The 41,326-nt window shown below is 74.0% G+C and carries 39 protein-coding genes and 3 pseudogenes; 23 read left to right on the top strand and 19 right to left on the bottom strand.

Features of this window, described 5'->3' with window-relative positions; translation table 11 throughout:
- The first annotated feature begins 200 nt into the window (after nucleotides 1-200).
- On the top strand, nucleotides 201-1,823 hold the full coding sequence (locus tag ACFV8H_RS33065) for a protein kinase (protein ID WP_380407317.1): 1,623 nt from the start codon (nucleotides 201-203) through the stop codon (nucleotides 1,821-1,823).
- A gap of 15 nt (nucleotides 1,824-1,838) precedes the next feature.
- Here ACFV8H_RS33065 and ACFV8H_RS33060 read toward each other — a convergent pair whose 3' ends face one another.
- The gene (locus ACFV8H_RS33060; protein ID WP_380407315.1) at nucleotides 1,839-2,582 is read right to left on the bottom strand and encodes an MBL fold metallo-hydrolase; all 744 of its coding nucleotides are present in this window, start codon (nucleotides 2,580-2,582) and stop codon (nucleotides 1,839-1,841) included.
- 80 nt (nucleotides 2,583-2,662) lie between these two features.
- Here ACFV8H_RS33060 and ACFV8H_RS33055 point away from each other — a divergent pair, with 80 nt between their 5' ends.
- Both ACFV8H_RS33055 and ACFV8H_RS33050 read left to right on the top strand, forming a co-directional pair.
- Nucleotides 2,663-3,265: an ABATE domain-containing protein gene (locus ACFV8H_RS33055; protein WP_380407313.1), complete on the top strand. Its 603-nt coding sequence runs from the start codon at nucleotides 2,663-2,665 to the stop codon at nucleotides 3,263-3,265.
- A 7-nt stretch (nucleotides 3,266-3,272) separates the two neighbouring features.
- Complete coding sequence (locus ACFV8H_RS33050) at nucleotides 3,273-3,647, top strand: VOC family protein (protein ID WP_380407311.1); 375 nt, start codon at nucleotides 3,273-3,275, stop codon at nucleotides 3,645-3,647.
- A gap of 87 nt (nucleotides 3,648-3,734) precedes the next feature.
- On the opposite strand, the pseudogene ACFV8H_RS33045 reads toward ACFV8H_RS33050, so the two are convergent.
- A pseudogene (locus ACFV8H_RS33045) lies at nucleotides 3,735-3,833 on the bottom strand (GntR family transcriptional regulator); the annotation flags it as partial.
- A 358-nt stretch (nucleotides 3,834-4,191) separates the two neighbouring features.
- Nucleotides 4,192-5,037 carry an SDR family oxidoreductase gene (locus ACFV8H_RS33040; RefSeq protein ID WP_380407309.1) on the bottom strand — a complete coding sequence of 282 codons (846 nt, stop codon included), beginning with the start codon at nucleotides 5,035-5,037 and terminating at the stop codon, nucleotides 4,192-4,194.
- An 81-nt stretch (nucleotides 5,038-5,118) separates the two neighbouring features.
- Here ACFV8H_RS33040 and ACFV8H_RS33035 point away from each other — a divergent pair, with 81 nt between their 5' ends.
- Complete coding sequence (locus ACFV8H_RS33035; RefSeq protein ID WP_380407307.1) at nucleotides 5,119-5,706, top strand: TetR/AcrR family transcriptional regulator; 588 nt, start codon at nucleotides 5,119-5,121, stop codon at nucleotides 5,704-5,706.
- A gap of 52 nt (nucleotides 5,707-5,758) precedes the next feature.
- On the opposite strand, the gene ACFV8H_RS33030 is transcribed toward ACFV8H_RS33035, so the two are convergent.
- A complete protein-coding gene (locus ACFV8H_RS33030; RefSeq protein ID WP_380407305.1) occupies nucleotides 5,759-5,950 on the bottom strand; it encodes a DUF397 domain-containing protein in 192 nt (63 codons plus the stop codon).
- Between the two features lies 1 nt (nucleotide 5,951).
- Nucleotides 5,952-6,809, bottom strand: a complete 858-nt coding sequence (locus ACFV8H_RS33025) for a helix-turn-helix domain-containing protein (RefSeq protein WP_380407303.1) — start codon at nucleotides 6,807-6,809, stop codon at nucleotides 5,952-5,954.
- A 260-nt stretch (nucleotides 6,810-7,069) separates the two neighbouring features.
- Between ACFV8H_RS33025 and ACFV8H_RS33020 the strand changes: the two genes are divergently transcribed.
- Complete coding sequence (locus tag ACFV8H_RS33020) at nucleotides 7,070-7,435, top strand: ATP-binding protein (RefSeq protein WP_380407301.1); 366 nt, start codon at nucleotides 7,070-7,072, stop codon at nucleotides 7,433-7,435.
- Nucleotides 7,435-7,695, top strand: a complete 261-nt coding sequence (locus tag ACFV8H_RS33015) for a hypothetical protein (RefSeq protein WP_380407299.1) — start codon at nucleotides 7,435-7,437, stop codon at nucleotides 7,693-7,695. Before ACFV8H_RS33020 ends, ACFV8H_RS33015 begins: the two co-directional genes overlap by 1 nt.
- Before the next feature lie 132 nt (nucleotides 7,696-7,827).
- On the opposite strand, the gene ACFV8H_RS33010 is transcribed toward ACFV8H_RS33015, so the two are convergent.
- From ACFV8H_RS33010 to ACFV8H_RS32990, 5 genes are all read right to left on the bottom strand, one after another.
- A complete protein-coding gene (locus ACFV8H_RS33010) occupies nucleotides 7,828-8,352 on the bottom strand; it encodes an ion channel (protein ID WP_380407297.1) in 525 nt (174 codons plus the stop codon).
- 132 nt (nucleotides 8,353-8,484) lie between these two features.
- Nucleotides 8,485-8,769 (bottom strand): Sec-independent protein translocase subunit TatA, encoded by a 285-nt coding sequence (tatA, locus tag ACFV8H_RS33005; RefSeq protein WP_360226432.1) that lies wholly within the window; start codon nucleotides 8,767-8,769, stop codon nucleotides 8,485-8,487.
- A gap of 161 nt (nucleotides 8,770-8,930) precedes the next feature.
- Nucleotides 8,931-9,500 carry a methyltransferase family protein gene (locus ACFV8H_RS33000; protein WP_380407295.1) on the bottom strand — a complete coding sequence of 190 codons (570 nt, stop codon included), beginning with the start codon at nucleotides 9,498-9,500 and terminating at the stop codon, nucleotides 8,931-8,933.
- A gap of 133 nt (nucleotides 9,501-9,633) precedes the next feature.
- Entirely contained in the window at nucleotides 9,634-10,269 is a 636-nt protein-coding gene (locus tag ACFV8H_RS32995) for a class I SAM-dependent methyltransferase (RefSeq protein WP_380407293.1), read from the bottom strand.
- A gap of 1,326 nt (nucleotides 10,270-11,595) precedes the next feature.
- Complete coding sequence (locus tag ACFV8H_RS32990; RefSeq protein ID WP_380407291.1) at nucleotides 11,596-13,155, bottom strand: MFS transporter; 1,560 nt, start codon at nucleotides 13,153-13,155, stop codon at nucleotides 11,596-11,598.
- 122 nt (nucleotides 13,156-13,277) lie between these two features.
- On the opposite strand from ACFV8H_RS32990, the gene ACFV8H_RS32985 reads away from it, so the two are divergent.
- Entirely contained in the window at nucleotides 13,278-13,871 is a 594-nt protein-coding gene (locus ACFV8H_RS32985; RefSeq protein WP_375887418.1) for a TetR/AcrR family transcriptional regulator, read from the top strand.
- A gap of 57 nt (nucleotides 13,872-13,928) precedes the next feature.
- On the opposite strand, the gene ACFV8H_RS32980 is transcribed toward ACFV8H_RS32985, so the two are convergent.
- Nucleotides 13,929-14,246 (bottom strand): cupin, encoded by a 318-nt coding sequence (locus ACFV8H_RS32980; protein ID WP_380407289.1) that lies wholly within the window; start codon nucleotides 14,244-14,246, stop codon nucleotides 13,929-13,931.
- 136 nt (nucleotides 14,247-14,382) lie between these two features.
- On the opposite strand from ACFV8H_RS32980, the gene ACFV8H_RS32975 reads away from it, so the two are divergent.
- A complete protein-coding gene (locus ACFV8H_RS32975; protein WP_375887413.1) occupies nucleotides 14,383-14,649 on the top strand; it encodes a hypothetical protein in 267 nt (88 codons plus the stop codon).
- A 114-nt stretch (nucleotides 14,650-14,763) separates the two neighbouring features.
- On the opposite strand, the gene ACFV8H_RS32970 is transcribed toward ACFV8H_RS32975, so the two are convergent.
- Entirely contained in the window at nucleotides 14,764-15,921 is a 1,158-nt protein-coding gene (locus ACFV8H_RS32970) for an acyl-CoA dehydrogenase family protein (protein ID WP_380407287.1), read from the bottom strand.
- A 220-nt stretch (nucleotides 15,922-16,141) separates the two neighbouring features.
- Here ACFV8H_RS32970 and ACFV8H_RS32965 point away from each other — a divergent pair, with 220 nt between their 5' ends.
- Nucleotides 16,142-17,362 (top strand): TetR/AcrR family transcriptional regulator, encoded by a 1,221-nt coding sequence (locus tag ACFV8H_RS32965; RefSeq protein ID WP_380407285.1) that lies wholly within the window; start codon nucleotides 16,142-16,144, stop codon nucleotides 17,360-17,362.
- A 133-nt stretch (nucleotides 17,363-17,495) separates the two neighbouring features.
- Here the strand turns inward: ACFV8H_RS32965 and ACFV8H_RS32960 are convergent, their stop codons facing one another.
- Nucleotides 17,496-17,819 carry a hypothetical protein gene (locus ACFV8H_RS32960; protein ID WP_380407283.1) on the bottom strand — a complete coding sequence of 108 codons (324 nt, stop codon included), beginning with the start codon at nucleotides 17,817-17,819 and terminating at the stop codon, nucleotides 17,496-17,498.
- Nucleotides 17,820-18,060: 241 nt separating this feature from the next.
- On the opposite strand from ACFV8H_RS32960, the gene ACFV8H_RS32955 reads away from it, so the two are divergent.
- The 8 genes from ACFV8H_RS32955 to ACFV8H_RS32920 all read left to right on the top strand — a co-directional run bounded on the left by ACFV8H_RS32955 (nucleotide 18,061) and on the right by ACFV8H_RS32920 (nucleotide 30,185).
- Nucleotides 18,061-20,085, top strand: a complete 2,025-nt coding sequence (locus ACFV8H_RS32955; RefSeq protein WP_380407281.1) for an ATP-binding protein — start codon at nucleotides 18,061-18,063, stop codon at nucleotides 20,083-20,085.
- 124 nt (nucleotides 20,086-20,209) lie between these two features.
- Complete coding sequence (locus ACFV8H_RS32950) at nucleotides 20,210-22,567, top strand: hypothetical protein (protein ID WP_380407279.1); 2,358 nt, start codon at nucleotides 20,210-20,212, stop codon at nucleotides 22,565-22,567.
- A 160-nt stretch (nucleotides 22,568-22,727) separates the two neighbouring features.
- Nucleotides 22,728-23,381, top strand: coding sequence for a DedA family protein (locus ACFV8H_RS32945; RefSeq protein WP_380407277.1), 654 nt, complete (start codon nucleotides 22,728-22,730; stop codon nucleotides 23,379-23,381).
- Nucleotides 23,382-23,563: 182 nt separating this feature from the next.
- Complete coding sequence (locus ACFV8H_RS32940) at nucleotides 23,564-25,426, top strand: threonine/serine exporter ThrE family protein (RefSeq protein WP_380407275.1); 1,863 nt, start codon at nucleotides 23,564-23,566, stop codon at nucleotides 25,424-25,426.
- Nucleotides 25,427-25,539: 113 nt separating this feature from the next.
- Entirely contained in the window at nucleotides 25,540-26,625 is a 1,086-nt protein-coding gene (locus ACFV8H_RS32935; protein ID WP_380407274.1) for a hypothetical protein, read from the top strand.
- Nucleotides 26,626-26,867: 242 nt separating this feature from the next.
- Nucleotides 26,868-28,190 (top strand): C40 family peptidase, encoded by a 1,323-nt coding sequence (locus tag ACFV8H_RS32930; protein ID WP_380407272.1) that lies wholly within the window; start codon nucleotides 26,868-26,870, stop codon nucleotides 28,188-28,190.
- A 73-nt stretch (nucleotides 28,191-28,263) separates the two neighbouring features.
- Complete coding sequence (locus ACFV8H_RS32925; protein ID WP_380407270.1) at nucleotides 28,264-28,863, top strand: GNAT family N-acetyltransferase; 600 nt, start codon at nucleotides 28,264-28,266, stop codon at nucleotides 28,861-28,863.
- Nucleotides 28,864-28,904: 41 nt separating this feature from the next.
- The gene (locus ACFV8H_RS32920) at nucleotides 28,905-30,185 is read left to right on the top strand and encodes a GNAT family N-acetyltransferase (RefSeq protein WP_380407268.1); all 1,281 of its coding nucleotides are present in this window, start codon (nucleotides 28,905-28,907) and stop codon (nucleotides 30,183-30,185) included.
- A gap of 120 nt (nucleotides 30,186-30,305) precedes the next feature.
- Here ACFV8H_RS32920 and ACFV8H_RS32915 read toward each other — a convergent pair whose 3' ends face one another.
- A complete protein-coding gene (locus tag ACFV8H_RS32915) occupies nucleotides 30,306-31,106 on the bottom strand; it encodes a TetR family transcriptional regulator (RefSeq protein WP_375887382.1) in 801 nt (266 codons plus the stop codon).
- Between the two features lie 10 nt (nucleotides 31,107-31,116).
- Nucleotides 31,117-31,266, bottom strand: coding sequence for a hypothetical protein (locus tag ACFV8H_RS32910; RefSeq protein WP_375887379.1), 150 nt, complete (start codon nucleotides 31,264-31,266; stop codon nucleotides 31,117-31,119).
- 32 nt (nucleotides 31,267-31,298) lie between these two features.
- Between ACFV8H_RS32910 and ACFV8H_RS32905 the strand changes: the two genes are divergently transcribed.
- The gene (locus ACFV8H_RS32905) at nucleotides 31,299-31,892 is read left to right on the top strand and encodes a GNAT family N-acetyltransferase (RefSeq protein ID WP_380407265.1); all 594 of its coding nucleotides are present in this window, start codon (nucleotides 31,299-31,301) and stop codon (nucleotides 31,890-31,892) included.
- Here ACFV8H_RS32905 and ACFV8H_RS32900 read toward each other — a convergent pair.
- From ACFV8H_RS32900 to ACFV8H_RS32890, 3 genes and pseudogenes are all read right to left on the bottom strand, one after another.
- Nucleotides 31,877-32,194: pseudogene (locus ACFV8H_RS32900) on the bottom strand (Appr-1-p processing protein); the annotation flags it as partial. The gene ACFV8H_RS32905 and the pseudogene ACFV8H_RS32900 sit on opposite strands and share 16 nt — an antisense overlap.
- Before the next feature lie 180 nt (nucleotides 32,195-32,374).
- Nucleotides 32,375-32,530 (bottom strand): annotated as a pseudogene (locus ACFV8H_RS32895) (Appr-1-p processing protein); the annotation flags it as partial.
- A gap of 9 nt (nucleotides 32,531-32,539) precedes the next feature.
- Entirely contained in the window at nucleotides 32,540-33,796 is a 1,257-nt protein-coding gene (locus tag ACFV8H_RS32890; RefSeq protein WP_380407263.1) for an MFS transporter, read from the bottom strand.
- A gap of 116 nt (nucleotides 33,797-33,912) precedes the next feature.
- Between ACFV8H_RS32890 and ACFV8H_RS32885 the strand changes: the two genes are divergently transcribed.
- A complete protein-coding gene (locus ACFV8H_RS32885) occupies nucleotides 33,913-34,899 on the top strand; it encodes a LysR family transcriptional regulator (RefSeq protein WP_380407262.1) in 987 nt (328 codons plus the stop codon).
- A gap of 98 nt (nucleotides 34,900-34,997) precedes the next feature.
- Here the strand turns inward: ACFV8H_RS32885 and ACFV8H_RS32880 are convergent, their stop codons facing one another.
- Nucleotides 34,998-35,603, bottom strand: coding sequence for a YceI family protein (locus ACFV8H_RS32880; protein ID WP_380407260.1), 606 nt, complete (start codon nucleotides 35,601-35,603; stop codon nucleotides 34,998-35,000).
- A gap of 226 nt (nucleotides 35,604-35,829) precedes the next feature.
- Here ACFV8H_RS32880 and ACFV8H_RS32875 point away from each other — a divergent pair, with 226 nt between their 5' ends.
- From ACFV8H_RS32875 to ACFV8H_RS32860, 4 genes are read left to right on the top strand one after another with little or no spacing between them, the layout of a single operon-like run.
- The gene (locus ACFV8H_RS32875; RefSeq protein ID WP_380407258.1) at nucleotides 35,830-38,982 is read left to right on the top strand and encodes an SNF2-related protein; all 3,153 of its coding nucleotides are present in this window, start codon (nucleotides 35,830-35,832) and stop codon (nucleotides 38,980-38,982) included.
- Nucleotides 38,979-39,179: a hypothetical protein gene (locus ACFV8H_RS32870; RefSeq protein WP_380407256.1), complete on the top strand. Its 201-nt coding sequence runs from the start codon at nucleotides 38,979-38,981 to the stop codon at nucleotides 39,177-39,179. The genes ACFV8H_RS32875 and ACFV8H_RS32870 overlap by 4 nt, the downstream gene beginning before the upstream one ends.
- A 15-nt stretch (nucleotides 39,180-39,194) precedes the next feature.
- Nucleotides 39,195-40,076 carry an RNA polymerase sigma-70 factor gene (locus tag ACFV8H_RS32865; protein ID WP_380407254.1) on the top strand — a complete coding sequence of 294 codons (882 nt, stop codon included), beginning with the start codon at nucleotides 39,195-39,197 and terminating at the stop codon, nucleotides 40,074-40,076.
- 34 nt (nucleotides 40,077-40,110) lie between these two features.
- Nucleotides 40,111-41,175, top strand: a complete 1,065-nt coding sequence (locus tag ACFV8H_RS32860; protein ID WP_380407252.1) for a MerR family transcriptional regulator — start codon at nucleotides 40,111-40,113, stop codon at nucleotides 41,173-41,175.
- The last annotated feature ends 151 nt before the right edge of the window (nucleotides 41,176-41,326 follow it).

Genomic DNA, 41,326 nt, shown 5'->3' with positions numbered 1-41,326 from the left:
GCCGCGGCCCGGGCGGGTCCGCACGGGGGGCCCCCCCCCCCCGCCGTGGGGGGGGCCCCCACCCCACGACCGGCGGTCGGGGGACCGCTGCCCGGTCCCCCGGCCGCCACCCCCTCAGGCCCCGGGCCCGGGGCGGCTATCGTGCACAGGTGCACGAGGCCGCTCGGGACCCCGGAGGCCGCACGTGAGGGGAGTCCCAGGTGATCGGACGCGCGCTGAACGGGCGTTACGAACTCGTCGAGATACTCGGCGTCGGAGGCATGGCCACGGTCTGGCGAGGCCTCGACCGGGTCCTGGGCCGCCAGGTGGCCGTCAAGGTCCTCAACGGCGGCCTCGCCGACGACCCCCGTTTCGCCGAGCGTTTCAGCCGCGAGGCGCAGCACGCCGCGATGCTGGTGCACCCGAGGATCGTGATGGTCTTCGACTCGGGCGTGGACGAGGGCACCCCGTTCATCGTCATGGAGCTGGTGAACGGCCGCTCGCTCGCCGCCGTCCTGGTCCAGCAGCCGCAGTTGCCGGTGGAGCGCGCGGTCGGCATCGCGGCGGCGGTCTGCGAGGCGCTGTCGGTCGCGCACGCGGCGGGCCTGGTGCACCGGGACATCAAGCCCGGCAACATCATGATCACCGACGACGGCGGCGTGAAGGTGGTGGACTTCGGCATCGCCCGGGCCGGTTCGTCCAGCAACCTGACCCAGACCGCGAGCGTGCTCGGTACGGCCGCCTACCTCTCGCCCGAGCAGGCCACCGCCTCCGCCCTGGACGGCCGCACCGACCTGTACGCGGTCGGCTGCGTGCTGACCGAGATGCTCACCGGCGTGACCCCGTTCACCGCCGAGACCCCGGTGGCGATCGCCTTCAAGCACGTCAGCGAGCAGCCCCTGCCCCCGTCCGCGCGCCGCCCGGGCCTGCCGCCGGCCCTGGACGCGGTGGCGCTGCGCCTGCTGGCCAAGAACCCGGCCCACCGCCCGGCCGACGCGGCCGCGGCGCGGGCCGAACTCCTCGGCACCGTACCGGGCCTGGCCGTCGGCGATCCGACCGCCGAGCTGCTCGCGACCGCCGCTCCCACGCAACTGCTGCCGCCGGTGGGGTCGATGGGGTCGATGGCGCCGATGGGGCCGATGGCGCCGGTGCACCCGAACCAGCAGCACACCACCCTGCTCCCGCCCCAGGCCCCGCACGGTGTCCCGCACCACCCCGTCCCGGCCGCGACCTCGGTGATGGCGCCGCTCCCGGCGATGCCGCCCGCGGCGCACCCGGCCGGACGGCTCCCCATGCCCGCCCCCACGGTGAGCCGGCGCAACAAGCCCCTGGTCCTCGGAGCGCTGGGCATAGCCGGCCTCGCCGGGGTCATCGCCGTGGTGCTGACCGCCGCCGACGAGCCGGCCGGCAACGCCGCCGCCAAGCCCCCGGCGGCGACCAAGTCCGTGGCCACCACTCCGACGACGGCCCCGACCTCCGCTGCCGCCGCCCCCACCACCCCGGCCGCCACGCCGACCGCCCCCGTGCCCACCCAGTCCGTCCCGCGCAACCAGCCCGCGGAGCTCCAACTCCAGTCCTTCCGGCAGGCCGTGGCGCAGGCGCAGGTCGGCAAGGAGCGCGACAAGCAGACGGAGCTGCTGCAGATCCTCGACGAGACCGCCTCCCGGCTGAACGAGGGCAACCCCGACGCCGCCGCCCAGGAGCTCCGGGCCGCCCAGAAGACGATCAAGGACCTGGGCAAGAAGCACGCGATCGACGGCCCCACCTACGCCAACTGGAACGCCCGCCTGTCCGCGCTGTACGCGACTCTCCACACGTCGGCGGGCAACTTCCAGGACGACTGAGGCACTCGGCCCCGGTCAGGCGAACTGCAGCCGGTCGCTCAGCCCGGCCGCCGCGAAGGCCGCCTCCAGCGCCGTACGGCCCTCGGTGAAGTGTGCCCAGCTGTCGAAGTGCGCCGGCACCACGCGCCGCGCGCCCAGCAGGGCGGCGGCCTCGGCGGCCTGGGCGCTGTCCAGGGTGAGCAGCGCGCCGTCGAAGGGGCCGGGGCGGGCGGCGCCGGCGAACAGGACGGCGGTGTCCACCGGGCCGAACCGCTCGGCGATCTCCTCGACCAGCGGCAGCGAGGCGTTGTCGCCGCTGACGTAGACGCTCGGCAGGTCGGGCGCGGTCAGCACGAACCCGATCACCTGGCCGAGCACCGCCTCGGCGCCTTCGGGCCCGTGCAGCGCGGGTGCGGCGGTGACGGTGACGCTGCCGCCGTCCGGGCGGGCCAGTTCCACGGACTCCCAGGGGGCGAGCCCGCGCGCGGTGCCGCCGAGTCGCTCGGCGCCGCCGGTGGTGGTGAGGACGAGCGGGACGGTCGGCAGCAGGGCGCGGCCCGAGGTGTCCAGGTTGTCCGGGTGCTCGTCGTGGGAGAGCAGGACGGCGTCGACCGGGCCGAGGTCGGCGGGGGTGATGGGGGAGGGCGCGGTCTTGGTGAGGGCGCGGCCGCCGCCGCGCGGGTAGTCGCCGGGCTCGTCGAAGGTCGGGTCGGTGAGGAAGCGGAGGCCGCCGAATTCGATGAGGGCGGTCGGGCCGCCGAAGACGCGGATGTTCGACATGCTGGTTCACCTCACGGAGAAAGTCATCGTTTGACGTGATGAAACCTAACCCTCCATCACGGAAGAGCGCAAGGTTTACCATGAGAATCGTGAATGCCACCCTCACCGCCCCGCCGCCCGCACCGGGCTCGGAGCAGCACGTCGCCCTCGACTTCGCCAACAGCGACCTCGCGCTCACCGCCGGCCGCCTCGACCTGCTGGCCACCCCCGCCGACGCCACCCGCTGGCTGGTCGACCGGGGCCTCGCCCCCGAGGGGGCGGAGGTCTACGAGTACTGCACCGGACGGCTGCGCGAACTCCGGTCCCGGCTGCGGGTGTTGCTCGCCGCCCGGGTCGACGGCGCGGTGCCGCCGGCCGAGGCCGTGGACGCGCTCAACGCCGCGCTCACCGCCACCTCCGCCGCCGCCCTGCTGCGCTGGGACGAGCCGGACGGCCCGTACCGCGCCCCGGCCCACCCGGCCGACCAGGTCGCCGTGCACGCCATGGCCGTCATCGCCGCCGACGCGGCGGAACTGCTCACCGGCCCGGACGCTGCCCGCCTCGCCGCCTGCACCGCGAGCCCCTGCATCCGCTTCCTGGTCCGCACCCACGCCGCCCGCCACTGGTGCTCGACCCGCTGCGGCGACCGCGTCCGCGCGGCCCGGGCCTACGCGCGCCGGAGTAAGGCTGAGGCCGCGTCATAATGGCGCGGTGCTGACGATCGGATCCCTCGTCCTCGGTGTCGCCGACATGTCCCGCGCGGTCGCCTTCTGGACGGCCGCGCTCGACTACGTCCCGAGGGACGGCCTGGTCGAGGACGACTGGACGGTGCTGCTCCCCGCCGACGGCGGCACCGGTGTCCAACTCGCCCTGGGCATCTCCGAGTCCCCCGTCCAGGCCCACCCCCGCGTCCACCTCGACCTGTACGCGGGAAACGCCGCAGACCAGGCCGCCGAGGTCCGCCGCCTGATCGCCCTCGGCGCCCAGGAGGTCGACTGGGACCTCTACCCCGACGACCCGGACTTCGTCGTCCTCGCCGATCCCGAGGGCAACCGCTTCTGCGTCATCGACACCACCCACGGTTGACCACAGGGTTGTCCACAGCCTGTGGACAACCCTGTGGGACATCTCCCTACGGCGCGGCCGACCAGCGGGAGGCGCCCGGGCCGGCGGTGTTCGCCCTGTGGCTTCGAGGACTCGCGCAGTGATTCCGTCGTTCCGCCCCGGCGCCGTGTTGAGCAGGTCGGGTACGAGCGCGGCGAGGTGCGGAGGGGTAGCCCTCCACCTGGAGGCGCTGGAGAGAAGGTTCCGCCGGCCGGCCCGGGCGAGAAGAAGAAGTGAGTGCCAATCAATGGACCAGTACGCGTAGTTGCCGGCCGACCTGACCGAGGCCGGCGTGCTGGGCGAGCCGTCGTACGGCCGCTTCGTCGGCAACGTCGGCTTCCTGTGGATACGGTCGTAGCGCCCCTATGCCGTGACCGGCCCGTCCGGCCCGCCGGAGTACCGGGGCCCGTCTCTGATGGACCCCGACCTCGCGGAGGAGGACGTCCACGCGGCGTTCGCCGGCTGACGCGGAGTCGGCCTCTGCCGCTGTCGGCCTGGTTCCGGGCGCGGCGCCCGGAGCGGGGTCCTACCGGAAGGCCGGGAGGTTGCGGGTGACCCACTCGCCGAAGGGTCGGGCGGGGCGGTGGAGGACGGTTTCCACGTCCGGGCTGATCGTCTGCTCGGCGGGGAGCGGGAGGCCGAGGATGTCCAGGGTGCCGCTGATGACCTCCTGCGGCATGAACTGCGCCATGTGGGCGTGGGCCTCCTCGCGGGAGAGCTCCACGAAGGCGAGCTCCTCGCCGAGGGCCTCGGAGATCACCGCGGCCTGGCGGCGGGGGCTGATGGCCTCGGGGCCGGTGAGCTCGTAGGTGCGGCCCGCGTGGCCGTTCTCGCGGAGTGCGGCGGCGGCGACCTCGGCGATGTCCGCCGGGTCGACGACGGGCAGGGCCACGTCGGCGAACGGGGCGAGGACGGTGCGCCGGGTGCGGACGGACTCGGCCCAGGCGAAGGCGTTGGAGGCGAAGCCGCCGGGGCGGAGGATCGTGAAGTCGGGCCCGGACTCGCGTACGGCGGCCTCGAATTGGCGCAGGCGGGTGTGGGAGGGGGCTTCGGGGCGGGTGGCGTTGATCTGGGAGGAGACCAGGACGATCCGGCTCACCCCGGCGGCCTCGGCGGTTTCCAGCAGGGCTTCCGGGTTCTCGCCGTGGCCGTTGAGCTCGCCGCCCAGCAGGATGAGGAGGGCGTCGGCGCCGTTGAGGACGGGCCGCATGCTCGCGGCGTTGCCGACGTCGGCCTGAGCGTGCCGGACGCCGGCCGGAAGTCCGGCGGGCTGCGGCTGCCGTGAGACGGCCGTGACCTGCTCGCCTTCTGTGGCCAGCAGGGGCACCAGGGTGCGTCCGATGTTGCCGGTGGCGCCCGTTACGACGATCATGGCAAAACCTCCATATGAGTTAGTTGGCTGACTTGGAAGACCATAGCACCGGCCTCCGGGGCTCTGTCTATAGTTGGTTGGGTGACTGACTCAGTGAAGCCCAGGGCGGTACGCGCGGCCGACAAGCGCCGCCGGCTCACGGCTGCGGCGGCCCGGGTCCTGCACGAGCAGGGCGTCGAACGGACCACCCTCGCCGACATCGCGCGCGTGGCCGACGTTCCGGTCGGGAACGTCTACTACTACTTCAAGACCAAGGACGAACTGGTCCGGGCCGCACTGTCCGAGCACAGTGCGTACCTCGATGAACTCACCGGCCGGCTCGATCGGTTGCCCGATCCGATGGACCGCCTCAAGGGGCTGATCGAGGCCTGGGTCGGTCAGCGCGAGATCGCCGCCCGCTACGGCTGCCCCACCGGCACCCTGGCCGTCGAGCTCGACAAGCGCACGGACGGGATCCTGGACGCGGAGGCCGGTGCAGTGATCCAGCTGCTGCTGGATTGGGTCGGGTACCAGTTCCGCGTCCTGGGCCTGCCCGACCCGGACGGCCTCGCCGTCACTCTCGTCGCCGGCTACCAGGGCATGTCGCTCCTGGCCAACGCCCTGCGCGACCCGGACATCATGACCAGCCAGGGCGCCCGCCTCGTCGATTGGCTCGACTCGCTGCGGTGAGGCGGTTGTGAGGCCCCTCGCGCGGACGAGCGCGAGGGGCCGTCGAGTGTGGCTAGGCGTGGTGGTCGAACTCGCCCGCCTTGAGCCCGTCGAGGAGGGCCGCGAGGGCGGCGGGGTTGGTGCGGAGGATGAGGTGGCCCTCGTCTGACTCGCGGAGTTCGATCAGCTCGTCGGCCCTGCGGACCTCCACGCAGTTGTCGCCGGAGCTGCTGTAGGACGACTTCTGCCATTGATTCTGGGGCATTTCAGCCTTTCAGGGTCTTGGCCGTGTGATGGATCAGGTCTCGGGATTCATCGGCGTCGAGGGATGATTTCTCGATCCGATCGAGGACTCTTCGGTAGGACTCAAGCTCGTTCAGGGAGTCATAGAAGATGGGGCCGGTTGATGCCTCCATCTCGACGGTGTCGAGTTCGGGAACTTGTCCGTATGAGTAGGCGAAGTTCTCGATCGGGCCCGGGTAGGTGTGGGCGGCGAAGGGGATGACTCGGATGCAGACAGCCTCTCCGGCAGTGTCATCGATCAGGGAGTGAAGTTGGCTCCGCAGAACAGCGGTGCCTCCGTAGCGGGTGACCAGGCTGGACTCGTGGATGTAGATCTCAAGCTTCTTCCTCGGGTCTTCTAGGAACCTGGCCCTTCGCTCCAGACGGAAGCTGGTTCGTAGATTCAGCTCGTCAGCCGGAACTGGAGGGAGGTGACGGTTGAAGACTCCTCGCGCGTACTCCTCGGTCTGCAGAAGCCCCGGGATGATTGCGGACGCCCAATGCCGGATCGTGCCGGTGGCGAAGTCCTCGTGTTCGGCGGATTCGAGCAAGGTGTCTGGGAGTTGATGGCGGTACCTCTCCCACCAGCCTTTCTTGCGTGTGCTGATGCCGCTGAGGGTGCCGATGAACAGTTGGTTGTCGCAATTGCAGGCTGCGGCGATGGTTTGGAGCCGGTCCATGCTGACGCTCGTCTTGCCGCTCTCCATCTGCGTCACCTGCGCAGCGCTTACTCCGAGCGTGCGGGCGAGCTGGCTGCCTCCGAGGCCGGCTCGCTCGCGCATCTTCCGGAGTTCGGCGCCCAGGCGGCGCTGTCGAAAGGTTGGGTTCTGACGGCCAGGCATGAGGTCCTCTCTGCATCATGTGGACCCAGTGTGACTCGCGGCCGGGTGGTGGGGCCATCTGTCCCCCTGAAGAGGGAATCCTGAGCAAACTACCTAAACTTAAGTAGCTCCTGCGCTATGGTCGATGTCACATCGATCCGACGGATCGTCAGTAATGCTTGTTGGCAAGCACCGCAGAGCAGCCGTGCCTTCTTCCACGGCCTGGTTCACGGCGACGTGTCCGCCGGTTCTCCACCCCACACACGCCCGGGAGTTCTCCCATGCGTCACCTCAACACGCCCTCCCTCGCCCTCTCCCGCCAGTCCCTCCGCAACGTGATGGTCCGCGCGGGCTGGCACCCCTCCGCCACCTTCGAGGCCGAACTCGCCCTCGGTGAGCTCCTCGTGAACGCCTGGCTGCACGGCGACACCCCCGCACCGGTCACCGAGATCCTCTTCCTCCACAACACCCTCCGGGTCTCCGTCGCCGACGAGAGCCCGCAGCTCCCCGCCCCGCAGCCCCTCGACCTCCTCGCCGAGTCCGGCCGGGGCCTCCAGCTGGTCGCCGGTCTCACCCACCGGTGGGGCGTCGACCCGCAGGAGCGCGGCAAGGTCATCTGGTTCGAGTGCGACCTGGGCGTCGCCTGATGTCCCTCCCCCGCCGCCCGCTGCTGCCGACCGATCCCCGGGTCCGGGCCTGCACCGATGAGCACATCCGTACGCTGATCGCCGAACTCCTCCAGCGCGGACGTAAGTTCGGCCTGCTCTTCCCCTCCATCGACACCGACCGGACCCTCGACGGCCGTGTCCTGGTCTGCTTCAACACGGCGCCCGCGTCGACGCTGCTGAACCTCCTGTCCCTCCTCCTCGAAGCCGAACGACAGTGGGGCGCCCCGTGCGATTCCTGATCGCCGCGGCCTTCGCCGCCCTCCTCGCGCTCGCGCTCGCGACCGTCGCCCTGGGTGTCGTCACCGCACTCCGCGCGACCCCGCCCGAGCCTCACGAGGACGACTGACGGACCGGCGGGACCGCAGCGGTTCTCACCCTCTGCGCCGGATCCGCCGTTCCATGTTCCCGCGGATCGTCCGCGACGCCGTCCCGGCCGCCGCCGCGAGGAACACGAAGTTGTACCCGATCTGCAGCACCACCACGAGCCGCGCCGTCTGCCCCGCGGGGGTGATGTCGCCGTATCCCACCGTCGCCATCGTCACGACCGTGAAGTACAGCGCGTCCAGCCGCGTCTCCAGCCCCGCGAACTCGGCCTTGTGCGCGCCCAGCGCGTAGTACGTCGCCGAGAAGATGATCATCGCCAGGAAGATGAGGAAGGCCAGCCAGGCCACCGGCTGCTTCGCCGTCCCCTTGAGCACCCCGACGATCTTCGCCAGCATCAGCCAGCTCAACCCGCCCAGTGCCGCCACGAAGACCGTCCAGCTCAGGAGCGGCCGACGGTCGCCGAACCACTCCAGCGGCAGCGTGAAGTACCCGACCATCAGCAGCGTGAACGCGCCCAGCAGCCACGCCACGGCCCGGAGGTCGGCCGACGGGAGAGGAGGGATCTCGGACATCCCGCCCAGCCTGGTCCACCCGGGCCCGCTCCGCCCGCCCGGCTACTCCGGCCGGGGCGAGGCGGCCCGGGACAGCATCGAGCCCCCCGGTGGAATCCACCGGGGGGCTCGACCAGAACCTCGTACGACGACTCAGGCGGTCGTCTCGGGGCGCTTCGCCTCGGCACTCTTCGTCACGTTGGTCGGCGTGACGGCCGGGCGGTCGGCGGCCTGCTGGGGGGCGGCCGTGCTCTGCGCGGTGCCGGCGTCCGCCTGCTCGCCGCCGTCCTCGCGCATCGCCTTGGTCTCCGCCTTCAGGATGCGCATCGACTTGCCGAGGCCACGGGCCATCTCCGGCAGCTTCTTCGATCCGAACAGCAGGACTACGACCGCCAGCACCACCAAGATGTGCCAGGGCTCAAGACCGTTCCGCAGCATCCCTGGCCACCGGTCCCTTCTTGTCTAGAGTCACGGAGGGCGCTAGGCCCTGCTGGCCAGTATGCCTGGCCCTCAGGCCGAACGGATACACCGGACGGGAAACGCTGGCCGAAAACCAGGTGCCGCCCGAACGGATCACCGACGATCCCGCCGCCGAGCCATCAGTAGACGAATGGCACCAGCCGCTTGGAAACCCGCTGGTAGTCGGCGTACGCCGGGCCGAACGCGCCGAGCAGCAGCCGCTCCTCGGCGGCGATCCGCCAGCCGTACGCGCCGAGCAGCAGGACAGTGACCAGCAGTGCCGCCGCCCAGCTGCCGGTGCCGAGTGCGTAGCCGGACCAGACCAGCAGGCTGCCCGCGTAACCCGGGTGGCGGATCAGCCGGTACGGGCCGCTGCGGACCACCTGCTGGGTGTCCACCGTCCGCAGGGTGCGGGTGTAGTAGCGGCCCAGGGTGCGCATGCCCCAGCCGCGCAGGCCCAGCCCGGCGACGACCAGCGCGACCCCGGACCAGCGCGGCCCGGTGGGCAGCATGCCGACGCCGGCGCGTTCGAACAGCACCACCACCAGGACGGACGCGACGTAGCAGGTGAGCAGCAGCCGGGTCGAACCGCGGTCGCGGTCGTCGGCGCGCCAGCTGCCGGCCGCGCTGTCCTCGCGGCGGCGCAGCAGCAGCTCGTAGCCGACCCAGCAGAGGACGCCGAGCAGGGAGAGGAGGGACGGCAGGGACATGGGGAGCTCCTGACGGTCGCGGACTACCCCTCCACGGTCCCCCGGCCGCGCCGCCGGGACACGGACCCGGGGGTGGATGCCGCCGCGTCCACCCCGGGGTGGACGGCCGCTGCGGTCACCGCGATCACCGCGATCACTGCGGCCGCCGCGCCAGCAGGTAGCCGCGCCGGGTGTCGGCCTCCTCGGGCAGGCCGTCCCGCTCCAGCCGGGCCTCGACGGCGAACCCGGCCTCGGTGAGGCGGGCGGCGACGGCGTCGGTCCGCAGGAAGTGGAAGTCCACGTCGACGTCATGGCCCCACCACTCCGCCAGGTGCCGCACCTCCTCGCCCAGGTGGAAGGAGACCAGCAGCAGCCCGCCGGGCCGCAGCACCCGCAGCATCTCGGCGAACGCGGGCAGCAGCTCGTCCGGCTCCAGGTGGATCACCGAGTACAGGGCCACGGCCGCCGCGAACTCGCCGTCGGCGGCGGGCAGCGCCAGCAGGTCCCCGGTACGGAACTCGGCCCGCGGGTGCTCGCGCGCGGCCAGCTCGACCATCCGCGGCGACAGGTCGATCCCGACCACCCGCGCGCCCTGCCCGGTCAGCCACCCCGCCACGTGCCCCGGCCCGCACCCCAGGTCCGCCACCACCCCGCCGGCCGCCTCCTCCACGACGGCCCCCAGCAGCGCCCGGTCCACCACCTTGTGCGCCAACTCGCCCCCGATCCGCCCCAGGTACTCCTCCGCCACCACGTCGTAACTCCCGCGCACCCGCCCGTGTCCAGTCCCCATGCCCCTCACCCTGACACGGCCCTGCCCCTCCTCACCCCCCCAGCACGAGAAACCGGACCACCCACCCCCTCCGCCCCGCCCCCGCGAACCCCTTCCCACCGCAGGCGACGCACGAAAAGTCGACGGGGTCGACCTCTCGTGCGCGCTCCCAGTCGTCACGCCCCCGCAGCACCGCCCTCGCCAGTTCTCCCTGCACAGAAAGTCGGCTGGTCCGACTTCTCGTGCCCCGCCCCCGCGACCCCGCCAACCCCTCCCCACCGCAGGCGACGCACGAGAAGTCGACGGGGCCGACTTCTCGCGCGCCCAGTCGTCATGCCCCCGCAGTACCGCCCTCGCCAGTCCTCCCTGCACAGGAAGTCGGCCGGTTCGACTTCTCGTGCGCGCTTCCGACCGCCGCGCTCCTACTCCTTGCTGCATCTCTGCCCTTGCCGGTTCTCCCTGCACGGGAAGTCGACGGGGCCGACTTCCTGTGTCGGCGCCGAGGGTTGCCGGAGCGTGCGGCAGTGCTCGTTGGTTGTGCGGCGAGTCGGTGGGGTCGGGGTTCCGGTTCGCGCCGGGGGAGTCCCGGCGCCGGGCGGTGCGCGGGAAGTCGGCCGGTTCGACTTCTCGTGCGCGCTTCCGACCGCCGCGCTCCTACTCCCTGCTGCATCTCTGCCCTTGCCGGTTCTCCCTGCACGGGAAGTCGACGGGGCCGACTTCTTGTGTCAGCGCCGAGGGTCGCCGGGGGTGCGGCAGTGCTCGTTGGTTGTGCGGCGAGTCGGCTGGGTCGGGGGAGTCCCGGCGCCGGGCGGTGCGCGGGAAGTCGGCCGGTTCGACTTCTCGTGCGCGCTTCCGACCGCCGCGCTCCGACTCCTTGCTGCACCTCTGCCCTTGCCGGTTCTCCCCGCACGGGAAGGCGACGGGGCCGACTTCTTGTGTCAGCGCCGAGGGTCGCCGGGGGTGCGGCAGTGCTCGTTGGTTGTGCGGCGAGTCGGCTGGGCCGGGGGCATCCCGGCGCTGGGCGCTGCACGGGAAGTCGGCCGGTTCGACTTCTCGTGCGCGCTCCCGATCGCTGTGCTCCGACTTCTCGCCGCATCTCCGCCCTTGCCGGTTCTCCCTGTACGGGAAGTCGACGGGGCCGACTTCTCGCGCGTGTGTGCGGCAGTGCTCGTTGGTTGTGCGGCGAGTCGGTGGGGTCGGGGGAGTCCCGGCGCCGGGTGGTGCGCGGGAAGTCGGCCGGTTCGACTTCTCGTGCGCGTGCTGGGGCCCGGGGAGGACGGCGGAGAGCCCCCGCCCGGGAGGGCGGGGGCTCTCGATGACTCGCGGGGACCGGGGCCGTGCGGTGGGTCAGGCGGCGACGGGCTGCTCCGGGGCCCGGGTCGGGGCCGGGGTGGCGGCGGGCAGGTGGCGCAGGAGGCGGTGGGCCAGGACGGCGGCGCCGAGGGCGAAGACCAGGCCGACGACGGCGGCGACGTGCAGGCCGTCCGTGAAGGCACCGCGGGCGGTCTCCAGCAGGTCCGGGCCGAGCCGGCCGGGCAGGTGGGCCGCGACGGAGACCGCGCCGCCGAGGGTGTCCTGCGCGGTGGCGGCGGCGGTGCCGTCGACGCCCGCCGGGAGGGCGCCGTCCAGCTGGTGGCGGTAGACCGCGGCGCCCGCCGCGCCCAGCAGGGCGATGCCGAGCGAGCTGCCGAGTTCGACGGCGGTCTCGGAGGTGGCGGAGGCGGCTCCGGCCTGCTCGACCGGGGCGGCGGAGACGACCATCTCGGCGGTCATCGTCATGGTGCCGACGGTGCCCGCGGCCAGCACGCCCGCCGCGGTGAGGATGAGTGCCAGCGGGGAGTGCGGGCCGACCTGGGTCATCATCGCGAAGCCGCCGGCGCCGACCACGAAGCCGCCGCCCATCAGGGCCGCCGGGCGGACCTTGCCGGCCAGGGCCGAGCTGATCCCGATCGCCGCGCCGACGCCGACGCTCGGCACCAGCGACCAGAGCGAGGCGGTGAACGGGCTCATGCCCTTGACCAGCTGGAGGTACTGGGAGGTGAAGAGGGCGAAGCCCATCATCGCGAACATGGCCAGGGTGTTGACGCTGATCGCGCCGCTGAACGTGCGGATCCGGAACAGGCTGAGGTCGATCAGCGGGTTCGCGGCGGTGCGCTGGCGCTGCACGAAGGCGACGGCGATCAGCAGCCCGGCCGCGGCGGCGAGGGCGGGGAGCGGGCTCCAGCCGTCCACGGCGAGGGTCTTGACGCCGTAGACCAGGGGGAGGATCGCGGCGAGCGAGAGCACGGCGCCGGGCAGGTCGAAGCGGCCGGTGCGGGTGGTGGTGCGGTACTCGGGCAGCAGGACGGGCGCGGTCAGCAGCACCAGGACCATCACCGGGACGGCGACCAGGAAGGCCGAGCCCCACCAGTAGTGGTCGAGCAGCAGCCCGCCGGCGACCGGGCCGAGGGTGGCCCCGGCGGTGAGGACGCCGCCCCAGGCGCCGAGGGCGACCTGCCGCTGCTTGGGGTCGTGGAACATGGTGCGGATCAGCGCGAGGGTCGAGGGCATCACGGTGGCCCCGGCGACGCCGAGCAGGGCGCGGGCGGCGATCAGCTGTTCGGCGCTGCCGGACCGGGCGGCCAGCAGCGAGGCGACGGTGAAGCCCGCGGCGCCGATCATCAGCAGCCGGCGGCGGCCGATCCGGTCGCCCAGCGCGCCCATCGTGATGAGCAGTCCGGCCAGCAGGAACGAGTACATGTCCATGATCCACAGCTGCTGGGTGCCGCTGGGGGCCAGCTCGGTGGAGATGTACGGGACGGCGAAGAACAGCACGCCCATGTCCATGGAGAGGACCAGGGTCGGGAGCAGGAGGACGGCCAGGCCGGTCCATTCGCGACGGCCTGCGCGGCCGGTGGTTGCGGTCATGGGGAGGACGGTACGGACGTTTCAGACGCTTGTCTAGTACAGATGTGTAAATCGCTCGTGCAAGACATCCGTGCAAGACGTTCGTGCAAGACATCCGTGCAGATGTTCCGTAGGATCGGGGCATGGGAAACCGCGAAGACCTGATGGCCGGCGCCAAGCACTGCCTGTACGAGAAGGGCTACGGACGCACCACGGCCCGCGACATCGCGAGCGCCTCGGGCGTCAGCCTGGCCGCGATCGGCTACCACTTCGGCTCGAAGGACGCGCTGCTCAACGCCGCGATGATCGAGGCGATCGGCGAGATGGGTGAGGCCCTGGGGGTGGTGGTGTACGGCGCCAACCAGGTGTCCGACGACCCGGAGACGCGCTTCGCCGCCGCCTGGAACGGCCTGCGGGACGTCTTCGCCGAGCACCGGGGGCTCTGGGCCGCGCAGTTCGAGGCGCTCGCCCAGGCCGGGCACAACCCGGAGCTGGCGAAGGCCTTCGAGGACGCGCAGAAGGACGGGCGGCTCGGGCTCGCCGCCGTGTTCCAGGGGCTGCCCGAGGTGCCGGACAACGAGGAGGAGCTCGCCCGCGGCACCTTCTACCAGATCCTGCTGGCCGGCTACGTCGCCCAGTGGCTCGCCGCGCCCGACCTGGCGCCGACCGGCCAGGAGTTCCTGCGCGGGCTCCGGCTGGTCAGCGGCACCGTGCTGGGGGCGGGCGCCACGCCCTGACGCGCGTTACGCCCTGACGCCCGCCACGCTCCGACACCCGCCACGCCCTGACTCCCGCTACGCGGTGACGGCGGTCAGCAGCACCACCGAGTCGACGTGGGCCACCAGCCCGTGCCGCTCCTGCGGCACGGGCGCCAACTCGCCCGCGGCCAGCTCCACCCGCCGCCCGGCGATGGTCAACGAGACCCGGCCGCGCAGCACCTGGACGCTTCCCGCGGTGGGCGGGGTGTGCTCGTCCAGCGAGGTGCCCGCGGTCAGGGCGATCACGGTCTGCCGCAGCACCCCGTCGTGCAGCACCAGATGGGCGCTGCGCCCGTGCGGACCCTCGGCCGCCCGGGCGGCGTGCTCCACGGCGAGCCGTTCGAGATCGGGCATCGCGCCGCCTCCTCCACTGCCGGGTGCCCAGGCCGTGTGCCCAGGCTGGCGGACGCACCGCCGGTGCGCACCCGGGAGGGCCCCGGAGCGGGCCGCCCGAGGTGCAGCCCCCGCCGACTGCCCGCATCGTGGAGGCATGGCGACCAACCAGAGGATCTTGAACGGACTCCAGGTCAACCGCTCGCTGCTGGCCGGCGGCGTGGTGCTGACCGGCATCGGCTCGGTGCTCGGCGCGGCCGGGGCGGCGCTGGTGTGCGCGGCGCTGTTCACCGCGGGCCGCGACTGGGTGCGCAGCATGGAGACCCCGCCGGGCACGCTCGCCCAACGGGCCCTGCACGAGGCGAAGGTGGCTTCCTCGGCCGGCTGGGAGGCCTGGCGCGCGGAGCACGGCTCGCCCAACTGAGCACGGGCGCAGGGGCGGACGCGCATACGTACGCGCAAACCTACGCGCGAACGTACGACACGGCGGGCCGCCATGGGGGTGCGGCCCGCCGCGGTTCCGGGGGCTGGGGCGCCGCTACAGCCCCAGCGACTTGGCGATGATGCTGCGCATGACCTCGCTGGTGCCGCCGTAGATCCGGAAGACCCGGTTGTCGGTGTAGAGCCGGGCGATCGGGTACTCCAGGATGTAGCCGTAACCGCCGTGCAGCTGGAGGCACTTGTCGATCACGGTGGAGGCCGACTCGGTGCAGAACAGCTTCACGGCGGCCGCGTCCGCGACGCTCAACTCGCCGTTCTGGTAGAGCTCCAGGGCCTGGTCCACCATCGACTGCTGCGCCAGCACCTGGGCCTGGCAGTCGGCCAGGGTGAACTTGGTGTTCTGGAACTCGGCCACCGCCTTGCCGAACACCTTGCGGTCCTTGACGTACTGCACCGCGAACCGCACTGCCGCCGCGGCCGCCGCGTACGCGCCGACCGCGATCGCCAGCCGCTCCTGCACCAGGTTGTGGGTCAGGTACGAGAAGGCCTTGCCCTCTTCGCCGAGCAGGTCCTCCACCGGCACCTTGACGTCGACGAACGCCAACTCGGCGGTGTCCGAGGTGCGCAGGCCGATCTTCTGCAGCTTGCGCCCGACCGAGTAGCCCGGCGAGGTGGTGTCCACGCACAGGATGGAGAGCCCGGCCCGGCGGTTCTCCGGGTCGTACGGGGCGGTGCGGGCGACCACCAGGACCAGGTCGGCCAGCACGCCGCCGGTGATGAAGGTCTTGGCGCCGTTCAGGACGTAGTGGGTGCCGTCCTCGGAGAGCCGGGCGGTGGTGGTGATGCCCGCGAGGTCGGAGCCGGCGCCCGGTTCGGTCATCGCGATCGCGGTCATGATGTCGCCGGAGACGAAGCCGGGCAGCCAGCGCCGCTTCTGCTCCTCGTTCGCGTACTCCAGCAGGTACGGCAGCACCAGTCCGGTGTGCACGCCGGAGGAGCCGAAGCTCACCCCCGCGCGGGCGGTCTCCTCGGCGATCACCGCCTGGTACTTGAACCCGCTCTCGCCCGCGCCGCCGTACTCCTCCGGAACCTCGATGCCGTAGACGCCGAGTTCGCCGAGCTGGCGGTAGAAGTCGCGGGGCGGGTGGCCGTCGGCCTCCCAGCTCTCGTAGACCGGGACGACCTCGTTGGCGATGAAGTCCCGGATGGTCTCCCGGAAGGCCTCGTGGTCCTCGTTGAACACGGTGCGGCGCACGGCGGCGCTCCCTTCGACGGTGCCGGCCGGAGGGCCGGCGGAGGCGGAACGTACCAGGTGGTGGCCCGACAAGTTAATCCCGGGTAGCCTCGACTGTCCAGCGTCGGCGGGCCCGGGGCGGGCCCGGGAACGCTGCTCGACGCGGCTGCCAAGTGAATCCTTGCTAGCCTTCGGGCGGAGCTCGGGACGGATGCGGGGAACGGATGCGGGGAGGTGCGCGATGGTGGTCCGGAGGCCGCCCGGCCGACGCGCCCAGATCCTCGCCGTGGCCGCCGACCGCTTCCACCGCAGCGGCTACCACCAGGTCTCGATGACCGAGGTCGCGGCCGGGGTGGGCATCACCGCGCCCGCGCTCTACCGGCACTTCCGCGGCAAGCCCGAACTGCTGGACCGCGCCGTCCGGTTGGGCCTGGACGCGCTCGCCGACGGCCTGCGCGCGGCCGGCAGCACCGCCGAACTCGGCGCCGCGCTGGCCGCGGTGGCGGTCGGCCACCGCCCGCTCGGCACCCTGGTGCAGCGCGACGCCCGACTGCTGCCGCCGGCCCGCCGGGCCGGACTGCGCCGCGAACTCCGCGCGGACGTCGCCCTGATGGCCGCCGTACTGCGCGCCGAGCGGCCGGAACTCTCCGCCCCGGACGCCGAGTTGCTCTGCTGGTCGGCGCTCTCCGGCTGCGCCGGGCTGTCCTACCAGTCGGCCGCCCCGCAGCCCCGCCGGGCCGAGGCGCTGCTGCGCGAACTGGTCGCGGCCGTCCTCGCGGTCCCCCTGAACGGCACCGCCGAAAGCGCCGACGACACCGCCCCCGCGTCGCAGCGGACCCAGGAGCGGAGCCAGGAGCGGGCCCAGGGGCGGGCGCAGGCGCAGCCACCTGAGCAGCCGAGACCGCAGGCCCGCCGCGAGGAGCTGCTCGCCGCCGCCGTCCGGCTGTTCCACCAGCGCGGCTTCGACAACGTCAGCACCGATCAACTCGGCGCCGCCGTCGGCATCTCCGGCCCGAGCGTGTACCGGCACTTCGACAGCAAGGCCCAGCTGCTCGCCGCCTCCCTGGTGCGCAGCCGGGAGCGGCTCAGGCACGAGGTGGACGGCGCGATCTCGGCGGCCGCCGGGCCGGCGGAGGCGCTGGCGGCCGGGCTGGGCGCGTACGTCGACTTCGCGCTGCGCAACGGCGACTACCTGGGGGCGATGCTGAGCGAGACCGAGCGGCTGGCCCCGCCGGACCGCCGGGCCGCGGTGGACTTCCGGCGGGACTTCCTGCGCACCTGGGTGGGGCTGCTCCGGCAGGTGCGCCCGGAGTACGACGCGGTGACCGCCCGGATCCGGGTGCACGCGCTGTTCTCGCTGGTCAACGACGGGGTGCGGAACCGCCCGTACAGTGCCCGGCCCGACCTCGGCGACTGCCTGCGGCGGATCGGCCGGGCGGTGCTGGGAGTCGAGACTTCGTAGGAGCACCCAGGAGCACCCAGGAGCACCCAGGCGCACCCGGGAGACGGAGCGGGCCGGGTGCCCGCCACCGTCGGAACGGCGGCGGGCACCCGGCCCCGTGCGGTGCGACCGGGCGCGGACCCGGTCGGCCCGGCTAGTAGAGGACGTGCGGGTAGTAGACCCGGGCGTCGAAGTTGCCGTTGCCCTGCAGGGCCCCGACGTTCCCGCTGTTGCCCGCCACGGCGAGGCCGTTGTTCTGGTTGCTCGCCCCCGAGCCGGTGGCGGTCTGCTGGGTGTTGACCACGTTGCCGTCGACGGTGCCGATCACGTTGCCGGAGCCGACGTTGCTCACGACGCTGCTGTTGGAGTGGTCGATCGCGCCGGCGCCGTTGTCGGCGTGGGCGGTGGCGGCGCCGACGCCGACGAGGAGGAAGGCCCCGAGGGCGGTGACGGCGGCGGCTGCGCGAATACGGGACACGCTGGTCTCCCTGAGCTGGAAGTGCGAATGGGGCGCGATCCGGAGTGGCCGCTCCGTAGCGCCGTTGCCTGACGTCGCTCGTTCAGCATTCACCAGTGACGTGGACGAACTCCACCAAACGGGTGGCATTTCCCTCGATGGTGGGGGAGCGGTCAATTCCGAGTTGACCAGAATCCGTCATTCCGCCTGATGTATAGAAAGAAATGGTCGACGGATTGTCGCACTGGCACACTGAGGACCCATGTCTGAAGGTGCCCCGACCGAGCCCACCCCGACCGAGCCCACCCCGACCGAGCCCACTCCGGCCGACGGCGTGCGTACCACCGAGGTCGACCTCGGTGGCCTGGTGAACGTCCTCGCCACCCACCTCTACTCCACGCCCCTGGTCGCCCTGCGCGAACTGGTCCAGAACGCCCACGACTCGCACACCCGCCGACTCCTGGAGGACCCGGACGGCGAGCACCGGCCGCGGATCCGGGTGCGCGCCGACACCGCGCGGCGGACCGTCGCCATCGAGGACACCGGGGCCGGCCTCACCGAACCGGAGATCCACGCCTACCTCGCCACCGTCGGCACCGGCTACACCCGGATGCTGCGCGAACTGACCGGGAACCAGGAGCTGATCGGCGCCTTCGGCCTGGGCTTCCTCTCCGCCTTCTCGGTCGCCGACGAGGTGACCGTCACCACCACCTCGCACCGCGAACCGCAGCTCGGCCACCGCTACCGCAGCCGCGGCGGCGAGCAGTACCAGGTCGACCCGGCACCCGCCCGCCCGGAGCCCGGCACCGTCGTCGAACTGGCGCTCAAGGCCGAGCACGCCCACCTCGCCGACGAGCACGCCCTGCGCGAAGTCCTCGGCCGCTACTGCGTCCTGCTGCCCATACCGGTCTACGTCGGCGACGACGAACGGCCCGTCAACGCCGTCCAGGTGCCCTGGCGCCAGCGGGTCGACGGCGACCAGCACGCCGCCCGGATGCGCTTCGCCACCGCCTTCGGCCGCCGCTTCGAGCCGCTCACCGCCTTCCCGGTGCTGCCCGTCCAGGGCGACGGCACCACCGACGGCCCGTCAGGCAGCACCACCGACGGCCCGTCAGGCGGCGCCACCGGCGGCCCGGCCGGCAGCGCCACCGACGGCTCCACCGACGCGGTCGGCCTGCTCTGGGTCCAGGACGGCGGCTCCTACGGCAGCAGCGACAACCGCGACCTCGCCGTCTACCTGCGCGGCATGCTGCTCGCCGAGGACGCCCGCGACCTGCTGCCCGGCTGGGCCGGTTTCATCGGCGGCGTGATCGAGTCCAGCCGGCTCACCCCCACCGCCAGCCGCGAGGACCTCCAGCGCGACGAGCACTACCGCGCGCTGCAACGGGCCCTGACCGACGCCGTCGTGGACGGCCTGTACGAGACGGCCCGGCTGCGGCCCGCCGTCTGGCGCCGGATCCTCACCCGGCACGGCCAGGAACTGCTCGGCGCCGCGCTCTGCGACGACCGGCTGTTCACCCTGCTCGCCGACGACGTCCCGGTGCCCACCTCGCAGGGCGACCTCACCGCGGGCGGCCTGCGGGCGGCCGGCGGGGGCGCGGTGCACGTCGCGCTCGGCAGCGGCGGGGGCTTCGAGGAGATGCTGTACCGGGCGATGCGCGTCCCGATCGCCCGCGGCGACCGCTACGCGGTGCTGCCGTTCCTGCGCCGCTACGCCCAGTTGCGCGGCTGCCGGCTGGTCGAGCTGGGCAGCGAGCAGGGCAACCGGGAACTGTTCCGCGACCCGGAGCGGCCGCTGCCGCCCGAGGAGGCGGCCTGGCTCGCCGGCGCCCTCGCCGACCAGGGGGAGCAGCTCGTCCCGGCCCGCTTCGACCCGCCCGGCCTGCCGCTGGTCCTGGTGCCCGACCGGGAGGCCGAGTTGAAGGCCCGGATCGAGGACGACCAGGCCGACGCCCGGATCCCGTCCGCCGCACTGCGGCTGGCCCGGGCGTTCACCGCCCGCACCGACGGCGCGGTCAAGGCCCGGCTCTACCTCAACCTGGACTGCCCGGCCGTGCGGGACCTGCTCGCCGCCTACCGCACCGGCCACACCGGCAGCGCCACCGCGGCCGGGCTGCTCCGCTCGCTCAAGGTGATCATGGCGGCGGCCTCCACCGGCCCCGCCGAGGGGGACCTCGGCGCCGCGCTGGCCGGCATCGGCACCGCCGTCTCCGCCCTCACCGCCGCCGTCCCGCCCGGCCTGCCGGACGTCCCGGACAGCCCCGGCGCGCTCCGGGGCGAGGCGTGACGGCCGACTCCCCGGCCGGTTCCCCGGCCGACGCCCCGGCGGGCATACCGGCGCCCGCCCCGGCGCCCGCCCCGACAGCGGCCCACGCCAGACCACACACCAGCACGACGCAGGGGGAACAGCCATGACCACCGACATCTGGGCCTGGGTGCGCGACACCCACCAGCAGCTGCGCGAGGCCGGCCACGCGCGGCTCGCCGACGCGATGTACGAGCTGCCCGAACACGCCACCGAGGGCCGCAACGAGCAGCTCGACGCGGTCTTCCCGGAGGCGGTCGCCTCCGCCCGGGCCCTCGGCCTGCCCTGGGTCGAGGTCTACCTGCGGCACTGGCGGATGCAGAACCTGCTGAACAAGCGCCAGCAGGGCGAGTCGGTGATGCCCGAGGCGGTCGACCTGCTGGAGTTCGCCCACCGGGAGGAGACGGCCGGCTGCCCGCAGTCCGTCTGCGTGGTGCAGGACTTCGCGATCTGCCACGCCCGGGTCGACGGCCCCGGGTACGTGGCCGAGCGCCTGGAGGTGGTCGGCGAGACGCTGGAGCGGATCGAGCCCGGCCGGGCCTGCTTCGACTGCCTCTCCCGCGAGTACTCCGACGCCCTGGAGGACGACGGCCGGGCCGCCGACGCGCTCGCCCACCTGGACACCGCCTCCGCCCGGATGCAGGCGGCCGGCCAGCAGGTCTCGCTGCGCTTCCACCGTGCCCGGGCCGGCACCCTGCACCTGCTGGGCCGGCACGAGGAGGTGCTCACCCTGCTGGACACCACCGACCGGACCGCCAGGGCCCGGGGCGAGGAGCTCGACGAGAGCGACCGGCGCTGGGGCGACCTGCTGCGGGCCCGCGCGCTCGCCTCGCTCGGGCGCACCCCGGAGGCGCTCGCCCTGCTGCCCGCCCGGGCCGAGGCCGAGCGGCACGCCGACCTGCGCGAGACCTGGACCCGGACGGTCGAGCTGCTGGTCGCGGCCGGGGCCTGGGAGAACGACGCCGAGCTGGGCGCCGTGCTGGCCGGCTGGGTCGGCTACCTGGACACCACCGGTTCGCACCGCCCCTGCGTGGACCTGCTGCTCGCGGCGGGCCGGCTGGCCCTCGCCCGCGGCGCCCGCACGGTGGCGCTGACGCTCGCGGCCACCGGGGAGCGCAAGCTGGCCCGGCTGCGCCGCACCGAGGGCGTGGCCGGGGAGGTCGCGGCCCTGCGCGCGGCCGCCGAGGCGCTGCCGGTGCCCGAGCTGCCCGTCCCGCCCGGCGAGCTGGTGGCGTACCTGGCCGAGGCCGAGGTGCCGGTCGAGCCCGGTGCCGACCTGCTCGCCGTCGCCCTGGAGCGGTACCGGGGCGAGCCCGCCGGCGCCACCGGGCTGGCCGTGCCGCTGGCCACCGTGCTCGGCGGACTGGGCCACGCCCGGGCCGCCGCCGACCTGCTGTGGCAGCGGCTGGACGTCGACCCGGGCGGCGAGCAGCTGGTCGGCACGCTCGGCCAGGTGCTGATCGAGGCCGGGGACGCCGAGGGGATCCGCCGGCTCGCCGACCGGCTGGCCGCGACCGCCCCGGCCGACGCGCACTGGATCCGCGCCCGCTGGGCCGCCGCCGAGGGCCGCTGGGCCGAGGTGCTGGAGCAGTGCGGGGCGATCCTGGCGCTGGAGGCCAACCGGATCAACACCCGCCGGCTGGCCGCGGCCGCCGCCACCGAACTGGGCGACCACGCCACCGCCCAGCGCCTCTACCAGGAGCTGCTGGAGCACGCCCTGTCCGCCGAGGAGGCGGGGGAGGAGCAGCTCCACCGGACGGTCCAGGAGCCCGACCTCTGGCACCTGGTCACCGCCGCCACCGCCAACCGGGACTGGGCCGTGGTCCGCTCCACCGGTGCCCGGATCGGCATCGAGTTCGACGAGCCCGAGGGCCCGGTGGACGAGGAGTGGCAGCTGGTCACCGTCCGCGCCACCCGCACCAACGGTTCGACGGCCGACCTGCCCGCCGTCCGCACCGGCCCGGCGACCGCCCGGATCCTGCCGGTGCTCGGCGACGACCTGACGCTCAACCACGGCGACGTGGTGGTCTTCGCCCCGGCCTTGCTGGAGGCCCCGCCGGCCGAGGACGCCCCGGAGCCGGAGCGGGCGAACTGGCGCCCGGTCTTCGCCCTGCTGACCCTGCTCGACCCGGCGGGCTTCACCACCTACTGGATCGACGGCGCCTGGCCCGGCGACGAGGCCTGGTCCGGCTTCCGGGACGACCTGCGGGCGGCCGGCTACGCGGTCTGGGCGTACAGCGGGGAGCAGTACCGGATCACCGACCCGACGGAGGACGACGGCTCGCTGCCCGGCGTGTACGCCGCGCTGGGCGTCCCGCCGACCGCCTCGGCGGAGGCGGCCGACGCGCTGCTGCACGGGCTCACCGCCGGCTGGGCGCACCCGCTGGCCTGGCTCGACCTGGCCGACGCGGCCGGGGCGGACCTCGGCCGGCACGCCGGGATCGTCGAGCGCTACGACCTCTGAGCCGGCCCGCCCCCGGCCCGCCCCTGGTCGGCTCCTCGGCCCGCTCCCCGGCCGGTCCGTACCTCCGGGCCGGCCGGGGAACCATCGCCACCCCCGGCGAGTCTTTGTCATTGCTTTACCATGGCATTGCCAAGACTCGACCTCCAGGAGAGCCAGCACCGTGACCAGCATCGCCCTCGGCCCGTCCTGGCTCGATCCGACCACCCTGATCTCCACCTTCGGCCTGGTCGGCATCCTGGCCATCGTCTTCGCCGAGTCCGGCCTGCTGATCGGCTTCTTCCTCCCGGGCGACTCGCTGCTGTTCACCACCGGCCTGCTGGTGGCCGGTGGCACCTACCTGCACCAGCCGCTCTGGCTGGTCTGCACGCTGATCGTGCTGGCCGCGATCGCCGGGGACCAGGTCGGCTACCTGTTCGGCCGGAAGGTCGGGCCGGGCCTGTTCCGCCGCCCCGACTCCAGGGTCTTCAAGCAGGAGAACGTCGAGAAGGCCGCCGCCTTCTTCGAGCGGCACGGCCCCAAGGCGATCGTGCTGGCCCGCTTCGTACCGATCGTGCGCACCTTCACCCCGATCGTCGCCGGGGTGAGCAGGATGAACTACCGCAGCTTCGTGCTGTTCAACGTGGTCGGCGGGGTGCTGTGGGGCGCCGGGGTCACCGTGCTCGGCTACTTCCTGGGCCAGATCCCCTTCGTCCGGGACAACATCGAGGCCATCCTGGTCGGCATCGTGTTGGTCTCCGTGGTCCCGGTGGCGGTTGAACTGCTTCGGGCCCGCCGTTCCGGAGCGCGCGACACCGCGGGCCGGCGCGCCGGGTAGGCGTCCGAGGGTGTCGCCGCCGGACGTCGCGTACATGTGCGTCCGGCTGTTCGATCAGGCAAGGTGTATCCCGAGATCGAACGGTGGCCGACGGCCGCCAGGGGTGGCGAGGAGCGGAAGTGCCTAAGCGGGGCCGACCGGGTGCGGGCAAGCGGGCGAGGGGAGGCCGGGCGGTCCGCCAGGTGCGGCAGGCACCGCCGCAGCCGGTGCACCCCGCCGAGGCGCCGCCCACCGAGGGCCTGCTCGGCTACCCGGCCCCGGTCGTCGAGCCCACCACCGTGGTGCCGCTGGTCCCGCCGGTACCGGAGACCAAGGGCCTGCTGGCCCCCGAGCCCGCGCCGGAGTCCGGGGCCGGGGTCGGGGCCGGGGCGCCGCCGGAGCCGCTGGAGCCGCACCCCGAGCTGACCATCGACCTGCGCCCCCGGGACGGGGCCGCCCAGGAGCCCCCGGCCGGGCGCCCGGCCCCCGAGCGCCCCGAGCGTCCCGAGCGCCCCACGCCCGCCCGCCCGCCGCGCCGCCGCTCGGTCGCCGAGGACACCCTCACCCCCGAGGAGTGGCGCGCCGCCGGCTACACCCCGCCCACCGGCATCCCGATCCCCGAGCTGACCGCCGGCGCCCCCGGCGAAGCGCCCTGGCCGGACCGGATGCGCACCCTGCTGCGCACCCCGATGTCCGAGCGCCCCGCCTTCGAGCGCACCGCCCGCGAGATGCACCCCTCGGCGGCCGCCGCCCGCAACGTCCCCCGCATCCTCGACCTGACGCTGCGCATCGGCGAGCTGCTGCTGGCCAGCGGCGAGGCCGCCGAGGACGTCGAGGCGGCCATGCTCGGCATCGCGCACGCCTACCGGCTGGACCACTGCGAGCCGCAGGTCACCTTCACCCTGATCGGCATCTCGCACCAGCCCTCGCTGGTCGAGCCGCCGGTCACCGCCGACCGCGTGGTGCGCCGCCGCACCTCCGACTACACCCGGCTGAACGCGGTGTACCAGCTGGTGGCGGACATCACCGCGGAGCAGGTGACGGTCAACGACGCCTACCGCCGGCTCGCCGCGATCCGCCGCAACCGGCACCCGTACCCGGCCTGGTTCCTCGCCCTGACCACCGGTCTGCTGGCCGGTGCGGCGACCTTCCTGGTCGGCGGCCGGCTCGACGACAAGGCCTGGCTGGTCTTCGGCAGCGCCTTCGTCGCGGCCGTCCTCGGCGACCGGCTGGCCTCGGCGCTGGCCAAGCGCCGGCTGCCGGAGTTCTACCAGTTCGTGGCGGCCGCGATGCCGGCCGCCGCGTCCGGGATCATCCTGTCCTTCAACGACTGGGGCCTGCGCGGCTCGGTGGTGATCACCGGCGGCCTGTTCGCCCTGCTGCCCGGGCGCGCCCTGGTCGCCGCCGTCCAGGACGGCCTGACCGGTTTCTACATCACCGCCGCGGCCCGGCTGCTGGAAGTGATCTACCTGGTGGCGGGCATCGTGATCGGCGTGATCATGATCCTCTACCTGGGCGTCGGCTTCGAGGCGAAGCTCAAGCCGGACGAGAGCCTGGTGGGCATCAGCTACCCGCCGGTCCAGATGGTCGCCGCGATGGTGCTGACCCTGGCCTTCGCCACCCTGCTGCAGACCGACCGCCGCACCCTCGCCCTGGTCACCCTCAACAGCGGCATCGGCTGGGCCAGCTACGGCGCGCTGGTGTACAACGCGCACGTCAACCCGATCGCGGCCACCGGGGTGGCGGCCGGCCTGGTCGGCCTGTTCGGCCAGCTGATGGCCCGGGCCCGGAACGGCTCGGCGCTGCCGTACGTCACCGCCGCGATCGGCCCGCTGATGCCCGGTTCGGCGCTCTACCTCGGGATGCTGGCCTTCGCCCAGGGGCACTCCAGCACCGGCCTGGTGTCGGTGTTCCGGGCGGCCGCGATCGCGATGGCGCTGGCCATCGGGGTGAACCTCGGCGGGGAGATCGCCCGGCTGTTCCTGAAACTGCCGGTGGGCGCCGAGCTGCCCTCGCTCTACCCGGTGGTGCCCCGCCGGGCGGCCAAGCGCACCCGGGGGTTCTGACCGCGCGTTGAGCCCGGTGACGGATTCCGAGCGGGATCCGTGTTGGGCGGCTATTGGGCCCCGGGCCATGTCACGGCAGGCAGGACGCAGGACCAGGAACGAAGGTAAGACCCATGACGGCAATGCTGGACAGCTACCGCGAGCACATCGTCAACACGCACAAGCAACCGCTGTTCCTGCTGCTGGTCGGCTTCATCACCTCCTTCGTCTTCATCCGGTTCAGCGTGCGGATGATCCGCGCCAAGGTGCGCTGGTGGCCCGGCAACGTCACCCCCGGCGGCCTGCACATCCACCACATGGTGTTCGGCCTGGGCTTCCTGCTGGTCGGCGGCATCGGGGTGTTCGCCACCTTCGGCGGCACCCCGTGGATCGACTGGTTCGGGCTGGCCTTCGGCATCGGCTGCGGCCTGGTGCTGGACGAGTTCGCGCTGATCCTGCACCTGGACGACGTGTACTGGAGCGAGCAGGGCCGCAAGTCGGTGGACGCGGTGATCTTCGGCATCCTGTTCACCGCCCTGCTGCTGATCGGGTACGTGCCGCTCGGCGTGGTGCCCGGCGAGGACACCCGGTGGGGCCTGATCACCGTCATCTCGGTGAACGCGCTGGCCTCGGTGATCACCCTGCTCAAGGGCAAGGTGTGGACCGGACTGCTCGGGATCATGGTCCCCGGCCTGTCCTGGATCGGCGCGATCCGGCTGGCCCGCCCGAGCAGCCCGTGGGCCCGCTGGCGGTACACCACGCGCCCCCGCCGCCGTGCGCGTGCGCTGCGGCGCGAACGCCTGCTGCACCGGCGTGCGGACCGGGCCCGCACCTGGCTCTTCGACCTGATCGCCGGCGCGCCCGACAAGGTGCCCGCCAACCACCCGGCCGCCCACCGGGTCGCCGAGCGGATGGCCGCCCGGGCCTCCGCCCACCTCGACGCCCACGTCGCCCGGGCCCTGTCCCGCCGCCGGGCCCGGCTGGCCGACCGCCGCTCGGCCGCGGCCACCGGGGCGGCGGCGAAGGCGCCCGCGGCGCACCCGCAACCGGCCGAGGGGCCCGCCGAGGGCGTGCCGGCCCGCTCGGCCGGGGCCCGGCAGCGCCGCCGTACGGTCCGCGCCGGGCGCAACCGGACGTACGCGGTCGGCCCGACCGGCCTGGAACGCCGCCCCGGCCGACACCCCCACCTACGGACGAGGACCCGCCGGATCCACCGCTAGTTCGTATACCGCGTGCGCCTGGGCGATGGTGACACCCAGTCGGATCATCGGATGGTCACCCGGCCGGCGGAGCGCGTTCGAGGTGTGAAAACCCTCGGAGTTGAGAACATGATCGGCGAGTGACCGTTCTGTCACGTGATGGGATGATTCGCCGGACCCCCGCCGCCCGACCGCAGCCCCGCAGGCCGCGCGCCGCCCGGCCACCGCCGTCATCCCCTCCGGACCGTGAGAAGGGATGTCTCGTGGCGCGCAGGATCCTGCCGACCCTCCTGTTGTCCCTCACCGCCCTGCTCGGGCTGCTCCCCGCCGCCCAGGCAGCCCCGGTGCAGCCGGAACCGGCGCGGCCCGCCCCGGGGCAGGCCGAACCCGCGCCGGCCGAACCGCCGGCCGCAGCGCCCCCGGCCGGCCAGGACCCGTACCCCTCCACCGAGGAGATCGACCGCTCCCGCACCGAGGCCGACGGCAAGGCCGCCTCCGCCGCCGCGCTGGAGACCGCGCTCACCGCCGCCCGCACCGAACTCGACCGGGCCGCCCGCGGCGCCGAACAGGCCGTCGAGGCCTACAACGGCGCCCAGCTGGCCCTCACCCGGGCCCGCGCCGAGGAGACCGCCGCCAACCGGCGCGCCGCCACCGCCGAGGCCGAACGTTCCGAAGCCGCCGACGACGCCGCCCGGCTCGCCGCCGAGACGTACCGGCAGGGCGCGGGCGCCGAACTCTCCGCCCTCAACGCCCTGCTCGGCGCCCACGGGCCGCGCGAGGCGAGCGCCCGCGCCGCCGTGGTCGGCGTGGTCAGCGAGCGCACCCGGCAGATCCTGGACGCCGCCACCTCCACCGCCGCCACCGCCCGCACCGCCTCGGCCGCCGCCCGCACCGCCACCGCGGCCGCCGAGAAGGCCGCGACCGAGGTCGGCGCGGCCAGGACCAGGGCCGAACAGCGGCTCGCCGCCCAGCAGACCGAGGTCGCCGCGGCCGGCCACCACCGGGAGCAACTGCTCACCGAACTCGCCGCCGCCCGCAACACCACCGTCGAGCTGGAGCGCACGCGGCACGACGCCCTGGAGGCGATCGCCGCCCGCGAGGCCGAGACGGCCGCCCGGGCCGCCGCCGAACGGGCCGCCGAACAGGCCGCCCGGGAGGCCGAAGCCGCCGCGGCCGAGGCCGCCAGGGTCCAGGCGCCGCCCGACTCCCGCCCCTGGTCGGCCGAGGGCGCGGCCGCCGCGATCGCCTTCGCCCGCTCCAAGATCGGCCTGCCCTACATCTGGGGCGGCGAGGGGCCGGAGGGCTACGACTGCTCCGGGCTGACCATGATGGCCTGGCGCGAGGGAGGCAGGCAGCTCAACCACTTCGCCGCCGACCAGTACGTCCAGTCCACCCCGGTCACCTACCGCCAGCTGCGCCCCGGCGACCTGGTCTTCTGGACCGACACCGGCCGTTCCGCCGACATCCACCACGTCGGCCTCTACATCGGCGACGACCAGATGATCGAGGCCCCGAGGGTCGGCATGCCGGTCAAGCAGGCCAGCCTCTGGATCATGGGCACCCCGGACTACTACGCCCGGCCCTGACCCCGCCGTCCCGGGCACCGGTGTCGGAGGCCTCCGTTAGCGTGGCCGCTCCGACCACTCCCGAGGAGGAACCGTGCGGCTGAGGAACGTGGCAGCGGGCGACGTCGAGGCGTACGTCCGAATGCGCTGCGACGAGGCGATGATGGCCGAGTTGGGCGGCCCGCTGCCCCGGGAGCAGGTGGAGGAGCGGCTACGCAAGGACCTCCGGCTGGTGGCGGAGGACGGCGCCTGGATCAAGGCGATCGTGCCGGACGGCGCCGAGGACGGTGCGGCGGCCGGGGTGGTGACGCTCTGGCAGGGCGAGGAGGACGGCGCGACCGTCTCCGAGATCGGCTGGATGGTGCTGCCCGGGTTCCAGGGCCGCGGCCTGGCCAAGGCGGCGGTCCGCCGGGTGCTGGACGCCGCGGCGGCGGACGGCCGCTGGGGCGAGGTGCACGCGAACCCGGGGACGACCAACGGCCCGTCCAACGGGATCTGCCGCGCGCTCGGCTTCCGGCTGCTCGGCGAGCGGGACCTCGGCTTCGGGGACCGCGTCCTGCGGACCAACCACTGGGTGGTGACGCCGGGCCAGCACCGCCGGGCGCCGGACGGCCTGGGGTCGGGCAACCGGGGGTCGGACGGCCTGGGGTCGGGCAACCGGGGGTCGGACGGCCTGGGGTCGGACACGGATTAATTGGGGTGCTCCTCCCCGGCCACCGCCCGTACGGTGGCCGGATGCACAACAACAGTGATCACACGGCCCCCGAGACGGTCAACGGGATCCAGGTCCGGGCCGTAGCCGTGGACGAAGTGGAGGAGTGGAACCGGGCGCTGAACTTCGGCTTCCTGCGCCCGCACGCGGGCGTCGCGCCGGACCTGCGCCGCCGGCAGTGGCAGCCGGGCCGGATGGTGGCCGGCTTCGACGGGGACCGGCAGATCGCCACCTTCCGCAGCTTCGACGTCGAACTCACCGTGCCCGGCGGAGCCGTGGTCCGGGCCGACGCGATCACCAACGTCACGGTCAGCGCCACCCACCGCCGCCGGGGCCTGCTCAGCGCGATGATGCGACGCGACCTCGCCGCGGCCGCCGGGCGCGGCTGCGCCGTCGCCGTCCTGATGGCCGCCGAGTACAACATCTACGGCCGGTTCGGCTTCGGCCCGGCCACCCACGGCAGCGGCTGGGACATCGACCTGAGCCGCACCCGCGGACTGCGCGAGGGCCTGCCGGGCGTGCCCGGCGGCCGGACCGACTTCGTGACCCTGGCCGAGCAGGCCGAACTCGGCGCCGAGCTGTACGACCGCTGGCGGCTCACCCAGCCGGGCGCGATCGCCCGGGACGAGATCTGGTGGGAGCGCCACACCAACCGGATCCAGGTGCCGGGCGACAGCTTCAAGGAGCCGTTCACCGCCGTCCACCGGGACGCCGACGGCACGGTCACCGGGATGGTCGTCTACCGGATCGAGAACAAGTGGGACGGCGCCCACCCCGACGCCACCCTCACGGTGGAGGACTTCATCGCCCTCGACCTGCCCACCGCCGTCGCACTGTGGCGCCTGGTGCTGAGCGTCGACTGGGTGCGCAAGGTCGTGGTGGCGGGCCTGGCCCCGGACGACCCGCTGCCGCTGCTGCTCCAGGACCCGCGCGCGGCCGTCCCGCGCAAGGACAACGCCGACGCGATGTGGCTGCGGCTGCTGGACGTCGAGGCCGCCTTCGGCGCCCGCGCGTACGGTGCGCCCGGCCGGGTGGTGCTGGAGGTCGAGGACGAGCTCGGCTACGCCTCCGGCCGCTTCGCGATCGAGGTCGCCGAGGACGGCACCGGCCGCTGCGTCCGGACCACCGACGACGCCGACCTCGCCCTGGACGCTTCGGAGTTGGGCTCGCTCCAGCTGGGCGCCGAGACGGCCCCGCGACTGGCCGCGGCCGGTCTGATCACCGAGCTGCGCCCGGGTGCGGCGGCCGCCGCCGACCTGCTGCTGCGCACTCCGCTGCGGGCCTGGACCCCGACGGACTTCTGAGCGGGCGGAACGACAGTGCCGGGAGCGACAGTGCCGGGAACGACCCCCGAAACGACGCCGGAGGCCGGCCCGCAGTGCGCGGGCCGGCCTCCGGTGGTCACAACTCGTGCCCGGCCGCGCCTACTTGACGGCCGTCTTGCCGATCGTGGGCAGGATGAAGTCCTGGATCAGGCCCTTGGCGTCCCGCACGATCGGCCGGAACACCCGGTAGCGCGAGAGGTTGATCACCCGGGCGGCCATCGGCGTCGACCGCCGGACGAACTCCCTGGTGCGCTCGGTGTCCTCGGTCCGGTCGAAGACCCAGTAGAGGACCACGACCATCAGGTGCAGCCAGAGCACGTCCGGCAGCAGCTCGACGAGTTCGGCGTCCAGCTTCGGCGCCAGTTCCGAGCCCTGGAGGACTTCCCGGAACAGGTCGACGGCCACCGCCCGGGCCGGGTGGGACTCGTTGGAGAACGGGCTGAGCGAGCTGGTCGGGTCGGCCGCGGTGCGGAAGAACTGCGCGGCGAACTCGTGGTACGGCGCGGCCGTGTCCAGCCAGGAGTCCAGCGCGATCTGCAGCCGCTCGGCGAAGTCCCGGGTGTGGGCCATGCGGAGCCTGGCCTCGGCCGCGTGGTCGTGGGTCATCCGGTCGTAGAACCCCTGGATCAGGAATTCCTTGGCGGAGAAGTAGTAGTAGGCGTTGCCGACCGACACGCCCGCCTCGGTGGCGATGGCGCGCATCGTCGTCTTCTCGTAACCCCGGTCCTGGAACAGCCGCATGGCCGTCTCCAGGATCAGCGCCCGGGTCGCCTCGCTCTTGTCGGTCTTGGGCTGGGCCCGGCCGCCGGGCATGGGCCCACCGTCCGTGCCGGGTGCGGCCGAGGCGTCGGCCGCACCCTTCTCGCCGTCCGTTCGGTTCGTCGCTGCCAGGTCGTCCACAGGCACGAGCCTAACCGGAGACGAGGTTCCACCCGGTGTCGGTGCTGTCGGTGTTCGTGGCACCGGATGCCCCCTCCGCATCCGGTGCCACGAAACCGTCCCCCGTCATTTCGAACGCGTTCAAAACCTTGGCAGAACTGTAGACGTTACGGTTGAACATGTTCAACTCCATCTTCGTGGGAGGCTCGTCACATGACCGGTCCTGAACGGACCACCATTCGGTACGGCGGAGCGCAGGACGCCGCGGACGTCGCGGACCTGCACGCCGAGAGTTGGCGCACCAGCTATCGCGGGATGGTCCCCGACGAGGCGATCGGGGACGGACTGGCCGCCCAGCGGCGCGAACTGTGGGAGCTGCGCCTGGCGGTGGACTACGGGCCGCCGGAGAACACGCCCGTGCTGTTGGTCGCCGAACGGGCCGGAGAGCCGGCCGGGTTCGTCTATCTGGTGCCGCAGGCCGACGGACGGGTGCTGGTGGACAACCTGCACGTCCGCCCGGGCCTCACCGGCGGGGGCATCGGCCGGCAACTGCTGGCCGCCGCCCGCGCCGAACTCGCCGAGCGGTTCCCCGCCGCCGAGCTGTACCTGGAGGTGCTGCGCGCCAACACCCGCGCGATTGCCTTCTACGAGCGCGAGGGCGGCGTGCGGATCGCGGCGCAGGAGGGCGTGTTCCCGGGCGGCTGGGTGCTGCCCGAGTACGTCTACGCCTGGCCAGCCGCGAGCGCCCGGCCGGAGAACGCCCGGCCCGAGGGCGGTCGGTCGGTGAGCGGTCAGTCGATGTCGTAGACCGTCACCGGCACGCCGCGCGCCGAGAGTCGGGCCGCCACCAGCGGCTCGACCTTCTCCCAGCGCCCGCCCGCCAGTCCGCAGCCGATCCGCGGCATGTGGACGGCGGCGCCGAGTTCGAGCGCGCGCCCGCCCAGGGCCGCCAGCCCGGTGTCGATGGCCTCGTACCGCACGGGCACCCCGGTGGAGCGCCCCGTCCGGATGCCGCGCTGGCCGACCAGGTTGGCCACCCAGACGTACGGCTCGACCTGCACCAACTGCAGGGCGCCGAGGCCGAAGTCGTTCTTCGCCCGCTCCCGGTGCCTACGGGCCTGTCGCCGGACTCCCGCCTGCCGGGCGACGCCGGGGCACGCGCCTCGCCGCGTTGTCGTCGGTCGCCGATGCTCCGCATGGACTCCCTCCTCCGCCTTGCGATGCACGCACCCCAACGCCGCCCGGCCCGCCCTTCGGGCGGACGACGGGAGTCCGGCGACAGGCCCGAGCCTGAAAGCGGCTTCGGGTTCGGGCCAGCGTCTGGAGAGCGCGAGCACGAAGCCTTTGCCCCAGCCGCCGAGGTCGTTGCAGACGTGCGCGATCACCTTCACGCCCTTGCCCTGGGGCGTGGTGGCATCGCCTCGGACGTAGGTGATTTCCGCCATGACTCGAAGTTAGACGGAGGCACTGACAACCCGCGCCCCATTTTCCGCGGGGCCGGACGCCCGCAGGTGCCGCCGCCCGGCCGACGCGATCAGCAGGGCGAGCGCGGCGGCCCCGGCGGGCAGGACGTAGCCGGTACCGGGCGCGGCCCGCTCGGCGAGCGTCCCGGCGAGCGCCGCCCCGGCCGAGATGCCGACCACGATGCCGGACACCGCCACCGCCATCCCCTCGTTGAACTGCCGCTGCGGCAGCAGCTCCTGGACCAGCGTCATGCCGGTCACCATGGTCGGCGCGGTGGCCGTGCCGGCCGCGAACAGTGCCGCGCCGAGGGTCACCGGCCCGGCCCCGCCGAGCCCGGCGGCGAGCGGCAGCAGCAGGACCGCGGCCATCGCCGCCACCCCGAGCAGGAAGCGCGCCCCGGGGGTCCGGCGCGGGGTCAGCAGCCCGAACAGCAGCCCCGCCAGGCAGGATCCGCCCGCGACCAGGGCCAGCAGCGGGCCGGCCGCCGCCTTGTGCCCGAGCGCGTCGGCGTAGGCGACGGTGGTGATCTCGGTGGCGCCGAAGACCATGCCGGTGGCGAGGAAGGTCAGCGCCAGCACCCGCAGCCCGGGCACCCGCAGCGGGGAGCCGTGCCGCTCGCCGGTCGGGGCCGGGGCCGGCAGCGGCGGTTCGGTGCCCCGCTGGGCGGCGAACAGCAGGGCGCCGGTGGTGCCGACGGTGCCGGCGGTGAGCAGCCCGGCCTCCGGGGCGATCGTGGTGCAGAGCAGCATCGCGAGCACCGGCCCGGCCATGAAGCAGAGTTCGTCCAGGGCCTGTTCGAGGGAGTTGGCCAGGTGCCGGGCGGCCGGGTCGTCCCGGTACAGGTGCGCCCAGCGGGACCGGGCCATGCCGCCGAGGTTGGGCGCGGCGGCGCAGGCGGCCCAGCAGGCGTACAGCGTCCAGTCCGGGGCGCCGAGCCGGACGCAGAGCAGCAGGGCGGCGAGCGGAACGGCGTTGTACAGCGCGGCCGGTACCGCGACCCGCGACTGCCCGTACCGGTCCACCAGGCGGCCGAGCAGCGGCATGCCGATCGCCCCGGTGACCAGCCCGGCCGCCGAGACCGTCCCGGCCAGCGCGTACGAGCCGCGCCGTTCGGCGAGCAGCACCACCAGCGAGACGCCGTTCATCGACAGCGCGATCCGGCCGAGCAGTCCGGCCAGGGTGAAGGCGGTGGCGCCGGGGGCCGCGAACAGCCGTCGGTAGGAGGCGAGGAGGGCGCGCGGGGGCAATCGGGCTCCTGGGACGCAGGGCGGGAGGGGATGCGCCAAGCCTCGCGGTGCGCTCCGACGGGCGTCCAACACCTGTTCCGCCGCATCCACAACACGGTGTTGTTAATCTGCGGCCCATGCCCCGTGACCTGCACCCCCGACTGCTCCGCGGCTTCGTCGCGACCGCCGAGACCCTGCACTTCGGCCGGGCCGCCGAGCGGCTGTACGTCGCCCAGCAGGCGCTCAGCCGGGACGTCCGCACCTTGGAGGGCCTGCTCGGCGAGGCACTGTTCACCCGCACCACCCGCAGCGTCGACCTCACCCCGGCCGGGCGTCGGCTGCTGCCCGGGGCGCGCCGGCTGCTCGCCCTGCACGACGAACTGCTCGCCGGGTTCGGCGCGGGCGCCGGTGCCGCCGCCAGGCCGCTGCTGCTCGACCTCAACAGCGACGTCACCGGCCCGGACCTGACCGCCGACCGGGTGCTGCAACGGGCCCGCACCGCCTGGCCGGAGGGCGAGCTGCTGGCCCGCTTCCACGGCGGTCTGGCCGCGGCCGCCGACGAACTGCTGGCGCACCGGCTGGACGCCTCGTTCGGCCGCTTCGCCGGACTGCCCGCCCCGGTGCGCGGCCGGCTCGCCCAGCGGCCCGTACGGCTGGAGCGGGTCTCGGTGATGATGGCGGACACCCACCCGCTGGCCGGCCGCCCGGCGCTGCGCCCGGCCGATCTGCTCGGGCACCCGGTCGACATCTGCGCGGGCAACCCGGCCACCACCGAGTGGGCCGACCTCGGGGCCCGGCTGCTGCGCGAACACGGTCTGCGCGCGGCCGAGCCGTACGTCCCGCCGGTGGGCCCGGTCGAGACGGCCCGCTACCTGGCCCGGCACGGCGATCCGATGCTGACCACGGTCGGTGGGCCGAGCCTCCCGGGGGCGGTGAACGTCCCGCTGGTGGACCCGGTCCCGCTGAGTCTGGTGAGCCTGGTGCACCGGCCCGGGGAGCGCCGTCCGGGCCTGCTCGCACTGGCCGCCGCGGCGGCCGAACTCGGCGCCGCCGAGGGCTGGTTGGACCGCCCGGCCGACAGCTGGCTGCCCCCGGAGGACGCCGCGCTCATCGCGCGGACGTAGGGTCCGCAGATGTAGCACACCGCCCCTGCCCCGGGGGGACGGGCAGGGGCGGTGGGTCGTGGGGGCGGCACGGGCCGCCGTGGCCGCGGACGGCCGGCTCAGGCCGCCTTGACGGCGGAGATGTCGAAGCTGAGCTTGACCTTCTCGCCGATCAGCACGCCGCCGGTCTCCAGGGCCGCGTTGTAGGTGAGGCCGAACTGGGTGCGGTCCACGACCGTACGGCCCTCGAAGCCGACCCGCTCGGCGCCGTAGGCGTCGGTGGCGCTGCCGGTGTAGTCGAGCTCCAGGACGACCGGGCGGGTGGTGCCCTTGATGGTCAGCTCGCCGGTCATCCGGTAGGAGTCGTCGCCGACCGCCTCGGCGGAGGTGCTGCGGAAGCGGATCTCCGGGTGGGTCTCGACCGCGAAGAAGTCGCCGGTGCGCAGGTGCTCGTCGCGCTGGGCCTGGTTGGTGTCGACGCTGGCGACCTTGATCACGAGCTCGGCGGAGGAGTTGTGCGGCTGGGCGCCGTCCAGGTGCAGCTTGCCCTCGTAGTCGGTGAAGCGGCCCTTGACGTTGGTGACCATCGCGTGGCGGACCGCGAAGCCGATCTCGCTGTGGGTGGTGTCGATCGCCCAGTCGCCGGTCAGGTGCGACAGGTCCGGGCCGGCCGGGGTCTGGACGGCGGTGGGGGTGGCGGTCTTGGTGCGGTTGAACAGGCCCATGGCTCCTCCTCGGGTTCGAAGCCATTTGTTTAGGCTTCAACTTCTTGGCTCCACCGTACGACTCTTTCGTTCAAGTTTCAACCACAACGGTCGAAGCACTTCGCCGAACCACCCGAACGGCCCAGCCGCCCGGCCCCACGGGCGCCGCCCGGCGGCCCGACGGGCACTGTCCGACCCTCCGACTAGGCTGCGAAGAACGGTTCCCACCCGCCCCGAGAGGCCCCGCATGTTCGTCCTGCACGCACTCTGGCGGGCGGACGGACGGCTGGCCCTCTGGGCCGAGGACGCCCGCGCCCACCCCGGCGCCACCGACCCCCGCCCCGACCGGCCCGCCCCGCGCGCCCACCCGTACGCCTGCCCGGCCGACCGCCTGGCCGTCGTGCTCGGCGGCATCGGGCCCGGCCTCGGCTGGCTCGCCGGGCAGGCCCCCGAACGCTGGGCCACCCTGCTGCTGCCCACCGTCGGCCCCCTGCCCGCCCCCTCGCCCGACCTGCCGGTCACCCCGCCGCGCGGCGGCGCCGTGCTCACCCCCTGGCGGGTGCCCGCCCTGCTGTTCGAGGCCGGTGCCGCCGCCCAGCTGCTCGGCGAGGTCCACGACCCGCACTGGGCCGTCACCGACACCGACCTGCCCGGCACCGGCCGGGTCGAAGTGGTCTACGGGCCCTCGCTGCGCTGGCTCACCGGGGTGCACGACCTCGCCTGGCGGGCGGTCGGCCGGGGCCGGGTGCTGCCCCTGCCCGTCCTCGCCGACGGCCGACCCCGGGCCCGCTGGCGGCCCGACCCCACCCCGGCCGGGCGCCGCGAGGCCGCCGTCCTGGCGGCCGGCTGCCCGCCCGTCCTGCTGGGCGAGTGGCCGACCGGCGCCGGCACCGGCGAGGCCCTGCTGGACGCCGCCCTGGGCGCCCTGGTCGACGCCGAAGCCCGGGCCGCCCTGGCCGACACCCCCTTCCCCGCCCCCGGCCCGGCCCCGGCCGACCGCTGGCTGCACGCCCTCGCCACCCCCTCCGGGGAGGTCGACGCCCCGCCCGGGGAGCTCGCCGAACTGCGCCGCCGGATCACCGACTGGTACGCCACCGCCGAGCCCGCCGACCCGGCCCTGCGGCTCTGCTTCCGCCTGGTCGAACCGCTCGGCCCCGCCGACGACGACCCGGACGGCAGCCCCTCCGACGACGCCTGGCGGCTGGAGTTCCTGCTCCAGGCCGTCGACGAGCCCTCCCTGCTGGTCCGCGCCGCCGAACTGCACGAGGGCGGCGCGGCCCACGCCGCCCTCGACCGCAAGCTCGCGCAGGCCGCCCCCGGGGACGACCGGGCCGGCCCCGCCGACGTGCTGGTCGCCGAACTGGCCCGCGCCGCCCACCGCTGGCCCGCCCTGGACGGGCTGCGCCACCGCTCCCGCCCGTCCGCCCTGCCGCTCGACCGCACCGGCGCGCTCGACTTCCTGCGCGCCGCCGCGCCCGCCCTGGCCGGGGCCGGATTCGGCGTGCTGCTGCCCTCCTGGTGGCGCCGCCGCCCCCGGCTCGGCCTCGCCCTGCGCGTCACCACCCCGCCCGCCCCCGGCACCCTCGCCGTCACCAGCCAGGTCGACCGGGACGCCGTGGTCGCCTTCCGCTGGCAGGCCGCCCTCGGCCCGGACGGCACCCCGCTCACCGAGCAGGAGCTCGCCGAACTCGCCGCCGCCAAACAGGGGCTGGTCCGGGTCCGGGGCGCCTGGCTGGAGGCCGACCCGGCCCAGATCGCCGCCGCACTGGCCTTCCTCACCGAGCAGCGCGACGGCCTGCTCGCCGCCGCCGACCTGCTGCGGCTCGCCCTCGACCCGGAGGCGACGGTCGCCGGACTGCCGGTCACCGGCGTCCGGGCGGACGGCCCGCTCGGCGACCTGCTCGCCGGAACCGCCACCGCCACCCCCGAAGTCCCCGCTCTGCCACCGGACTTCCACGCCGAACTCCGCCCGTACCAGCAGCGCGGACTCGCCTGGCTCAGGACCATGTCCGAGCTCGGCCTCGGCGCCGTCCTGGCCGACGACATGGGCCTCGGCAAGACCGTCCAGACCCTCGCCCTGCTGGCTGCCGAACGGTCCGGAGCGGACGCCCCCACCCTCCTGGTCTGCCCGATGTCCCTGGTCGGCAACTGGCAGCGCGAGGCCGAACGCTTCGCCCCCGGCCTGCGCCGCTACGTCCACCACGGCGCCGACCGCCTCGGCGGTGACCGACTCGCCGACGCCGTCAGGGGGGCGGACCTGGTCATCACCACCTACGGGCTGGTCCAGCGCGACCTCGCCGCGCTCCGCGCGATCCGCTGGCGCCGGGTGGTCGCCGACGAGGCGCAGCACATCAAGAACACCGGCACCGCCCAGTCCCGGGCGATCCGCGCGCTGCCCGTGGCCCGGCACCGGATCGCCCTGACCGGCACGCCGGTGGAGAACCGGCTCGCCGAACTGCACGCCGTGCTGGACTTCGCCAACCCCGGCCTGCTCGGCCCGGCCGAGCGCTTCAAGGAGCGCTACGCGATCCCGGTCGAACTGCACCGCAGCCCCGAACGCACCGCCGAACTCCGGCGCCGCACGGCCCCGTTCGTGCTGCGCCGGCTCAAGACGGACCCGGCGGTGGCGGCCGAGCTGCCCGCCAAGCAGGAGATGACCGTCTGGTGCAACCTCACCGCCGAACAGGCCGGCCTCTACCAGGCGGTGGTCGCCGACCTGCTCCAGCGGGTGGAGGGGATCCGGGGCGTGGAGCGGCGCGGCACGGTGCTGGCCGCGATCGGCAAGCTCAAGCAGGTCTGCAACCACCCGGCCCAACTGCTGCACGACGGCTCGCCGTTGGGGGAGCGCTCGGGCAAGGTCGCCCGGCTCGCCGAACTGCTGGAGGAGGCGCTGGCCGAGGGGGACCGCACCCTGGTCTTCACCCAGTACGCCGAGTTCGGCACCATGCTCCGCCCGTACCTGGAACGCCGCCTCGGCGAGGAGGTCCTCCACCTGTACGGCGGCGTCCCCCGCGCCCGCCGGGAGGAGCTGGTGCGGCGCTTCCAGGCCCCGGACGGCCCCCGGGTGTTCCTGCTCTCGCTGCGGGCCGGCGGCACCGGCCTCAACCTCACCGCCGCCAACCAGGTGATCCACCTGGACCGTTGGTGGAACCCGGCGGTCGAGGAGCAGGCCACCGACCGGGCCTTCCGGATCGGCCAGCGCCGCGACGTCCAGGTCCGCCGCCTGGTCTGCGTCGGCACCGTCGAGGAGCGGATCGACGAAATCCTCACCGCCAAACGCTCGTTGGCCGACACCGTGGTGGGCGCGGGGGAGCACTGGCTCACCGACCTCCCCGCCGAGGCCCTGCGCGAACTGGTCACCCTCACCCGCGAGGACGCCGTCGCCGAGGAGGACGCATGACCGACCAGGCACCGCCCCCGAAGACCCCGATGGTCAACGTCGCCGCCTACTGGCGCGGCGACTTCACCCTGCCGCCGACCCCGGACGAGGAGCCGGACGAGCCCTCGCTGCACCGCCTCGGCCGCTCCGGCATCACCGTCCACGGCCGCGACCTGGCGACCCTGCTCGCCCCCGCCTACGAGGCCTTCCGCTCCTGAGGTAGCGTCCCGAACGTGACCGACACCCCCGACACCCGGCTCGCCGCCTTCGAACAGCACCGGCGGATGGTCTTCGGCATCGCCTACCGGATGCTCGGCAGCGTCGCCGACGCCGAGGACCTGGTCCAGGACACCTGGCTGCGCTGGAGCGGGGTCACCGGCCCGGTCGCCAGCCCCGCCGGCTACCTCGCCCGTACGGTCACCAACCTCGCCCTCAACCGGCTGGACTCGGCCGCCGTCCGCCGCGAGTCCTACGTCGGCCCCTGGCTGCCCGAACCGCTGGTCTCCGAGCCCGACGCCACCGACGGCGTCGAGCGCGCCGAGAGCGTCTCGCTCGCCCTGCTGGTCGTGCTGGAGAGCCTCTCCCCGCTGGAACGGGCGGTGTTCGTCCTCAAGGAGGCCTTCGGCTTCTCCTACCCGGAGATCGCCGAGGCCCTGGACCGCACCGAGGCGGCCTGCCGCCAGGTCGGCAGCCGGGCCAGGGCGCACGTACGCGCCCGCCGCCCCCGCTACGACGCCCCGCCGGAGCTGCGCCGCCGGGCCACCGACGAGTTCCTCTCGGCCTGCGTCGGCGGCGATCTCAACCGGATGCTCGAACTCCTCGCCCCCGACGTCACCACCTGGAGCGACGGCGGCGGAGTGATCCGCGCGGCCCTGCGCCCGGTCACCGGCGCCGACAACGTCGCCCGCTTCCTCCTCGGCGTGCTCCGCCAGCTCGGCGAGGCCGCGGGCGTCCGTCCCGTCCTGGTCAACGGCCAGCCCGGCGTGCTGATCACCGTCGACGGCGCCGTCGACTCCGTCTCCGTCCTCGACTTCACCGATGGCCCGGACGGCGAGCCCCTGGTCAGCTCGATCCACGCCGTCCGCAACCCGGACAAGCTCACCCACCTCGCTTGACCCTCGACCAGGTCGAGCCCCGAGAGTCACCGGCATGGAGAGCGAGCTGCACAGCATCGGCGAACTGGCCCGCGCCAGCGGCCTGGGCGTCGGCACCCTGCGCTACTACGACGGCGCCGAGGTGCTCACCCCCGCCTGGGTCGACCCGCAGACCGGCTACCGCTGGTACCGGCCCGCCCAACTCGCCGACGCCCGCCTGCTGGTCCGGCTCCGCCGGGTCGGCCTCCCGCTGGCCGACATCCGCGCCGTACTGGCCGGCCACGACGCCGAACACGTCCTCGACGCCCACCTGCGCCGACTGGAGGACGGCCTCGCCGACGCCCGCCGCGAACTCTCCCTGATCCGCACCACGATCGAGCAGAGGGAGCACCCGATGGCCACCACCCTGCACCTCACCGTCCGCGCCGACCGCCTGGCCGCCGCCCTGGACGCCGTCCGCTTCGCCGTCTGCGAGGACCCGGACCACCCCGCCCTGACCGGCGTGCTGTTCGAACCGGACGGCCCGGTCCTGCGCCTGGTCGCCACCGACCGCTACCGGATGGCCTTCGCCGAACTGCCCGCGCTCGGCGCCCCGCAGCACCCCGCCCCCGGCACCACCGTCCCCACCGCCCTGGTGGACGCCCTGCGCGCACTGCTGTCCGCGGCCCCCGCCGAGGTCCTGCTCACCCTGGGCGCCGACACCTTCCGCGCCGAGACCCCCGACCACCGCATCGAGGGCGCCGTCCCGGCCACCGACTACCCCGACCACCGAGTCCTCACCCGCCTCGACCCCCAGCACCGCCTCACCCTCCCCGCCGCCGCCCTGCGCACCGCCGTCGAGACCGGCGCCACCCGCACCCTCCCCTCCGGCCCCCAGGGCGCCGACTGCCAGGTCACCGTGCTCACCCTCACCGACGACGGCCACCTCACCGTCACCGCCGACCCCACCCCCGACGACCCCCACATCGCCCTCAACCGCGACTTCCTCCTCGACGCCCTCCGCGCCGCCCACCCCGAACAACTCCTCCTCGAACTCGGCGGCCCGATCGCCCCGCTCGCCATCCGCACCCCCGGCCGAACCGGCACCTTCTCCGTCCTGATGCCGATCCGCCTCCCTTGACGCCCCCACCCCCAGCGGGGGGGGGGGGGGCCCCCCCCCCCCCCCCCCCCCCCCAACACACCCCCCCCCCCCCCCCCCCCCCCCCCCCCACCCCCCCCCCCCCCCCCCCCCCCCGCCCCCCCCCCCCCCCCCCCCCCCCCCCCCCCCACGC

The organism is Kitasatospora sp. NPDC059827 (assembly GCF_042731675.1).
Lineage (GTDB): Bacteria > Actinomycetota > Actinomycetes > Streptomycetales > Streptomycetaceae > Kitasatospora.
Note: the sequence above shows the minus strand (reverse complement) of the source record. Positions and strands in the feature narration are given on the sequence as shown.

Coding starts and splice junctions, on each gene's coding strand:
- ACFV8H_RS33060 (WP_380407315.1), bottom strand. CDS start 2,582: ATGTCGAACATCCGCGTCTTCGGCGGCCCGACCGCCCTCATCGAATTC.
- ACFV8H_RS33055 (WP_380407313.1), top strand. CDS start 2,663: ATGAGAATCGTGAATGCCACCCTCACCGCCCCGCCGCCCGCACCGGGC.
- ACFV8H_RS33040 (WP_380407309.1), bottom strand. CDS start 5,037: ATGATCGTCGTAACGGGCGCCACCGGCAACATCGGACGCACCCTGGTG.
- ACFV8H_RS33030 (WP_380407305.1), bottom strand. CDS start 5,950: ATGCCCCAGAATCAATGGCAGAAGTCGTCCTACAGCAGCTCCGGCGAC.
- ACFV8H_RS33025 (WP_380407303.1), bottom strand. CDS start 6,809: ATGCCTGGCCGTCAGAACCCAACCTTTCGACAGCGCCGCCTGGGCGCC.
- ACFV8H_RS33020 (WP_380407301.1), top strand. CDS start 7,070: ATGCGTCACCTCAACACGCCCTCCCTCGCCCTCTCCCGCCAGTCCCTC.
- ACFV8H_RS33015 (WP_380407299.1), top strand. CDS start 7,435: ATGTCCCTCCCCCGCCGCCCGCTGCTGCCGACCGATCCCCGGGTCCGG.
- ACFV8H_RS33010 (WP_380407297.1), bottom strand. CDS start 8,352: ATGTCCGAGATCCCTCCTCTCCCGTCGGCCGACCTCCGGGCCGTGGCG.
- tatA (WP_360226432.1), bottom strand. CDS start 8,769: ATGCTGCGGAACGGTCTTGAGCCCTGGCACATCTTGGTGGTGCTGGCG.
- ACFV8H_RS33000 (WP_380407295.1), bottom strand. CDS start 9,500: ATGTCCCTGCCGTCCCTCCTCTCCCTGCTCGGCGTCCTCTGCTGGGTC.
- ACFV8H_RS32995 (WP_380407293.1), bottom strand. CDS start 10,269: ATGGGGACTGGACACGGGCGGGTGCGCGGGAGTTACGACGTGGTGGCG.
- ACFV8H_RS32990 (WP_380407291.1), bottom strand. CDS start 13,155: ATGACCGCAACCACCGGCCGCGCAGGCCGTCGCGAATGGACCGGCCTG.
- ACFV8H_RS32985 (WP_375887418.1), top strand. CDS start 13,278: ATGGGAAACCGCGAAGACCTGATGGCCGGCGCCAAGCACTGCCTGTAC.
- ACFV8H_RS32980 (WP_380407289.1), bottom strand. CDS start 14,246: ATGCCCGATCTCGAACGGCTCGCCGTGGAGCACGCCGCCCGGGCGGCC.
- ACFV8H_RS32975 (WP_375887413.1), top strand. CDS start 14,383: ATGGCGACCAACCAGAGGATCTTGAACGGACTCCAGGTCAACCGCTCG.
- ACFV8H_RS32965 (WP_380407285.1), top strand. CDS start 16,142: ATGGTGGTCCGGAGGCCGCCCGGCCGACGCGCCCAGATCCTCGCCGTG.
- ACFV8H_RS32955 (WP_380407281.1), top strand. CDS start 18,061: ATGTCTGAAGGTGCCCCGACCGAGCCCACCCCGACCGAGCCCACCCCG.
- ACFV8H_RS32950 (WP_380407279.1), top strand. CDS start 20,210: ATGACCACCGACATCTGGGCCTGGGTGCGCGACACCCACCAGCAGCTG.
- ACFV8H_RS32935 (WP_380407274.1), top strand. CDS start 25,540: ATGACGGCAATGCTGGACAGCTACCGCGAGCACATCGTCAACACGCAC.
- ACFV8H_RS32920 (WP_380407268.1), top strand. CDS start 28,905: ATGCACAACAACAGTGATCACACGGCCCCCGAGACGGTCAACGGGATC.
- ACFV8H_RS32910 (WP_375887379.1), bottom strand. CDS start 31,266: ATGTTCAACCGTAACGTCTACAGTTCTGCCAAGGTTTTGAACGCGTTC.
- ACFV8H_RS32905 (WP_380407265.1), top strand. CDS start 31,299: ATGACCGGTCCTGAACGGACCACCATTCGGTACGGCGGAGCGCAGGAC.
- ACFV8H_RS32885 (WP_380407262.1), top strand. CDS start 33,913: ATGCCCCGTGACCTGCACCCCCGACTGCTCCGCGGCTTCGTCGCGACC.
- ACFV8H_RS32880 (WP_380407260.1), bottom strand. CDS start 35,603: ATGGGCCTGTTCAACCGCACCAAGACCGCCACCCCCACCGCCGTCCAG.
- ACFV8H_RS32875 (WP_380407258.1), top strand. CDS start 35,830: ATGTTCGTCCTGCACGCACTCTGGCGGGCGGACGGACGGCTGGCCCTC.
- ACFV8H_RS32870 (WP_380407256.1), top strand. CDS start 38,979: ATGACCGACCAGGCACCGCCCCCGAAGACCCCGATGGTCAACGTCGCC.
- ACFV8H_RS32860 (WP_380407252.1), top strand. CDS start 40,111: ATGGAGAGCGAGCTGCACAGCATCGGCGAACTGGCCCGCGCCAGCGGC.